The organism is Burkholderia sp. Bp8984, assembly GCF_003853755.1.
Lineage (GTDB): Bacteria > Pseudomonadota > Gammaproteobacteria > Burkholderiales > Burkholderiaceae > Burkholderia.
On record NZ_QTQN01000013.1, the window covers coordinates 1 to 57152 of the forward strand.

Annotated in this window: 51 protein-coding genes and 2 pseudogenes (1 of these 53 running past the window's edge); 22 read left to right on the top strand and 31 right to left on the bottom strand. The window is 67.9% G+C overall.

Going from position 1 to position 57152, the window contains the following annotated elements:
* The 5 genes from DID98_RS15260 to DID98_RS15280 form a co-directional block, all read right to left on the bottom strand.
* Nucleotides 1-3279, bottom strand: a 3279-nt coding sequence (locus DID98_RS15260; RefSeq protein WP_260428079.1) for an ESPR-type extended signal peptide-containing protein, incomplete at its 3' end; no start/stop codon positions are given.
* A gap of 1139 nt (nt 3280-4418) precedes the next feature.
* Nucleotides 4419-5321 (bottom strand): ferritin-like domain-containing protein, encoded by a 903-nt coding sequence (locus DID98_RS15265; RefSeq protein WP_124485089.1) that lies wholly within the window; start codon nt 5319-5321, stop codon nt 4419-4421.
* 93 nt (nt 5322-5414) lie between these two features.
* The gene (locus DID98_RS15270) at nt 5415-5633 is read right to left on the bottom strand and encodes a hypothetical protein (protein WP_006749916.1); all 219 of its coding nucleotides are present in this window, start codon (nt 5631-5633) and stop codon (nt 5415-5417) included.
* Nucleotides 5634-5857: 224 nt separating this feature from the next.
* Entirely contained in the window at nt 5858-6508 is a 651-nt protein-coding gene (locus tag DID98_RS15275; RefSeq protein WP_044844444.1) for an NADPH-dependent FMN reductase, read from the bottom strand.
* Nucleotides 6509-6809: 301 nt separating this feature from the next.
* On the bottom strand, nt 6810-7115 hold the full coding sequence (locus DID98_RS15280) for an NIPSNAP family protein (RefSeq protein WP_124485090.1): 306 nt from the start codon (nt 7113-7115) through the stop codon (nt 6810-6812).
* A 322-nt stretch (nt 7116-7437) separates the two neighbouring features.
* Here DID98_RS15280 and DID98_RS15285 point away from each other — a divergent pair, with 322 nt between their 5' ends.
* Nucleotides 7438-8223, top strand: coding sequence for a GNAT family N-acetyltransferase (locus DID98_RS15285; protein ID WP_124521390.1), 786 nt, complete (start codon nt 7438-7440; stop codon nt 8221-8223).
* A 78-nt stretch (nt 8224-8301) separates the two neighbouring features.
* Here DID98_RS15285 and DID98_RS15290 read toward each other — a convergent pair whose 3' ends face one another.
* Nucleotides 8302-9654, bottom strand: coding sequence for a DUF3999 domain-containing protein (locus DID98_RS15290; RefSeq protein ID WP_124521392.1), 1353 nt, complete (start codon nt 9652-9654; stop codon nt 8302-8304).
* Nucleotides 9651-13058: a DUF2339 domain-containing protein gene (locus DID98_RS15295; protein ID WP_124521394.1), complete on the bottom strand. Its 3408-nt coding sequence runs from the start codon at nt 13056-13058 to the stop codon at nt 9651-9653. The genes DID98_RS15290 and DID98_RS15295 overlap by 4 nt, the downstream gene beginning before the upstream one ends.
* Nucleotides 13059-13414: 356 nt before the next feature.
* Between DID98_RS15295 and DID98_RS15305 the strand changes: the two are divergent.
* The 4 genes and pseudogenes from DID98_RS15305 to DID98_RS15320 form a co-directional block, all read left to right on the top strand.
* Nucleotides 13415-14826, top strand: a pseudogene (locus tag DID98_RS15305) (glycine betaine/L-proline ABC transporter ATP-binding protein); the annotation flags it as partial.
* A complete protein-coding gene (choW, locus tag DID98_RS15310) occupies nt 14819-15715 on the top strand; it encodes a choline ABC transporter permease subunit (RefSeq protein ID WP_044844439.1) in 897 nt (298 codons plus the stop codon). The pseudogene DID98_RS15305 and the gene choW, both read left to right, overlap by 8 nt.
* A gap of 117 nt (nt 15716-15832) precedes the next feature.
* Nucleotides 15833-16834 (top strand): GlxA family transcriptional regulator, encoded by a 1002-nt coding sequence (locus DID98_RS15315; protein ID WP_044844438.1) that lies wholly within the window; start codon nt 15833-15835, stop codon nt 16832-16834.
* 110 nt (nt 16835-16944) lie between these two features.
* Complete coding sequence (locus DID98_RS15320) at nt 16945-17892, top strand: choline ABC transporter substrate-binding protein (protein WP_124521396.1); 948 nt, start codon at nt 16945-16947, stop codon at nt 17890-17892.
* A 137-nt stretch (nt 17893-18029) separates the two neighbouring features.
* Here the strand turns inward: DID98_RS15320 and DID98_RS15325 are convergent, their stop codons facing one another.
* Entirely contained in the window at nt 18030-18455 is a 426-nt protein-coding gene (locus tag DID98_RS15325; protein ID WP_124485095.1) for a PACE efflux transporter, read from the bottom strand.
* A gap of 189 nt (nt 18456-18644) precedes the next feature.
* Here DID98_RS15325 and DID98_RS15330 point away from each other — a divergent pair, with 189 nt between their 5' ends.
* The gene (locus tag DID98_RS15330) at nt 18645-19568 is read left to right on the top strand and encodes a LysR substrate-binding domain-containing protein (protein ID WP_124521398.1); all 924 of its coding nucleotides are present in this window, start codon (nt 18645-18647) and stop codon (nt 19566-19568) included.
* A gap of 50 nt (nt 19569-19618) precedes the next feature.
* Here DID98_RS15330 and DID98_RS15335 read toward each other — a convergent pair whose 3' ends face one another.
* The 3 genes from DID98_RS15335 to DID98_RS15345 form a co-directional block, all read right to left on the bottom strand.
* Nucleotides 19619-20767, bottom strand: a complete 1149-nt coding sequence (locus DID98_RS15335) for an exo-alpha-sialidase (protein WP_124521400.1) — start codon at nt 20765-20767, stop codon at nt 19619-19621.
* 56 nt (nt 20768-20823) lie between these two features.
* Nucleotides 20824-21093 carry a MoaD/ThiS family protein gene (locus DID98_RS15340; protein WP_044844433.1) on the bottom strand — a complete coding sequence of 90 codons (270 nt, stop codon included), beginning with the start codon at nt 21091-21093 and terminating at the stop codon, nt 20824-20826.
* Nucleotides 21094-21238: 145 nt separating this feature from the next.
* Nucleotides 21239-21637, bottom strand: coding sequence for a nuclear transport factor 2 family protein (locus DID98_RS15345; RefSeq protein WP_124521558.1), 399 nt, complete (start codon nt 21635-21637; stop codon nt 21239-21241).
* Between the two features lie 78 nt (nt 21638-21715).
* Between DID98_RS15345 and DID98_RS15350 the strand changes: the two genes are divergently transcribed.
* Entirely contained in the window at nt 21716-22657 is a 942-nt protein-coding gene (locus tag DID98_RS15350) for a LysR substrate-binding domain-containing protein (RefSeq protein ID WP_124521402.1), read from the top strand.
* Nucleotides 22658-22685: 28 nt separating this feature from the next.
* Here the strand turns inward: DID98_RS15350 and DID98_RS15355 are convergent, their stop codons facing one another.
* The gene (locus DID98_RS15355; protein WP_044844430.1) at nt 22686-23375 is read right to left on the bottom strand and encodes an aspartyl/asparaginyl beta-hydroxylase domain-containing protein; all 690 of its coding nucleotides are present in this window, start codon (nt 23373-23375) and stop codon (nt 22686-22688) included.
* Between the two features lie 204 nt (nt 23376-23579).
* Between DID98_RS15355 and DID98_RS15360 the strand changes: the two genes are divergently transcribed.
* Both DID98_RS15360 and DID98_RS15365 read left to right on the top strand, forming a co-directional pair.
* On the top strand, nt 23580-23924 hold the full coding sequence (locus DID98_RS15360; RefSeq protein ID WP_044844429.1) for a DUF4148 domain-containing protein: 345 nt from the start codon (nt 23580-23582) through the stop codon (nt 23922-23924).
* Nucleotides 23925-23995: 71 nt separating this feature from the next.
* The gene (locus DID98_RS15365; RefSeq protein ID WP_124521560.1) at nt 23996-24286 is read left to right on the top strand and encodes a DUF4148 domain-containing protein; all 291 of its coding nucleotides are present in this window, start codon (nt 23996-23998) and stop codon (nt 24284-24286) included.
* A gap of 266 nt (nt 24287-24552) precedes the next feature.
* Here DID98_RS15365 and DID98_RS15370 read toward each other — a convergent pair whose 3' ends face one another.
* Both DID98_RS15370 and DID98_RS15375 read right to left on the bottom strand, forming a co-directional pair.
* Nucleotides 24553-25080, bottom strand: coding sequence for a cytochrome b (locus DID98_RS15370; protein WP_124521404.1), 528 nt, complete (start codon nt 25078-25080; stop codon nt 24553-24555).
* Nucleotides 25081-25150: 70 nt separating this feature from the next.
* Nucleotides 25151-25465, bottom strand: a complete 315-nt coding sequence (locus tag DID98_RS15375) for a hypothetical protein (protein ID WP_124521406.1) — start codon at nt 25463-25465, stop codon at nt 25151-25153.
* 251 nt (nt 25466-25716) lie between these two features.
* Between DID98_RS15375 and hpnI the strand changes: the two genes are divergently transcribed.
* Together hpnI and DID98_RS15385 are read left to right on the top strand one after the other, a co-directional pair.
* Nucleotides 25717-26886, top strand: a complete 1170-nt coding sequence (hpnI, locus tag DID98_RS15380; RefSeq protein WP_124521408.1) for a bacteriohopanetetrol glucosamine biosynthesis glycosyltransferase HpnI — start codon at nt 25717-25719, stop codon at nt 26884-26886.
* The gene (locus tag DID98_RS15385) at nt 26883-27971 is read left to right on the top strand and encodes a lysylphosphatidylglycerol synthase domain-containing protein (RefSeq protein ID WP_124521410.1); all 1089 of its coding nucleotides are present in this window, start codon (nt 26883-26885) and stop codon (nt 27969-27971) included. Before hpnI ends, DID98_RS15385 begins: the two co-directional genes overlap by 4 nt.
* 79 nt (nt 27972-28050) lie before the next feature.
* Here DID98_RS15385 and denD read toward each other — a convergent pair whose 3' ends face one another.
* From denD to DID98_RS15425, 8 genes are all read right to left on the bottom strand, one after another.
* Complete coding sequence (gene denD / locus DID98_RS15390) at nt 28051-29022, bottom strand: D-erythronate dehydrogenase (RefSeq protein WP_124521412.1); 972 nt, start codon at nt 29020-29022, stop codon at nt 28051-28053.
* Between the two features lie 28 nt (nt 29023-29050).
* Nucleotides 29051-29827: a 2-oxo-tetronate isomerase gene (gene otnI / locus DID98_RS15395; RefSeq protein ID WP_124521414.1), complete on the bottom strand. Its 777-nt coding sequence runs from the start codon at nt 29825-29827 to the stop codon at nt 29051-29053.
* A 59-nt stretch (nt 29828-29886) separates the two neighbouring features.
* A complete protein-coding gene (locus DID98_RS15400) occupies nt 29887-31212 on the bottom strand; it encodes an MFS transporter (RefSeq protein ID WP_044844420.1) in 1326 nt (441 codons plus the stop codon).
* Nucleotides 31213-31352: 140 nt separating this feature from the next.
* Entirely contained in the window at nt 31353-31991 is a 639-nt protein-coding gene (locus DID98_RS15405; protein ID WP_124485393.1) for an aldolase, read from the bottom strand.
* Nucleotides 31991-33277: a 3-oxo-tetronate kinase gene (gene otnK / locus DID98_RS15410; RefSeq protein WP_124521416.1), complete on the bottom strand. Its 1287-nt coding sequence runs from the start codon at nt 33275-33277 to the stop codon at nt 31991-31993. The genes DID98_RS15405 and otnK overlap by 1 nt, the downstream gene beginning before the upstream one ends.
* A gap of 19 nt (nt 33278-33296) precedes the next feature.
* A complete protein-coding gene (gene ltnD, locus DID98_RS15415) occupies nt 33297-34187 on the bottom strand; it encodes an L-threonate dehydrogenase (protein ID WP_124521418.1) in 891 nt (296 codons plus the stop codon).
* Between the two features lie 76 nt (nt 34188-34263).
* Nucleotides 34264-34968: a FadR/GntR family transcriptional regulator gene (locus tag DID98_RS15420; protein WP_044844417.1), complete on the bottom strand. Its 705-nt coding sequence runs from the start codon at nt 34966-34968 to the stop codon at nt 34264-34266.
* Nucleotides 34969-35264: 296 nt separating this feature from the next.
* The gene (locus DID98_RS15425) at nt 35265-36338 is read right to left on the bottom strand and encodes a GlxA family transcriptional regulator (protein ID WP_124521420.1); all 1074 of its coding nucleotides are present in this window, start codon (nt 36336-36338) and stop codon (nt 35265-35267) included.
* A 241-nt stretch (nt 36339-36579) separates the two neighbouring features.
* Here DID98_RS15425 and DID98_RS15430 point away from each other — a divergent pair, with 241 nt between their 5' ends.
* The 6 genes from DID98_RS15430 to DID98_RS15455 are packed head-to-tail and all read left to right on the top strand — an operon-like array spanning nt 36580 to nt 43615.
* A complete protein-coding gene (locus tag DID98_RS15430) occupies nt 36580-37965 on the top strand; it encodes an L-serine ammonia-lyase (RefSeq protein WP_124521422.1) in 1386 nt (461 codons plus the stop codon).
* A gap of 15 nt (nt 37966-37980) precedes the next feature.
* On the top strand, nt 37981-39225 hold the full coding sequence (locus DID98_RS15435; protein ID WP_034180813.1) for a sarcosine oxidase subunit beta family protein: 1245 nt from the start codon (nt 37981-37983) through the stop codon (nt 39223-39225).
* 26 nt (nt 39226-39251) lie between these two features.
* The gene (locus tag DID98_RS15440; RefSeq protein WP_124485108.1) at nt 39252-39551 is read left to right on the top strand and encodes a sarcosine oxidase subunit delta; all 300 of its coding nucleotides are present in this window, start codon (nt 39252-39254) and stop codon (nt 39549-39551) included.
* Nucleotides 39548-42559, top strand: coding sequence for a sarcosine oxidase subunit alpha family protein (locus DID98_RS15445; protein WP_044844413.1), 3012 nt, complete (start codon nt 39548-39550; stop codon nt 42557-42559). Before DID98_RS15440 ends, DID98_RS15445 begins: the two co-directional genes overlap by 4 nt.
* On the top strand, nt 42549-43178 hold the full coding sequence (locus tag DID98_RS15450; protein ID WP_044844412.1) for a sarcosine oxidase subunit gamma: 630 nt from the start codon (nt 42549-42551) through the stop codon (nt 43176-43178). The genes DID98_RS15445 and DID98_RS15450 overlap by 11 nt, the downstream gene beginning before the upstream one ends.
* A complete protein-coding gene (locus tag DID98_RS15455; protein ID WP_006749884.1) occupies nt 43175-43615 on the top strand; it encodes a dihydroneopterin aldolase in 441 nt (146 codons plus the stop codon). Before DID98_RS15450 ends, DID98_RS15455 begins: the two co-directional genes overlap by 4 nt.
* A gap of 243 nt (nt 43616-43858) precedes the next feature.
* Here DID98_RS15455 and DID98_RS15460 read toward each other — a convergent pair whose 3' ends face one another.
* On the bottom strand, nt 43859-44971 hold the full coding sequence (locus DID98_RS15460) for an alkene reductase (RefSeq protein WP_124521424.1): 1113 nt from the start codon (nt 44969-44971) through the stop codon (nt 43859-43861).
* A gap of 169 nt (nt 44972-45140) precedes the next feature.
* Between DID98_RS15460 and DID98_RS15465 the strand changes: the two genes are divergently transcribed.
* Complete coding sequence (locus tag DID98_RS15465; protein WP_124521425.1) at nt 45141-46016, top strand: LysR family transcriptional regulator; 876 nt, start codon at nt 45141-45143, stop codon at nt 46014-46016.
* 65 nt (nt 46017-46081) lie between these two features.
* On the opposite strand, the gene DID98_RS15470 is transcribed toward DID98_RS15465, so the two are convergent.
* The 5 genes from DID98_RS15470 to DID98_RS15490 form a co-directional block, all read right to left on the bottom strand.
* On the bottom strand, nt 46082-46750 hold the full coding sequence (locus DID98_RS15470) for a lytic transglycosylase domain-containing protein (protein ID WP_124521427.1): 669 nt from the start codon (nt 46748-46750) through the stop codon (nt 46082-46084).
* Nucleotides 46751-46990: 240 nt separating this feature from the next.
* On the bottom strand, nt 46991-47764 hold the full coding sequence (locus DID98_RS15475) for an ABC transporter permease (RefSeq protein ID WP_124521429.1): 774 nt from the start codon (nt 47762-47764) through the stop codon (nt 46991-46993).
* A complete protein-coding gene (locus DID98_RS15480) occupies nt 47761-48699 on the bottom strand; it encodes an ABC transporter ATP-binding protein (RefSeq protein WP_124521431.1) in 939 nt (312 codons plus the stop codon). Before DID98_RS15480 ends, DID98_RS15475 begins: the two co-directional genes overlap by 4 nt.
* The gene (locus DID98_RS15485) at nt 48696-49874 is read right to left on the bottom strand and encodes an ABC transporter permease (RefSeq protein ID WP_124521433.1); all 1179 of its coding nucleotides are present in this window, start codon (nt 49872-49874) and stop codon (nt 48696-48698) included. The genes DID98_RS15480 and DID98_RS15485 overlap by 4 nt, the downstream gene beginning before the upstream one ends.
* Entirely contained in the window at nt 49871-50794 is a 924-nt protein-coding gene (locus tag DID98_RS15490; protein WP_044844405.1) for an ABC transporter substrate-binding protein, read from the bottom strand. The genes DID98_RS15485 and DID98_RS15490 overlap by 4 nt, the downstream gene beginning before the upstream one ends.
* A gap of 166 nt (nt 50795-50960) precedes the next feature.
* Here DID98_RS15490 and DID98_RS15495 point away from each other — a divergent pair, with 166 nt between their 5' ends.
* Both DID98_RS15495 and DID98_RS35830 read left to right on the top strand, forming a co-directional pair.
* Complete coding sequence (locus DID98_RS15495; protein WP_124521435.1) at nt 50961-51890, top strand: 2-hydroxyacid dehydrogenase; 930 nt, start codon at nt 50961-50963, stop codon at nt 51888-51890.
* A gap of 178 nt (nt 51891-52068) precedes the next feature.
* Nucleotides 52069-52200: pseudogene (locus DID98_RS35830) on the top strand (Zn-dependent hydrolase); the annotation flags it as partial.
* A 151-nt stretch (nt 52201-52351) separates the two neighbouring features.
* Here the strand turns inward: DID98_RS35830 and DID98_RS15500 are convergent.
* Nucleotides 52352-54304, bottom strand: a complete 1953-nt coding sequence (locus DID98_RS15500; protein WP_124521437.1) for a Xaa-Pro dipeptidyl-peptidase — start codon at nt 54302-54304, stop codon at nt 52352-52354.
* A gap of 621 nt (nt 54305-54925) precedes the next feature.
* On the bottom strand, nt 54926-55264 hold the full coding sequence (locus tag DID98_RS15505; RefSeq protein ID WP_044844401.1) for a helix-turn-helix transcriptional regulator: 339 nt from the start codon (nt 55262-55264) through the stop codon (nt 54926-54928).
* Between the two features lie 78 nt (nt 55265-55342).
* On the opposite strand from DID98_RS15505, the gene DID98_RS15510 reads away from it, so the two are divergent.
* The gene (locus tag DID98_RS15510; protein WP_124521439.1) at nt 55343-56248 is read left to right on the top strand and encodes a hypothetical protein; all 906 of its coding nucleotides are present in this window, start codon (nt 55343-55345) and stop codon (nt 56246-56248) included.
* Between the two features lie 279 nt (nt 56249-56527).
* Entirely contained in the window at nt 56528-56758 is a 231-nt protein-coding gene (locus tag DID98_RS15520) for a hypothetical protein (protein WP_124485119.1), read from the top strand.
* 227 nt (nt 56759-56985) lie between these two features.
* On the opposite strand, the gene DID98_RS15525 is transcribed toward DID98_RS15520, so the two are convergent.
* On the bottom strand, nt 56986-57152 hold the final stretch of the coding sequence (locus tag DID98_RS15525) for an aldo/keto reductase (protein WP_124521443.1). 841 nt of this gene lie beyond the right edge of the window; the window shows 167 of its 1008 coding nt (coding positions 842-1008); the start codon falls outside the window, past its right edge; it ends in the stop codon at nt 56986-56988.

Genomic DNA, 57152 nt, shown 5'->3' on the forward strand with positions numbered 1-57152 from the left:
ATGAACGCCATGATTTCCAGGTCGTGCCCCGACAGCGCCGGCAGCCGGAACGGACTCGACAGCACGTTCAGCCCCCGTCGAGGTCGAGGTGGACAGCGAGCTGATCGAGCTGGTCGCCGACGAGAGGCCCGTCGACGTGGACGTCGACAGCGAAGCGACCGAGCTATCGGTCGAGCTGAGGCCGGTCGACAGCGAGCTGATACCCGTCGAGGTCGAGGTGGACAGCGAGCTGATCGAGCTGGTCGCCGACGAGAGGCCAGTCGACGTGGAGGTCGACAGCGAAGCAACCGAGCTGTCGGTCGAGCTGAGGCCCGTCGACAACGAGCTGATGCCCGTCGAGGTCGAAGTCGAGAGCGACGAAATCGAGCTGTTAGCCGACGAGAGGCCAGTCGACGTCGACGTCGACAGCGAGGCCACCGAGCTATCGGTCGAGCTGAGGCCCGTCGACAACGAGCTGATCCCCGTCGAAGTCGAGGTGGACAGCGACGAAATCGAGCTGTTAGCCGACGAGAGGCCCGTCGACGTGGAAGTCGACAGCGAAGCGACCGAACTATCGGTCGAGCTCAGCCCCGTCGACAACGAAGTGATGCCGGTCGACAGCGACGAGATTGCGCTGCTGGACGACGACACCGTCGTCGACAGCGAATCCACGATGGAATTGGTCGCGAAGAGTTGGGAGCCGTTGATCGCGTCCGTGCTGGTCGGCGTGATTTGACCTGCTGCGACGTTGGTGATCTGACGCGTGGTGCCCGTACTCGCGTTGCCGACGCTCACCACGCTGCTCGGGTTGCCGCCCGCGAACGTGGTGGTTACGCCGCCGACGGTACCCGTTGGCGTTGCGTGGGGCGTGTCGGTGACGGAGCCGCTGCCGAGTGCGACGTCGCCGGTGTTGTTGGCGATGGCATTCGGGCCGATCGCGACCGAGTCGGTGCCGAGCGCCTGGCTGTCGGCTGCCGTCGACTTCGCGTGGAAGTACTTGATGCCCTGGCTGTTGATGCTGTCGATCGCCGAGCCGACGCTGCTGGCGGTCGACGTCGTGCCATTCGCGTTGTACGTCGTGTACGCCGGAGCGGAAACCGTTCCGGTCGTCGGATCATACTTCGCACCGCCGCCGAGGGCGGAGGCCGTGCTGGTGCCGAGATTGTCGGTCTTGGTCGTGACCGTGCTGAGGCCGGTGGACAGTGAGTTGATGCCGGTCGAGGTCGACGTGGACAGCGAGCCGATCGAGCTATTGGCCGACGAGAGGCCGGTCGACGTGGAAGTCGACAGCGAAGCGACCGAGCTGTTGGTCGAGCTGAGGCCGGTGGACAGCGAGCTGATACCGGTCGAAGTCGAGGTGGACAGCGAGCCGATCGAGCTGTTCGCCGACGACAGGCCGGTCGACGTGGACGACGACAGCGAAGCCACCGAGCTATTGGTCGAACTCAGGCCCGTGGACAGCGAGCTGATACCGGTCGAGGTCGAGGTGGACAGCGAGCCGATCGAGCTGTTCGCCGACGAGAGGCCGGTCGACGTGGAAGTCGACAGCGATGCAACCGAGCTATTGGTCGAGCTCAGGCCCGTGGACAGCGAACTGATGCCAGTCGAAGTCGACGTCGACAGACTGGTGATGTTCGACATAGTCGTGGTTGCGACCGCGTACAGTTGGCTGCCGTTGATCGCGTCCGTGCTCCCTGCGCTGACCAGGCCGGCGCCGACGTTCTGAATGCGGCGTTCGGCGTTGATGGCGCCGACGCTGACCACGCCGCCCGCCGATCCGGCGCCTGCGTACGGACCGAAGCTCTGGCCGCCGATCGTCGAGCTGCTGACCAGGCCGGTGCCGCCGGTCGTGGTGCCTGCCGTCGCGATCGTCGTCGAGTTGCTACCGAGCGCGACCGAGTTCGCGATGGTCACGCTCGACGCGGTGCCGATTGCGATGGCATTTGTGGCCGATGCATTAGCGTTTTGGGAGAGTGCGATCGAGTTTGAACCCGATGCGGTCGCGTTCGCTCCCAAGGCCGTCGCATAGGTGCCCGATGCGACGGCTGCCGCGCCGACGGCGACCGAGCCGGCGGTGCCGCTGGCTGTCGAGCCGTTCCCGAGCGCCAATGCGTCCGAGCCAGTGGCCAGCGACTTGGCCCCGAAGCTGCCGATGGTGCCGAGCGAGATCGCGCCGGTGCCGGTTGCGGTCGCGGCATTGCCGATGGCCACCGCTCCATTGGTGCCCGTGGCCGTCGCCGAGCTGCCAAGCGCGACGGAGCTGTTGGTCGCAGTGGTGCTGTTACCCAGTGCGACGGCGCCCGTACCGCTTGCGGAGGTGCTGTTGCCGAGCGCGACGGCGCCGGAACCGCTCGACGTGTTGTTTGCACCGATCGCCAGTGCACCCGTGCCGGTTGCGCTGTTCGGATCGCCGATCGCGACCGCGCCGTCGCCCGTCGCCACCTGGCCTCGGCCGATTGCGACGGCACCGCCCGCTGACGTGGCGCTGTTGGCCGTCGTGCCGCTCGAACCGATCGCGACGTTCTGGCCTGTCGCGCCCGAGACGACGCTATCGCCTTGTGCAATACCGTACGCGCCATTGACAGTCGCGTTGCGGCCGACCGCGACGCCGGACGTGGCGCCCGATGCAACGGAAGACTGACCGCCGATCGCGATCGAGTCCGAAGCGGCTGCTTGCGCGCCCTTGGTTGCGTTACTGCCGATCGCGATTGCACCCGCACCCGATGCGATGGTCGAGTTTGCCTGGGACAGCGGCGTCGTGCCGTTACCGCCCGCGCCGCCGATCGCGACCGAGTTCAGCGCGTTCGCGGTCGAGCCGAAGCCGAGCGCGGTGGACCCGGCGCCGCTGGCGGTGGTTTCGAGGCCGGCGGCCGTGCCCCACAACGCAGCCGAGCTGAGGAAGCCCATGGCGGTGCCGCCCTTGCCGGTGACCTGAGAGTAGGTGCCGTAGACCGTCGCGGCGAGATTGTTGTTGCCGGATGCGTTACAGCCGGTCACGGTCGACCACGTACCCGAGCCGTCGGTCGGATACGAGTTGGTGTCGCCCATGGTTATGCGCCCGGCTGCCGTGCTGCCGCTGGAGGACGTACAGCTCGATGGCGAAAACTGTCCGAATCCGTTGACTGTCCCGGGGATGTAAGTCGCCGCGCTGGCGAACGATGGCAGACCGATCGTCAGCGCCGCGAGGGCCGCGACCACAACGGCGGACTTGTTCGGCTTGCCCCGTGCCGAATCGTGTTCGGATGCCGCGACCCAGGCGCCAAGGGCTTCGTTCCAGATCGAGCGGTATGTGCGGTTCATGTCCTACTACCTCCAAATATGCACGCCACACACCGGTCTCTTTCGTTAGAGGAATCTGCCGTGCGCTCGCGCGAATCTTAAAATTGATGGGCGGAGTTTATTTGAGGCGATATTTTGAGATTGACAAACAGTGATAAATCGAAGGTTTTTGAAGTTAAAAGATGGTTAATAGATCGTGTTTTGATCTGTTGGTGTGTAAGAAAGTTGAAAATGACTGGAAGGTGGAGTGAAGGTCTCGTGCGGATGCGGTGATGGATGAAAAAAAACCATAAAAATCAACGTTGTGACGTAGTTTTGTGTGTGTTGCCGCACATTGGGTAACCAAAAAAGTAAGACAAATGAAACGACAAACGTTTGCGGCAAACGTTTGCCTTTCTGAGTTGTAATGTCAGGCGGGACGCTGGCTCGTATGCATTCGAGGCTCTTGTTAATTTATTAATACGAGATTTGATGTGGATTTTTAATTGTATTTATTGGTTTGCCGGTAAATCAAAAAAAACATGAGCCACGGATTGTCTGATTATGCTGGTTTGCGCATCTCATCGGCCGCGCGCGCCCGTGGGGCGGGCCTTCCCCGGCGCCGGTTTCTCAAAGTTGTAAAAAAGTGCTACAGGTGCATTGGTACGGCGATTGGGATTCCAGTTCGGAATCTGTTCAATTGACGTACTTCATATGACGGGTTGGGGCAGGGGGAGACGAGGTGCCAGATCGCCCGCGCCGGGCAGTCTTGCAACCGGAGTCGTTGCGATGATGTGGCGGGGCGCCCACGATGACGGCCGAAGACGCGAACGATGGGGGCAACGGGGAGCCGCGAGCAGAAACCCGCATCTGCTTCGCGGTGACTCTACCGTGCTGGCAAGGGGGGCATTCCGCTGGAGAGAAAGACGATACGCAAGCGCGTCGGATGAGCATCGTCAGGCTGACGAGCGTTCGTTGGCTGGCGTGATGCCGCACCCAAATCGCCGGATGCGAGCCGGGGTGTGGTTCGTTCTCGTCCGGAAGGGTGAACCGCGATGAGGATGGCGGCCGCGGCAACGCGACCCGGTTCTGCCACCCGGTCGGGGCGGCGCAGTACATCGTCCCGGACAAGGCGCCGACGGCCGGCCTGCGTGCGTCGCCGGCAATCCGCCGCAGCAGCCTTATTTCCGCATGAATCGCAGCGCGAGGCGCGCCATGCGCGGCACGAACATCGGGCGCAGCAGCCGTTTGTCGTACCCGGCCATGCGCCGGTCGTTCTCGCTGACGCACAGTTCGATCAGTTCGCGCGGATTTAGCGCATCGCCGATGTCGGCAGTGCTCGTCGCCGGAAAGTTCGCGTCGTGCGCGACGCCGTCCGCATCGATCCCGCGCGCGATGCCGATGCGTTCCCGGATCAGGAATGCCCACACGGCCGCCACCCGCGCGAAGAACCACGGCCGGCGCCACCACGGCAAACTCCGCCAGTACCATGCATACCAGTTCACGAAGAACAGGATGTGCCGGCCTTCCTCCTGGATCACGGGCTCGAAGGTGTCGACGAGTTCGGGCGGGAAATAGCCGGAGCGTTGCGCGGAGCGGAACAGGCCGAACGCGAAGAAGCTGTCGATGCATTCGCTGAAGCCGGTCACCATCCACGACCACTCGGGGTCCTTCGGTGCCGGATAGGCCGGTTCGGGGGCGAGCTTGATGCCGTATGCCTGGACCAGCTTCGACAGCACGACCTTGTGCCGAGCTTCCTCGGCGCCGTCCATCTCGAGCGCCCGGCGCAGCAGCGGATCGCCGACGGTTGCGGCGAAGGTGGCGACGCGGATCGACGCGCGGCCTTCGGTCTGCACGGCGATGTCCCAGATCGGCAGCGACGTGAGCCGCTTGAGTTCGTCGGGCTTGAGCGGCGGCCAGTCGATGACGGCCGGTTTGTACGGGTTGTGCGTATCGAGCAGCATGCGGCAGAACATTTGCCTGTGCGCATCGGAACCGATCCTGACCGGACCTTGACGTTCGAAGGTCCAGTTGCGCATGGCGTGATCTGCCGCTGCATGGTCTTCCTGCAGCGTGTCGGACATGGCTGTTGTTATGCGATTACGAGACGAAAGATTCTTGCATAGCTTCCGTAATCGCGCATTTTCGAGCAGCCCTGCTGCTGCCGGGTGCCGCGCTCAGGCCTGTGTATCGACCCAGAGGCGTCCCCAGCGGGACGCATACGCGAGCGCGTGTTCCTCTTCGAAGAAGAAATCGATTGCGTCGAACGATACGGCGCGCGGCGACGGGCCGCCGCTTGCCTTCTCGATCGTCAGGTTCGCGGCGAACAGCCCGTTCGGCAGCCGGGCGGCGGCGGGGGCGACTTCGTAGCCCTTGTAACGGATCGTGCGGTTCATGGCGTGCGCATGGAAGGTTCGGGCTTTCAGCGTACGAAAACCCGCGGCCCGCGTGAACCAATCTTTCGGCCAATGCAAATCACGTGGTGGGCCGGATCGTTATCGGGGTGGGGAGCCGGCATGAAGCAGGCGGCAGCGCTGCGATGCGCGCCGGACTGCCAGACGCGCGCAGCCCGCGCGCGGCGAACGTCGTCGGCCGGGCGCGGGCTGCGGGGAGGCGGGGATTACTGGTTGGCGATCTTCAGCACGGGCGCGAGCGCGTCGACCGACGCGGCATGCGTGGCCGCGCGATGCGATGCGAACGCGAGCGCGAATTCGGCTGCCTGCGAGCCGACGGTCTCGAGCTGTGCGACGACCTTCGGATCCGAGCAGCTGTCGGCGCTCTCGAAGCGCGTTTCGAGCGTGTTCACGGTGGCGCCGAACGGGGTCGGCCAGCCGCGCAGCGCGTGGACGATCGAGCGCAGCGACGTCAGCACGGTGCCGGCGGCCTGCCATCCGTAGGCCGTGACGATCAGGCCGACCGCGCGACCGTCGAGGTACGGGCGCTCGTCGGCGCGCAGTTCCTCGAGCGTGTCGAGCGCGTTCTTCACGAGGCCGGACACGCCGCCGTGATAGCCGGGCGTCGCGATGATGATCGCGTCGGCTTCGCGCACGGTGTCGATCAGTTCTCGCTGCGCGTCGGTCAGCGTCTTGTGTTCGGGGGCGTAGTGCGGCAGCGTATGCAGGAACGGGCCGTCGAACAGGCGCGTGCGTGCGCCGGCGGCTTGCGCGCCGCGCAGCGCGAACGACAGCGCGCGCTCGGTCGACGACGCGGCCCGGGTGGTGCCGCCGATGCCGACCACGAACGGGCGGCGGTGTTGATCGAATGCAGTCAAAGGGCGCTCCTTGGGGATGGCTTGCCCGGCTAAGCACAGGCTTAAAACCAGATGGTAACGACCCCGCCGCCACTCTGAAAACGACTTTTCGTTCTATCGATATGCCAGGCACGCGGGGCGCGCGTGCGCGCGGCGACGCAGATGGATAGCAGAAATGCTTGGTTGGGACGGCGAGCCGCGCTCGATAAGATGGGCCCGTCTCCTCCATGAATGTCTCTACTGACATGGGTTGGCCCCGCCGCGCGGATGCAGGCGGGGCGTTTTTTCGTCCGGCGCCGGAAAGGGGGCGCGATGCGCGGGGTTACTCGAACACCGGCCGGAAGAAGCTGCGCTCGTAGCTGACGATGCAGCGTGTTTCCTCTGCATACCGGAACGCGGCCTGGCACGCGGGATCGGCCTTCGAGCGTTCGCGATAGCGCTCGTACTCGGCGAGACTCGGGAACGAGAACATCGCGAGCGCGATGTTGCTCGCGCCCTCGGAAGGCAGGAAGTAGCCGTGGTGCGTGCCGCCGAATTGCTCGACGAGCGGAATCCACATCTTGCCGTAGGTTTCGAACTGCTCGAGTTTGTACGGATCGATGACGTAGCGAAGGAAGCAGGTGACCATGTGCGCTCGCGGTGCGGTGGAGGATCAGCGAGTCTGGAGCGCGTCGCCGGGTGTGTCAACGACGATGCGGGGCGCTCGCGCGGGGCATCGCAAGTCCGGAATCGCGCGGCATGGGGTCGGCGACGCAGTGTGCGTCACGCATTGCTTGCAGGCACAACGATCGGTGTGTTCGACCACGTGACCGAAGGCGTCGGACGCATGAAAATGCACACCGTCGCGCCATCGCCTCGCTTCGAATTCTCGTCTTTTTTACGACATTTTTTCTTGCGACGCCTCGCGGCGCGCTCCTAGACTTCGGTCATCCTGACCACGGAGCGCTGCCATGTCGATATCCCGGAACACGATCGCCGAACGTTCACCCGCCGCGCCGCCTGCCGTGCGCGCCGACCGGGTCATCGTGCGGCGCTTCGATCCGGCAGTCGACAGCTACACGCAGCTCACCGCGCTGCTGCATCGTGCGTTCGCGCGACTCGGCGCGATGGGGCTCAACTGTACGTGTGTCGACCAGGCCGAGGAGGTCACGCGTCGCCGCGCGGAAGCGGGTGAATGTCATGTCGCGGTGTCTGGTGGTCGCGTCGTCGGCACGATGACGCTCTACGCCACCGATCCGGCGTCGCCGTGTTCGCTGTACCGTCGCGACGGCGTCGCGAGCGTGCGCCAGGTGGCCGTCGATCCCGGCTGGCAAGGCGGCGGGATCGGTGCGACGCTGCTCGCGTTTGCCGGGCAGTGGGCCGCGTTGCGCGGTTATTCGCTGCTCGCGCTCGATACGCCGCATCCCGCGTCGCATCTGCTGGCGTTCTACCGGGCCCAGGGTTTCGACGTCGTCGATATCGTGCGCTTCGCCGGCAAGCGCTATGACAGCGCGATCCTGTGCAGGCGTCCCGTCGCATGCGTCGCGCGTCGCATGCCGCCGGCATCGCGGCGGGGCGTGCGGCCTGTCGTGATGGCGCAATCATGGGCGCTTCGCGCGATCGCGGCGATCCGGGCCGACTGGCGTGCGCGTCGCGGTACGCGCTCGCCGGCGATGGGGGCGGCCGGCGCGGCCAGCTGCCGCTCGTCACCGTGGCGTCCGCGTCCGCACGGCCGCGTCGCGGCGCGAACGGTGTGAACGGTGGGAACTGCGCGAACGGTGCGAGCGGCACCGGCCTGATTCGGCGTGCCGGTGTGCCGGCGTGGTGGCGTGGTCCTACTCGTCGCGAGCAGGCGTGTCGCCGCCGCCGCGTGCGAGGCGCCATGCGATCGTGCCGAGCACGCCGACCGCGACGACCAGCGCACCCCACAGCACGTAACGGCGGGCCGCATCCGTATCGGCTGCCGGCCCGGGCGGGACCGCCGAGGCCGGCAGCGCCGCACCGACGCGCGCGGGCCGTACCTCCGGCGCCATTCCGACCAGCAGCGCATCGCGGCTCACGGCCGACGACGGCAGCGACGCATTGCCGACACCGAGCGTGAACGGCGGCATGCCGCGCGCGACGAAGGTCAGGGCGGCCGGATGCCAGCCGACCGCGACGGCCGGCTGGCCGCCGCCGAGCCCGCCGTTGCGCATGTCGACGATGATTCGCCACGCGCGATCGGGATTCGATGCAAACGCCAGCGGCGGGTTGCGCTGTTCGCCGCCCTTGCCCTGCAGCCGGAACAGCACGGCATTGGCGACCTCGCGCCACGGCGCCTGCGCGTCGGGGCGACTCTGCAGCGTTGCGCGCGCAACCGTATTCGGTTGCGGCAGGTCGATGCGCACGCGGTCGACCGGATAGGCGCCATCGGTATCGAACAGATACTCGCCGGGCGCGCCGCCGGCCCGCACGTGTACGGCTTCGCGCCATTGACGCGGCACGGCAGCGGAGTCCGCCGTGCGCGCATCGTGCGGTTGCGTTTCGATCTCGATCGATCCGATCGCGGGCGCGCCGTCGAGCCAGTCGAGCCGCAGGTAGCGCGGCCCCGCGCCCTCGAGCGCGATGCGTTCCTGCACCAGCAGGTCGCCGCCGCGGCCGACCTTCAGCAGTTGCGTGCTGCCGAGCGAGCGCCAGCTGCGCAGGTCGTCGCTGGCTTCGACGGCGACACGGCCCTGGTAGCTGTCGTCGCTCACATGCACGAGCAGCGCGTCGACCTCGCCGTCCGCATGCGACAGGTCGACGAGATCTGCCGCATGTTTCGCGCGAGCCGGTGCGGTGACGGCCGCGCGCAGCGAGCCGTCCGGCGCGACCGACACGCCGAGCGGCGCCTGACCGTCGTCGGCGCGCGCGGGTGGCAGCGGGAACCAGTGCACCGGCGTGCGCGCCGGCGGCACGGCGGCCGCCGCAGGCGCATCGAGCGAATACGGCACGGGCTCGCCGGCGCCGTTGAACACGCGCACGTCGCCGAGATCGTCGCGCCGGCTGGCCGCATAGACGGCCTGCGGCACGGTGAGCTGGTAATACGCGGCGCTGCCGTCGAGATCGAGCGAGAAGCGCCGCGCGACGCGTTCCGCGCCGGGGGCGCCGTCGGCCGTCGCGAACGACGTCAGCAGGCTCAGGCCGAGCAGGGCTGCGAGTCGTTTCATGGTTGGGTGTCGCCCGGTTGGGCCGCGGCCTTCGGCGGCAGCGGCGAGAAATAGCCGATCAACAGCAGCAGGATGCCGATGCCGATGAACGACACGATGCGTTCGATGCCGGTGACGTGCGACAGGTCGAACAGGAACAGCTTGATCACCGTGAGCGCGAGGAGTGCGGCGCCGACGAACCACAGCGGACGCAAGCCGCGGCGCGTGGCCCCGATCATCGTCGCGAGCGCGCAGAGCGTCCAGTACACGGAGACCGACGCCTGCACGAGCGTCGATTCCGCCATCGCGTCGAATGCGTACGGCACGCCGGTCCAGTGATGCAGCGTGCGCAGCAGGATCGCGTTCAGCCACAGGAAGGCCGTTGCGCCGGCCGCGCCGAGCAGTTCGACGCGATAGTTGCCGAACGGCCAGCCGAGCGTGCGCGCACGCACGAACCACGACGCGGCGAGCGCATAGACCACCACCAGCACGAGGTCGAGCGGATTGAGCAGAGGAATGCGCGCCCAGCTGCCGCCGTCCTGCGTGAAGTTCGCGTAGAAGGTCCAGGCCCACATCACGACGATCAGCGGCAGCGACGCCAGCGCGCACACGCGCGCGATGCCGTTGCGGCGCGTCAGCCACATGCCGGCGAACGCGAACAGGCTCCAGCCGACCATGAACACCTGCTGGATGCCGAACGAGGACAGCACGGCGTCGATGTCGTAGGCCAGGTGGAAACGCTGATGCAGCGTGCGCAGCAGCAGCGCGTTGAACCACAGGAACACGGTCGCGAGCGCGGCGAGGTCGGCCGCCAGCGGATGCCAGGTGACCCCGAGCGTCTTCAGGCGGCGCAGCCAGGTGGCGAACGCGACGAAGATCAGCAGTTGCGCGACGTCGAGCGGATTGAGCAGCGGCAGCCAGAACAGCGGCGACGCATCGCCGTCGCTCGTCACGCTGGCGATGCTCCACAGCCACAGCAGCGCGGCGAGCGGCGCAGCCCCCCATACCTGATACGCGCGCGGGAACGCGGCGACCGGCCAGCGCAGGCGCGAGCCGGGGCCCGACACCAGCAGAAGCAGCGCGCCGAAGCCGTAGGCCCACGCGCTCCAGCTCCACGCGCCTTCGGGGACGAACGCGCGCAGGCGCCAGAAGCCCTCGAGCGAGAACAGCCCGCACAACGTCCAGAACATCAGCGTGTGCAACGGCGCGATCACGGGAACGGGGATGGCCGCCACGGCCAACGTGCCCGCCGCGCCCGCCGCGCCCGCCGCGCTCGCCGCCGGACCGGCTGCCGCCGTGCCGCGCGACTGCCGCAGCAGCAGCGCATAGCATGCGATGACGGCGATCGGCCACGCGAAGGCGCCCATGCCCGACAGCGGCGCCTCGTGCGAATCGAACGCGCGCAACGCGAGGAGCGCGAGCACCGGCGTCAGCGCGAGTGCCGGCCATTCGGCGATCGGCCACGCGAGCTTGCGGCGCGCGACGTGCGCGAGCCACGCGGTGCCGGCGGCGAACAGCGCGGTCGCGTCGACGACGAACCGGTCCGCATGCAGGTCGACGTGACGGCCCGCGTAGACGAGGATCTCGTGCAGTCCGCCGCTCAGCCACCACAACAGCCCCCACGCCGCGGCGGCCGCGCCGACGTCCGGCATCCACGCGTGCCACGCGCGCGCTTCGTCGCGTCCGTGCAGCCACCAGCCCGTGAACAGCCCGGCGAGCGCGATCAGCAGCATCGCGATGTATGCGCTGTTGAGCACCGGCAGCGCGTTCGTGTCGGCCGGGCCGAGCAGGCTCGTGAAGAATGCGCCGGCCGCGGCGATCTGCATCAGCAGGCCGAAGCCGAACGGCGCAAGGCGTTTCTCGCGCACGCCGACCCACACGATCGCCGCGCCTTCGATCGCCCACGCGGCACTGGTCGTCGGGCCCGAGAACGCGAGCGGCACCGCGAGCGTCGCGAAGATCACCGCGAGCGCGAGCATCGCTTCGAACAGCAGCGCGAGACGATCGCGGCGCCGCGCGAGCCAGGCGGCGATCGCGACATAGAACGCCGACAGCGCGACCGCGCTCCATGCGAGCCCGAACGGCATGTCCTTCACGAGCGACGCCTGCAGCGCGGTCGCGACGATCGGCGTGCCGAACACGAGCGTGCCGTCGACATAGTGACGCAGCGCCAGTTCGCGTTTCACCGCGTACAGCAGCGCGATGCCGACATACATCAGGAAGAACAGGATCAGGAACGGCTCGGTGGTCGCGAACAGCGCGGGGCGGTACGCCGTCACGCCCCACGCCGAGCCGATCGTGAACGTGAACACGAAGCCGAGCAGGTTCAGCGGACGCCAGGCCTTGAACCACGCGATCGCGAAGATGCCTGCGTTCAGCAGTGCGTAGTAGCTGAACAGCGCGACATGGCTGCCGTGGCCGGTCGACAGCAGCACCGGCGCGAGAAAGCCGCCCGCGCTGCCCATGAACGCGAGCGGCAGCGCGTTCTGCTTCACCGCGAGGAACGCGCTCAGCGCGCACACCGCGACCATCAGCGGGAACGCCGCGCCGACCGGCAGCAGCGCGTAGAGCTTGGTCGCGGCGAAGATCGTCAGGTACAGGATGCCGATGCCGCCACCCTGCAGCACGAGACCGTACGCCGCGCGGCGCGCACGCACGCGCCAGCCGATCGCGAGCAGCGCGGCCGCGGCGAGCGCCGTGCCGGCCAGGCGGAATTCGATCGGCAGCATGTCGTTGTCGGCCGCGTACTTGAGCAGGAATGCGACGCCGAAGAACAGCACGATGATGCCGACGCGCACGACCGTGTTGCCGCCGAGCAGCCAGTCGCGCGCCGCGCGGAGCGCGCGTTCGGCGATACCGGGTTCGCGGGGTTCGGGCGGGGCGGGTGGGGCGGGCGGCGTGGTCGTTGCGGGCGCACTCGTCGGTGCGCCGGCGGCAGCAGGTGCGGCGCTCGTCCGCGTGGCGACTGCCGGCGCGGGCGCGGGCGCGGACGTCGACGACGGCACGCCGGCGCTCGCGACCGCAGGCTGCACGGATGGTCGAGGCGGGATCGCGGCGGGCGCAGGCGTGATGGCGGAGGGAGGCGTCGACGGCACCTGCGCGGCGCTGCCGGTCGCTGCGGCACCGGCCTTCGCGCCGGCGAGCTGGCCGCGCAGCACGTCGAGCTCGCGCGTGAGCGCGTCGACCGTCGCTTCGAGGCGCGCGACGCGATCGGCGAGCGGCACGGGAGCGGGTTGCGGCGTCGCGGAAATCGCGAACGCGTCGGGGGGCGTACCGCCGTGCGTGTGCTTGCGTTGCTGCAGCGCGTAGCCGATGCAGAACCCGGCCGCCGCACCGAGCAGCGCGCCGTTGGCGGCGGAGAAATCCCCGAACAATGCGGCGATACCGCCCACGATGAAACCGATTGCGGCAAAAGCCCAATTCATCGCCTTGCTCCCTCTCTCATTTCGTTATCGTCCTTCGATCGTCGCGCGGCGCGATCGAGGCTGTTTCCGTATGGCCGGCAGGCGAACCGGCGTGCGCGGACTGCCGGCGCAGCGCCATGCGCAAGGCGCGCGGCGACGTCGCGATCGGCGTGTTTGCCGGAATGTATCACAATGGCCATGGGGGATTTTCTGGGTTGCGGGCGGGCCGCGAAGCATGGCTGCCGCGCGTTCGCGGCGCCCGTTTTCGTACGACCATTCTTTTTGCCGGCGCCGGGCAGGCGAACGGTCCGATCGGACGTGGAATTGTCGTAAAGCGACGCGCGGTTTTTGCGGGTTGTCGTAAAACGCCGCCGCTCGCGCGTCGCGCTGCTGCGCACAAGTCACGCCCGCGATGCCCGCCGGTGCTGGCTGTGCGCGTATTGCGTCGCCGCAATCGGGGGCCGCCGAGCGCCGCGCCCCGCCGGGCGGGCCTGCGGGGTGTGTCGTATTTGCGCAAGCGTTTGTCGTAATTCGTCGGCAGGTCGGGGTTTTTTCTGGCAACTATGTAGGCACGTTGAGTCACACGCGTGAGTCCCCGCTACACGAGGAGAAGGTTTCGATGGATGCCCCCAAGGTCGTAGTCGAAGGTCTGTGCAAGGTATTTGGAAGCAACCCGCAGCAGGCGCTCGACATGCTCGCCGCCGGCGCAACGAAAGACGATGTGCTCAAGCGTACCGGTCAGGTCGTCGGTGTGCACAACGTTTCGTTCGACGTGCAGGAAGGCGAAATATTCGTGCTGATGGGCCTGTCCGGCTCCGGCAAATCCACGCTGATCCGCCTCGTGAACCGGCTGGTCGATCCGAGCGCCGGCAAGGTGCTGATCGACGGGCTCGACGTCGCGTCGGCACGCCGCTCGGCGCTGACCGCGCTGCGCCGCAAGGACATGAGCATGGTGTTCCAGTCGTTCGCGCTGATGCCGCATCGCACCGTGGTGTCGAATGCCGCGTTCGGCCTCGAGGTCGCGGGCGTCGGCAAGAAGGAACGCGAACGCCGTGCGATGGAGGTGCTCGAGCAGGTCGGCCTCGCACCGTTCGCGCACAAGCTGCCGTCCGAGCTGTCGGGCGGCATGCAGCAGCGCGTCGGCCTGGCCCGCGCGCTGGCCGTGAACCCGTCGCTGATGATCATGGACGAGGCGTTCTCCGCGCTCGATCCGCTCAAGCGCCGCGAAATGCAGGACGTGCTGCTGCAACTGCAGAAGGAACAGCGCCGCACGATCATGTTCGTGTCGCACGATCTGGAAGAGGCGCTGCGCATCGGCAACCGCATCGCGATCATGGAAGGCGGCCGGCTCGTGCAGGTCGGCACGCCGCAGGACATCATCGCGAACCCGGCCGACGACTACGTGCGCGCGTTCTTCGACGGCATCGACACGAGCCGCTATCTGACGGCGGGCGACCTGATGCAGACGGGGGCCGTGCCGACCATGTCGAAGTGCGACGCCGCGAACGTCGCGGCGACGCTGAACGGCAGTGCCGAATATGCGTTCGTGCTCGACGCCGCACGCAAGATCCGCGGCTTCGTCACGCGCGAGGCGATCGGTCAGGACACGCCGTCGGTGCGGCCGATCGAAAGCATCCGGCGCGATGCGTCGCTCGAACATGTCGTCGCGCGCGTCGTCGCGAGCCCGAATGCACTGCCCGTCGTCGACGACGACGGCTGCTACTGCGGCTCGGTCGACCGCGCTCTTATCCTGAAGGCCATCACGCGTTCGCGAGGCTCCCATGTCTGAAATGATTCCGCTCGGTACCTGGGTCGACCAGTCCGTTCACTACCTGCTCGATCATGACGCGGCGACGTTCGATGCGATCGGCCGCGCGATCGAGGGGCTCGCCGCCTTCGTCGAGCACAGCCTGCAGGCGATCCCGATGTGGCTGATGATGGCGATCTTCATCGGCGTCGGCTTGTGGCGCGTGGGCTGGCGCTTCGCGCTGTTCACCACCGCGTCGCTGCTGCTGATCTTCGCGACGGGCTTCTGGGATCAGACGGTCATCACGCTCGGCCTCACGCTGTCGTCGACGATCATCAGCCTCGTGCTCGGCATTCCGCTCGGCATCTGGGCCGCGAAGAGCAAGTGGGTCGCCGCGATCGTGCGTCCGATCCTCGACCTGATGCAGACGATGCCCGCGTTCGTCTACCTGATTCCTGCCGCGATGCTGTTCGGTCTCGGCCGCGTGCCGGGGATCCTGTCGACGGTGATCTTCGCGATGCCGCCGGCCGTGCGCCTGACGAGCCTCGGCATCCGTCACGTGAACCGCGAGATCGTCGAAGCCGGCCAGGCATTCGGCTGCACGCCGTGGCAGCTGCTGTACAAGGTGCAGTTCCCGAACGCGCTGCCGTCGATCATGCAGGGCGTGAACCAGACCATCATGATGGCGCTGTCGATGGTGATCATCGCGTCGATGGTCGGCGCGGGTGGCCTCGGCAACGACGTGCTCGCAAGTATCCAGCGCCTCGACATCGGCCTCGGCTTCGAAAGCGGTCTGTCGGTCGTGCTGCTCGCGATCATTCTCGACCGCATCACCGAGAGCTTCGGCCGCGCGCCGGGCACCGCGAAAGCACCGCTGTTCTCGGGCCTGAAGCAGCTGTTCCGCGCGAAGGCCGCGCCCGCGCAAGCGTAAGCAACCGGCGGCCGGTTCGACTTCCGGCCGCCTCTTCCGATTCGATACCGGCTTCCGTGGCGTTTGCCACGGGGCTGGCTGCGTGCAACCTGCTCAACCGTTCGCCAGGAGCTCGATGTGACGTCCGCCGCCGCTGCCGCCGTGCCCGCCGCTCGCGTTTCACCGGTTTCGTCCCTTGCCCATTTCGGCTTCCTGACGCTGCCGCACTTCTCGATGATCGCGTTCTCGAGCGCGGTCGAAGTGCTTCGGATGGCGAACTACGTCGGGCGTGCCGATCACTACCAGTGGTCGATCTATTCGCTCGACGGTGCCCCCGTGCGGGCCAGCAACGGCATCGCGGTGCGGCCGACCCAGGCGCTCGACTACACGAACCTGCCCGACGTGATGATCGTGTGCGGCGGGATTCACATCCGCGAGGTGGTCGACGACGGCGCGCGCGACACGCTCGCGGCGCTCGCCGAACGCGGGCTGCCGCTGGGCGGCATCTGCACCGGCGCGTATGCGCTGATGTCGGGCGGCCTGCTCGACGGCTATCGCTGCACCGTGCACTGGGAGAACCTGTCCGCGCTGCATGCGGAGTTTCCGCAGGTGGGGTTCGCCGACGAGCTGTTCGTCGTCGATCGCGACCGGCTCACCTGCACCGGCGGCACCGCGCCGCTCGACCTGATGCTGAATCTCGTCGGCATGCGTTTCGGCCAGCAGCTCGCCGCGCAGGTGTCCGAGCAGTTCATCCTCGAACGCATCCGCAGCTCGACCGATACGCAGCCGATCCCCGTCGATGCGCGCGTCGGCTTCTCGCGCGCGGAACTGATCGAAGTGGTGCGGCTGATGGAAGCGAACATCGAGGAGCCGCTGTCGCTCGAGGAACTCGCGCGGCTCGTGCGGCTGTCGCAGCGTCACCTGCAGCGGATGTTCAAGGTGTACCTGAACGTGTCGCCCACTCACTATTACCTCACGCTTCGGCTGAAACGCGCGCGCGACCTGCTGCGCACTACGGATGCGTCGATCGCGCGCGTGACGACGACGTGCGGATTCCATTCGCCGTGTCACTTCAGCAAGGCGTATCGCGCGCAGTTCGGTCACGCGCCGAGCTACGAGCGACGGTTGCCGGGGCGCTGACGCAACCCGCGCGAACCATTCGGTCCGCGACGCCGCCGGGATCGCGGCGCGCGGCTTCAACCATCGATCCCGCCCCCATGAAAAACGACGTCACTTTGAGGAGAAGACAGATGAAGCGCCAATTGATCGCAGCGGTATGCGGGATCGGGATGGCCGCGCCGATGTCGGCGGTTTATGCGGCCGACCCGCCCGTATGCAAGAACGTGCGCTTCGCGGACGTCGGCTGGACCGACATCGCTGCCACCACCGGTCTTGCAGCGACGATGCTGCAGGGGCTCGGCTACGCGCCGACCAAGACGATCGCGTCGGTGCCGATCACGTTCGCGGGCATCAAGAGCAAGCAGATCGACGTGTTCCTCGGCTACTGGTCGCCGACGATGGACCCGATCATCCAGCCGTTCACGAAGGCCGGCACGATCAAGGTGCTCGCCACGCCCAACCTGACCGGCGCGAAATACACGCTCGCGGTGCCCGACTACGTGTACCAGGGCGGCCTGAAGTCGTTCGCCGACATCCAGAAGTACGCCGACAAGCTCAACGGCAAGATCTACGGGATCGAACCGGGCAACGACGGCAACCTGCTGATCAAGAAGATGATCGACGGCAACCAGTTCGGCCTCGGCAAGTTCAAGATGGTCGAGTCGAGCGAGGCCGGGATGCTGGTCGAGGTGAACCGCGCGATCCGCGACAAGCAGTGGATCGTGTTCCTCGGCTGGGAACCGCATCCGATGAACGTGCAGATGAAGATCGACTACCTGAGCGGCGGCGACGACGTGTTCGGCCCGAACTACGGCGAGGCGAAGGTGCTGACGGCCACGCCGCCGGACTACGCGCAGCGTTGCCCGAACGTCGCGAAGTTCGTGTCGAACCTGCAGTTCACGACGTCGATCGAGAACCACGTGATGTTGCCGATCATGAACAAGGAAGACCCGAACAAGGCCGCCGCCGAGTGGCTGAAGGCGAATCCGCAGGCGCTCGACAAGTGGCTGGCCGGCGTGACGACGCTCGACGGCAAGCCGGGCCTGCCGGCGGTGAAGGCGTATCTCGGCGTGCATTGAGCGTCGACGTGACCGACGCGCTCGCCGAAGGCGGCGCGCCGGCGTGATGAAACGCGGCCCTCCCGTATCGTGCGGGCGGGCCGCGTTGCTTTCGGGCTGCGCGTCGATCGGCGCGAAGCCGGCCCGCGAACACCTCGTCACGATTCCTTCGTCGCCGCCGGCACATCGAACACGCGATCGAACGCCCACTGGAACACGAACGCGTAGCAGAAGAAGAACGCGAACAGCCCGATGTCGACGACGAACGCGTCGAACCACGAGATGTCGAGCCACCACGATACGACCGGCACGAGGATGAAGATGAGCCCGCCCTCGAAGCCGGTCGCATGCAGGATCCGTCGCGCGAGCGTGCGCGCGGGCTGCCGGCGCGACGCTTCCCAGCGCTCGAACAGCGCGTTGAAGATCATGTTCCACAGCAGCGCGATCGCCGACATCGTCGCGGACAGCGCGCCCGAATAGACCAGACCCTGCTTGAAGAGCGCCGCGATCGCGGGCGAGATGCAGGAAATGGCGATCGCTTCGTAGAGCACCGCCTGCGTGATCCTGCGCGGTAGGCCTTGCACGTTGGTTCTCCGGTTCGACGGTTGCTGGTGCGTCGATGGTTGGGCGGTGGGTTGGCCGCTACTGCGTGCCGCGGCCGCCGTGCCGCGACGTCCCGGAAGGCTACCCGCGTTGCGCGCGCGCCTCAATTCACCTAATCTCACGCGGATTGAATCGAATTCAACCTGGCCGGATCCGGCCCGCGAGGCCTCGTGTTCTCGAAAATTCCCCTGACTGCATTGCGTGTATTCGAGTCGTGCGCGCGGCTCGGCACGTTCAAGGCGGCCGCCGACGAACTTTCCGTGACGCCGGCGGCCGTGTCGCATCAGATCAAGTCGCTCGAAAGCCGGCTCGGCGTGCTGCTGTTCGAGCGTGGCGCGAGCGGCGTGCGGTTGACGGACGAGGGCGGGCAACTGTTTCGCGCGTGTCACGACGCGCTGCTCGGCATGAGCCGCGGGCTCGATGCGCTGCGGCCCGCGGCGGCCGATACGCGCACGCTGGTGCTGACCACCACGCCCGCGTTCGCCGCGATGTGGCTGATTCCGCGGCTCGGCCGGTTCCGGCGCGTCGATCCGCAGTTGCACATCAAGGTGGAAACCGGCAACGCGCTCGTCGATCTCGAACGCGACGCGCGGGTCGATCTCGCGATCCGCGCGACGTCGCGCACATTTCCCGCGCTGCACGAGATCGCGCTGATCGACGAGTATTTCGGCGCGTATGCGGCGCGCGGCCTCGACGTCGGGCGCGCGAACGAGCGTATCGAGCTGATCGAGACCACCTGGGATACGCCGCTTCCCGTGTCGGTCGACTGGGCATCGTGGTGCCGTGCGGCCGGTCGCGAAGCATGGCTCGAGCGCGCGGTGTTCCGCCATTACGACGACGAGCATTACGCGCTGCAGGCCGTGCTGCATGGGCAGGGTGTCGGGCTGCTCAGTTCGGTGCTGGCCGCCGAGCACGTCGAACGCGACGCGCTGACGCCGATCGATGCATCGGTGCGGCTCGCCGGCGCGCGTTTCGTCGCGCTGTGCCGGCCCGGGCGAGAGCGCGAGCCGCGGGTCCGGCGGTTTCTCGACTGGCTTGAAGCGGAAATCGTGCAGACGCGCGACGCGGTCGCGCGGATCGCGCCGCCGACGTAAAGCAACGGGCGGGCGCTTGCCGTCGGCACGCGCTGCGTGTGAGTCGTTCGTTATCCGAAGCGCACGCAATACACCGGTGGCAAATGCGCGGAGACCTGCCGCCAGTTTTCGCCGCCGTCCGCGGAGGTCCATAACCCGCCCGTCGTCGACGCCATCGCGAGACGCGTGCCGGAGTCGTCCACCGCGAGCCCGTGCCGATAGACGAGATCGTAGGCCGGCGCAGGCGGCAACCCGTTCGACAGGCTCTCGAAGCTGCGGCCGCCGTCGCGCGTGCGCGTGACGACGAAGCGGCCGTTCACCGGAATCCGGCACGCATCCTTCACGGCGGGGACGAACCACGCAGTGTCGGGGTCTGCCGGATGCACGGCGACCGCGAAGCCGAAGCTCGATGGCTGCGCTTCGATCCGCTGCCAGTGCGCGGCACCGTCGGTCGAGCGGAAGATCGCGCAGTGATGCTGGGTCCACAGCACATCGGGGTTGGCCGCGCACTGGACGACGCGATGCGGGTCCTGCACGTTGGGTTCGCCGCGCCGCTCGGGCGGCATGTAGTCGGCCTCCATGCCGTCGGCGCTGACGCGCCAGGTCGCGCCGCCGTCGAAGGTCTGCCAGACGCCGCCGCACGAGATGCCGATCGTCACGTGCCGGCTGTCGCGCGGATCGACCATCACCGAATGGATGCCCGGCGCATCGTAGCCGCCACCGAACCACTCGGGGCGCTCCGGGCGATCCCACAGCGGGCGGTTGAGCGCCCACGAATCGCCGCCGTCATCGGAGCGGAAGAGGCCGCCCGGTATCGTGCCGGCCCACAATACGCCCGGTTCGTCCGCGCCGCCGGTTTCGAGCGACCAGATCTGCTGAAGCGTCCACGGCGGGCGGGGCGGGGTGGGCGCTTCGTCGTGCGCGTCGCCGGTGCCGGCATGGGCGCTGACGTCGGCGCGCAGTTCATCGGCGGGCTGCGGCGGATAGACGGGGACCGCACATTCTTCCCATGCGGCGGCACCGGCACGCCTGCGGTGCAGCTTGACCCCGAAATGGCCGAGATTGAGCGCCGCGTACAGCGTGCCGTCGCGCGGGTCGGCCAGTGCCATGCTGACCGGTTCGCCGACGAAGTGCGGCTCGCCGAGCGCCCAGCCGCCGTTGCCGTCGGCGTGCAGCACGAACAGGCCCTTGCGGGTCGCGACGAGCAGTCGATCGTTCATGTCGGATGTCTCCTGTGGGCGCGGCCGCGCGCTCGTTTGGATGGCGATGCGTCCCTTTATCCGCCGGACAGCGCCTGCACGACGTACACGCGGCTGCCGTTGCCGAGCGGATCGGACAGATGTTGCCGGTCGCGTACCGGCTGGCCGTCGATGAACACCGACAGGTGCTTTCGCAGCGCGCCCTGGTCGTCGACGATATAGCCGCGCAGCCGCGGCTGTTCACCGAAGACGGTTTCAAGCGCTTCGCCGAGCGTCCGTGCGTCGATGTCGCGCTCGGGCGTGTCGATATGGCGCTGGATCGACGCCGCGAAGAAGAGGTGTGCCATGGCGGTGGCTGGCAGGAGCCGTGCGGGGGGACGGTCTGTAGTGTAGGCGATCGATCGGGCCGGCAGCGACATTGCCGTACGGCCGGCGGCGCGGCGACGTTGCTGCGCCGCGCAACGGCCGTGGTGCCTGATCCCCGTCGATGCGCTATGCGTACTTGTCGCCGACCGTGCTGCGGATCTGATAGGTGTCGTAGACGATGATCATGCGCTCGATGCGCGCGTCGTCGTCGAATTCGAAGACGTCGACACACTCGAATTGCACCGCGGTGCCGTCCTTCAGTCCCCAGTCGTAGACGAAATAGCCGGTGGCCCGACGTGCGCCCGTGGCGCTGACGCAGATGTCGATCGGCGTGATCCGGCTTTGTCCGGAGGCCGCCGCGACTTTTTCGAAGAAGGGCAGTGGCGACATCCAGCCGAGGAACGGCGAAAATATCTGCGCATCCGGCGTGAACAATGCGCAGATCGCGGCGACGTTGCCGCTCTCGAGCGCTTTGAGGTAGGTATCGACCTGCCGCGTGTATAGTGCGTCGGACGACGAGACCATGGTATTTCTCCGCTGATTGTTGACGAGCCAGCCACGACAGCCGTCGCGAACCGGTTCAACCACGATAGCGATGCAGCGATGACCGAACAAACGAATAATCCGCAACCCGGGTATGCCGCCCGCGCATATCCGCTCGCGGATCTCACCCGTGCGCTGCCGCCGCTGACGGCATTCCAGGCGTTCGTCGCCGCCGCCGAACTCGGCAGCTTCAACCGCGCGGCCGAGCATCTGTGCCGGACCCAGGGTGCGGTGAGCCGTCAGGTGCAGCAACTCGAAGCGCATTACCGGTGTGCGTTGTTCGTCCGTCATGCGTCGGGATTGACGTTGACCGCGGAAGGCGGCGCGCTGCTGACGGTGGCCGTCGACGTACTCTCGCAACTGGCGCAACACGCGCGCGCGCATGCGCATGCCGCGTCGACTCTCACATTGCGCTTGCCCTCCACGTTCGCGATTCGCTGGCTGCTGCCGCGGCTGTCGGCGCTCAATCATGCGTTGCCGCGCACGGAGTTGCGCATTCACACGTCGGCGGACGACACGCCGGATTTCACCGACGCCGGTTTCGATGCGATCGTCGTGCGCGGCAGCGGAAGCTGGGCGGGCATGGTGGCCGTGCCGCTGTTCGACGAGTGCCTCACGCCGATGTGTACGCGCGAGGCGGGCGCGGTGCTGAAGTCGATCGCCGATCTCGCGCACGCGACACTGCTGCATCCCGCCAGCAATCGCGACGAATGGCGATGCTGGCTGGACGCCGTCGGCGCAACGCAGGTCGACCCGGGCACCGGGCTCGTGTTCGATACGCTCGAGCTGACATTGACGGCCGCGTCGGACGGGCACGGCGTCGCGATCGGCGATCCGCGCATGGCGGCGGATCGGCTGGAAGCCGGCGCGCTGGTCGCGCCGTTTCCGGAGGTGGTGCGCAACGGTCTGGGCTACTACCTCGTGTACCCGGTGCAGCGCGCCGCTCAACCCGCGATTCAAGCGCTCACGGAGGTGCTGACGCGGCTTGCGCGCGAGGATTGACCGCAAGGCGCGTGCGCCGGGCGGGTTGCTAAACCGGAATCGACCGCCCCCGCACCCTGATCCCGAGCCGCACGACGCCGATCACCGCATTCGACAGCCACATCAGCAAGCGCGGCATGCCGCGCCGGCGGATATCGAGCAGCAGCACGATCCGCACTTCGTCGCTGTCGTTCCACACTTCGTGCACGAAGGTGTCGTCCCACAGCAGGAAGCAGCCTTCGTCGAGCCGGTAGTCGCGGCCGTCGACCTTCAGCACGGCGGCCGGCGTACCATCCGCGCGCTTCGGCATCGACAGCACCAGATAACCGCGCAGGATGCCGCGGAACGGCCCGCGATGCGGCGGGATGTGCTTGCCGGGCGCGAGGAACGACAGCGACGCGGACAGCACGTCCGGCGACGCCGCGACGATCGATTCGACGGTCGGGCAGCGCGACAGGTTGCGCGGGAACGGCTGGCCGTAAGCCTGCATGATGAACATCCGCCAGTCGCGCGCATCGTTGGCCGAGATGTCGTGCTGCTCGCGCATGATCTCGTGGAAGCGCGGGATGCGCGGCAGGTCGCGCGCGACGGCCAGCGCTTCCGCGCGAATGGCCGGCCACGCACGAACGAATCGCTCGGCGTCGGGAAACGCGGCCGTATCGAGCACGGCGCCGCCGTCGAGATGGCGATCGTACAGCGTGCGAAGCAGGCCGGCTGCATAGTCGTAAGCGACGGACATGATCGAGGGGCGATCCACAAGGTGTCGTCAGTCTGCCCCACGTGCGGTGGGGCCTGCGTTACGTCAGGTTACGCCGGCTGACGAAAGAATGACAGATCGGTGAAGGTCCGGTGCGAGCGCTCCGGCATTCCGGGAATAAACGTATGCCCCGCGTCGTCATACGGGTGTAGCACCTCGTTTCGTTGACTTCCGAAGGAGTGGAGCATGAATACGCATTGGCTGGTGGCCGCCACGGTGGCGGCGATGTCCGTCGCGAGTGTCGCGACGCCTGCGTCGGCACAGGCACTGACGCGCGCGCAGGTCAGGCAGCAACTGATCGACGCCGAAACCAACGGGCTGCGCTTCGTGACCGATACGTCGTATCCGGACGTAAGTCCGCTGTTCCAGCAGCAGGCCGGGCAACTTCCTCGGCATCAGGCCGAAACCGCGGTCGGCGGCGATCCGGCGGGGACGTCCGATGCGGGCAGGCCGGCGGCGCAACCGACCCGTCCGCGCCCGGCCGCATGCGTCGGCCCCGAGAGCTTTTGCACGCCGTATTTCGGAAGCTGACGCAGCGGACCGCCGCGGCGGGTTCGACATTCACGAAGGTTGATCGGCACGCAACATTGAAGGAGTTGATGATGAAAACTTATATCGCACTACTGATGATGATCGGCGCAATCTCCGGTCAGTCCGCATTCGCGCAATCGAATGCGCCGCTCACGCGTGCCCAGGTTCGCGAGGAGCTGATTCGTCTGGAAGCGGCCGGGTACGATCCGTCGAAGGGGGACGACGGCGAATATCCGGCGGACATTCAGGCCGCGCAGGCGAAGCTCGCCGAGCAGGATCGCGCGAGGATGGCGGCTTCGGCTTCGGCTTCGGCTGCCGCGCCTGCGCCGGCCTCCGTCATGCCGGCGCAGGCCGGCAACTAGGAGCCGACATGTACGTGTGTGTCTTCAGGCCGTCGTGTTCGCGGTGCGGCGATACGCATGCCGTTCGCGGCACGCGGCCCGGTCGAACGGCACGGACGGCCAGGCCGTCGATCGCGCGCCGCTTCGCGCGGCGCCGAGACCGTCTCGTTGCCCGATTCCGTTGGGCGCGCAGGTGGATCGCGGGATGAGCGGCGATGCGGGCGAGATGCGATCCGCGATCGGCGGACTGCTGTCCGCGATGGCGCGCAAGGATGCCGGCGGCGGGATTACCAGGGCATCATCCGCTGCATGACCTGGTCGCGCAGGATGAAACGATGCGCGACCGCGGCCGCGACGTGAAGGCAGATGCCGCCGAACAGCACCCACGCGAGGATGCCGTGCACGTCGCCCATCGCATGCCCGAATCCCGATCCGGCCGCCGACAGCGCAGGCAGCGGCACGATGCCGAGCAGCGTCACGGCCCAGGCACGCGACGACGCATTGATCCAGCCGAGCAACGGCACCGCGATCAGCAGCGCATAGAGCCCGAAGTGCGTCGCGCCGGACACGGCGCGCATCGCGGGCGACAGCTGGTCGGCGGGCGGACGATGCGTCACGCGCCAGAGTACGCGGCAAGCCATCGCGGCGAGCAGCGCGGTGCCCACGATCAGGTGCGCGGCGATCAAGCCGACCGGTTGCGTATCGCGATGCACGTCGGGCATCGTCCAGCCGATTGCATACTGCGCGACGACGAGCGCCACGATCAGCCAGTGGAGAAGGCGTGCGACTGCATCGTATCGGGCGGAGGTAGACATGAAAGCTCCTGGCAAGCGGGTGGGGACCGTATCTTCCGGAGGATTCTACGGCCGAATCCTTAACAAAACGTTAAGCGTGCGGCCGCGCATCGGATTCGCCCCGTGACGCATGCGCGCTCTCGACCCGGGCGGCGTCGGCCGACGGCAACACGATCGCGACGCCGGTGCCGTATCCGCCGATGCCGGGCCCGAACCGCACGCGGCCGCCGAACCATCGCGCGATGCGCCGGATGATCGACAGCACGGACCCGCTGCCGGGCTGCTTGTGCGCCGGATCGTCGGTTACGAGCGCCACCAGGGAGTGTGTCGTGCCAGCCGGACTGTTTGCGCCGAGCGTACCCGAAGCGTCTTTCACGGCGATGACATTCCGCATCCGGACCGTCATCGCGACCGCGATCCTGTCGGCCCGTAAGGTGGCCCACGCGGCGTTCAGGGCCGCGGACGTTCGCGGCTGTGCGCGCGTGACCGGAATCGATCGCCGCACGGTAGTCGTGTCATCTGATTGCGCGTACCGTCGGTTGGTCGTCCTTGATATCCGGCTCAACGGGAATCGACACGGCGGCGTGTCCGGGCGAGCGCGCGTTCGCGCGTGCCGGCCGGGGCGTCGCGGTCATTGGGTCACCACTGGGGAGAAGCATGATCCTGTTGCATCTGCTGCACGCGCTGGCCGGCGCGATGTCGATCGCCTGCGGACTGGGCGTGTTGCTCGGCATTGCCTACACGGTCACGGCCAGCGTGCTGGTCGGCCGGTTCTTTTCCCGCGCGCGGGCGGTGCCGTGCGATTATCCGGGCGTGACCGTCGCGAAGCCGCTGCACGGCGACGAATGGAATCTCGTACAGCATCTCGAAAGCTTCTTCGTGCAGGATTATCCGGGGCCGGTACAGCATCTGTTCGGCGTGCACGATGCGGGCGACGCGGCGCTCGCGGCCGTCGAAACGTTGCGCAGGCGCCATCCGGACGCGAACATCAAGGTCGTCGCCGACGCGCGACTGTACGGGCCGAACCGCAAGATCGCGAACCTCGTCAACATGCTCGAACACGCGGAACATTCAGTGCTGTGTCTTGCCGACAGCGACGTGCTGGTCGAGCGCGATTATCTGCGTGCCGTCGTCGGCGCGCTGCAGCAGCCGGAAGTCGGCATCGTGACGAGCGTGTATCGCGGCATCGCGTCGCCGGGCTTCTGGCCTGGTGTCGCCGTCGCGATGACGAACTACCATTTCCTGCCGGGCGTCATCACGGGGCTTTTCATCGGGCGCGCCCGTCCGTGCTTTGGCCAGACGATTGCGATCACGCGCGCGACGCTCGAACGCATCGGCGGGCTCGCGCGTTTCGCGCATCACCTGGCCGAGGATCACGCGCTCGGCGAAGCAGTGCGGCAGGTCGGCGCGCAGGTCGTCGTCCCGCCGTTGGTCGTCGGGCACGCCTGTGTCGAAGAGACGTTCGCCACGCTGTACGCGCACGAATTGCGCTGGAGTTGCACGATCCGCGCGGCGGACCGGCTCGGTCACGCCGGGTCGGTGCTGATGCACCCGTTGCCGCTGGCGATGCTGGCCGTGCTGTTTTCCGGCGGCACGCTCGCCGCCTGGGGGCTGGCGTTCGCGGCGCTCGTCGCGCGGGCGCTGCTGATGTTGAAGACGAGCCGCGCCACCGGCGCGGGTCTGCGCGGCGCGCTCTGGTTGCCGTTCGTCGATTTCCTGCAGTTCGTGGTGTTCGTGTCGAGTTTCTTCTCGTCGCACGTCGTCTGGCGCGGCACGCGCTTTCGCGTCGACCGCGAGGGCTTGCTGTCGCCCGCGGGGAAATCATGACGCACGACACGCATGCCGACCTCGAAGGCGCGGACCGGCGGTCCGAGCGTTGCGACGCGCGCCTGCGGCAAGCGGGGCGCGCGGCGGCGCTGGCCGGGCTGGTGCTCGCGGTGTGGCTGGTCTGGCGCGAGCATCCGCTGGAGATCCTGCACCGGCTGAGGATCGCCGGCGCCGGGTTGCTGGTCGCCGCGCTGGCCCACATCCTGCCGATGCTTGCGAATGCGTGGGACTGGCGGATGCTGATCCGCGGCCCGCGCCGGCCGTCGTTCGCGACGATGCTCAAGCTCGTGTGGATCCGCGAATCGATCAACGGATTGTTGCCGGTCGCGCGAATCGGCGGCGAGATCGTGTCGTTCGGCCTGCTGCGGCAGGCGGGCGTACGCCCGGCGACCGCCGTGGCGAGCCTCGTCGCCGACATGCAGCTGACGTTGATCAGCCAGCTCGTGTTCGCGCTGGTCGCGATCGGCTACGTGCTCGAACACGTATCGTCCGATGCCGCGCAGGTTGCCGCGCGCCTCGCCATCGGCATGGCGGCGCTGGTGCCGGTGCTGCTGCTGTTCGCACTGGTTCAGCACGCGCGGCCGTTCGAGCGCGCGATGCGCGTGGTCAACCGCGTCACGAGCGGCAAGGTGGTGGCGCTGGTCGGCGAATCGGCACGCACCGATCAGTCGATCCTTGTGATCTGGCGCAAGACGGGTATCGTCGTCCGCTATCTGGTGATCTGGCAGACGCTGCAGTTCGCCGGCTATGCGCTGGAAATCTGGCTCGCGCTGCGTTTTCTCGGCGCCGATCCGACGTTCGCGCAGGCGCTCGCGATCGAAGCGCTGATCCAGCTGCTGAGCAGCATCGCGTTCCTGATGCCGGGCGGGCTGGGCGTGCAGGAGGGCGGGTTCGTGCTGATCGGCGGGCTGCTCGGGTTCGACGCGCCGACCTGTCTGGCGCTCGCCGGCGCGCGACGAGTGCGCGATCTGCTGTTCTATCTGCCCGGATTGCTGGCGTGGCAGCATGCGGCCGGCGCGGCGCGCTCGCCATCCGGCGCGAAGCGCGCATCGATACACGTCGGGGAGTCCGCCGGGCCGCGCTGATGCGGCCGGGCGTTGCCGGCCTGCCGGGCGGGCAGCGGCGACGCCGGGGCGGCTGCTTGCCTGCCGGGCGGCGCGGCCGTCAACGCCGTTCGTCGGCGAGATGGCTGCGGATGACGTCCGCGAACGACGTGTCGCCTTTCAGCCCGAGCGCTTCCGCGCGCGTCGTGTCCCAGCGGCCCGGCCAGCTGCCGACGATCTTCTCGACGCGTTCGTCCGGTGCATGGCGGATCAGCTTCACGACCTCGTCGCCCGCGACTTCGCGCAGCGCCGCGATCATTTCGTCGACCGACACCGACAGGCCGGGCAGGTTGATCACGCGCTTGTTGCCGAGTTTCTCGCTGTCGAGCTCGCAACCGGCGACGAGCGCGTCGATCGCGCCGCGCGGCGACAGCAGCCACAGCCGCGTCGACCCCGGCACCGGGCACACGCTTTCCTCGCCGTTCAGCGGCTCGCGGATGATGCCGCTCGCGAACGACGATGCAGCCGCGTTCGGGCGCCCCGGCCGCACGCTGATGGTCGGCAGCCGCAGCACGCGGCCGTCGACGAAGCCGCGGCGCGCGTAGTCGCAGAGCAGCAGCTCGGCGATCGCCTTTTCCGCACCATACGACGATTGCGGATTCAGCGCGGTATCGTCCCGCACGACGTCGGGCAGCACGCCGCCGTAGACGGCCACCGAGCTCGTGAACACGACGCGCGGACGATGGCCGCGCGCGCGGCACACTTCGAGCAGCGTGCGCGACGCGTCGAGGTTGATCCGCATGCCGAGATCGAAATCGGCTTCGGCCTGCCCGCTGACGATCGCCGCGAGGTGGAAGATCGCGCCCGTCTGCGTGTCGATCGCGCTTTCGAGCACCGCGCGATCGGCGATGTCGCCGACGATCGACGTCACGCGCGCGTCGCCGAAATCGCTGCCCTCGACGACGTCGAGCAGCACCAGCTCGTCGATCCTGCTGCTCCGGCCGTCGGGGCCGGTCAGCTCGCCGCGTTCGAGCAGCTTGCGCGCGAGACGCTGGCCGAGAAAGCCGGCGCCGCCGGTGATCAGTACTTTCATGTTCTTTGCCCTCTGAGGAATACGGAAATTACAGGTACGGCCTGAGCCAGCCGAGGCCCTCGGACGTGCCGGCCTTCGGGCGATACTCGCAGCCGATCCAGCCGTCGTAGCCCAGCGCGTCGATCAGCGCGAACAGATACGGGTAATTGAGTTCGCCGATGTCCGGCTCGTGACGCTCGGGCACGCCGGCGATCTGGATGTGGCCGATGCCCGCGAAATCGCGCTTGAGCTTCATCGCGAGGTCGCCCTCGACGATCTGGCAGTGATAGCAGTCGAACTGCACCTTCAGGTTCGGCGCGCCGACTTCCGCGCGGATGTCGTGCGCATCGTCCTGGCGGCTCAGGAAATAGCCGGGCATGTCGCGCTGGTTGATCGGCTCGATCAGGATCGTGATGCCGTGCGCGGCAGCCGCCTGCGCCGCATGCCGCAGGTTCGCCACGTAGGTGTCGCGATGGCGCGCGCGATCGGCGCCCGGCGCGACCATCCCGGCCATCACGTGCAGCTTCTTGTTGCCGAGCACGCGCGCATAATCGAGCGCCTGGTCGATGCCGCGCCGGAACTCGTCCTCGCGGCCCGGCAGCGATGCGATCCCGCGTTCGCCGGCGGCCCAGTCGCCGGGCGGCGCGTTGAACAGCGCCTGCTCGAGGTCGTGCGCGTCGAGGCGCGCGCGGATGTCCTCGGCGGCGAAGTCGTACGGGAACAGGTACTCGACGGCCTTGAAGCCGTCGTGCGAGGCAGCGGCGAAGCGTTCGAGGAACGCGTGCTCGGTGTACATCATCGAGAGGTTGGCGGCGAAGCGGGGCATGGCAGCGGTCCGGTGAATGAATGGGGCGGGGCGCCCGGCGCCCCGCGTCGAATGAAGGGTCAGCGGTTCACGAGTTTCGCGGGCGTGAGCCACACGGCGATCGCGCCGATCACGAGCATGCCGGCCAGCACGTACATGCCGGACGACGTGCTGTGCGTGACGTCCTTCAGGTAGCCGATCACGTACGGGCTCGCGAACCCGGCGAGGTTGCCGACCGAGTTGATGATCGCGATCCCGGCGGCCGCGGCGGAGCCGGCGAGGAACGCGGTCGGCAGCGACCAGAACAGCGGTGCGCAGGTCAGTACGCCGCCCGCCGCGAGCGACAGGAACACGATCGACACCGCCGTATTGTGCGAGTACGACGCGGCGACCGCAAACCCGACCGCGCCCATCAGCGCCGGCACGATCAGGTGCCAGCGGCGTTCGCGGCGCTTGTCCGCGCTGTGGCCGAACAGGTTCATCACGACGATCGCGACGACGAACGGGATCGCCGACAGCAGGCCGATCTGGAGCGTATCGGTGATGCCGGTCGATTTCACGAGGGTCGGCATCCAGAACGTGAGGCCGTACTGGCCGGTGACGAACGCGAAGTAGATCAGCGACATCCACCACATGCGCGGGTCGGCGAACACGGCCTTCAGCGAATGGCCGTGCTGCTGCTGTTCCTGCGGCTGCGCGGCGATTTCGTCCTCGAGCAGCTGCTTCTCGCGCGCGTCGAGCCACTTCGCGCTGCGGATGCCGTTGTCGAGATACAGGATCGTCGCGATACCGACGAGCAGCGCCGGCACGGCTTCGATCACGAACATCCATTGCCAGCCGTGAAAGCCCGAGCCGCCGTGGAAGCGCTCCATGATCCAGCCGGACAGCGGGTTGCCGAAGATGCCCGACACCGGAATCGCGGACATGAACACCGCGATGATCTTCGCGCGCCGATGCGACGGGAACCAGTACGTGAGGTAGAGGATCACGCCCGGATAGAAGCCGGCTTCCGCGAGGCCGAGCAGGAAGCGCAGCACGTAGAACTGCGTCGGCGTCTTCACGAACGCGAACACCGCCGACAGCAGGCCCCACGTGATCATGATCCGCGCGATCCAGATGCGTGCGCCGATGCGGTGCATCAGCAGGTTGCTCGGCAGCTCGAACAGGAAGTAGCCGAGGAAGAAGATGCCGGCGCCGAGGCCGAACACGGTTTCGCTGAACGCGAGGTCCTGCGACATCTGCAGCTTCGCGAAGCCGACGTTCACGCGGTCGAGATACGCGACCACGTAGCAGAGCATCAGGAATGGCACGATGCGCCAGAACACTTTCCTGTAGGTGCGGTCGAGCTCGGCCGATTGGGCGGGCGCGGCGGGCGAGCGGCTTGCGGCCGCGTCGAGAGCAGTCATCGTCGTCTCCAGATATGTCGTGTGCCGGCGGCGCGTAGGCCGCCGGATCGTGTGTGTGTGCTGACGGAAGGGCCCGCGCACACGGCGGGCATGGGAATCGCTACGGAGTCCTGTGTGATTCGTATACGCGACGCGTTGCGTTACCAGCGCGCGCCGAAGGCCTGGCGCAGTTCGTCGAGCGCGGCGTCGGACAGCGGCTCGGGCTTCGGGTCCGTCATCAGCCACAGCCGCGCGGTTTCCTCGAGTTCCTCGAGCGCATACGATGCGTGCGACACCGACGAACCCCACATCACCGGGCCGAGGCGGTCGAGCAGCACGCCGCGCACCTGGTCGGCGAGCGCCGCGACTTCGGCCGCGACGGCCGGGTCGCCGGGGCGGCGATAGCGGATCAGCGGAATGTGGCCGACCTTCATCACGTAGTACGGCGTGAGCGGCGGCAGCACGTCGGTGTCGCGCCACACGCCCGCGAGCGTCAGCGCGACGAGGTGCGTCGAATGCGTATGGACGATGCCGTGCGCTTGCGCGTTGCGCGCGTAGATCCCGCGATGAAGCGCAAGCGTCTTCGACGGCCTGCCGCCCGATACCGGCTGGCCGTCGAGGCCGACCTTCGCGATGTCGTTCGGGTCGAGGCGGCCGAGGCACGCGTCGGTCGGCGTGATCAACCAGCCGTCGTCCAGGCGCGCGCTGATGTTGCCGGCGCTGCCGACCGCGTGGCCGCGCGCATACAGGCTCGCGCCGACGACGCAGATCTCTTCGCGCAGTGTCGCTTCGTGACTCATCATGCGGCTCCGTCGAGTGCGCGCAGCGCCTTGTCGAAAAAGTCCACCGTGCCGAAGTTGCCGGACTTCAGCGCGAGGCCGAGCGGCTGCGCGTCGATGGTGGCCGTCGCCGGCACGCCCGGATCGATCTGCGCGCCGATCTGCAGCGATTTCACGTCGAGCGCCTGCACGACCGCGCCGGACGTCTCGCCGCCGGCCACGACGAACTTGCGCACGCCGAGGTCGCGCAGGCCGCGGGCGATCGCCGCGAGCGTGCTTTCGACGAGATGGCCGGCCGCTTCGACGCCGAGCGCGTGCTGGACGGCCTTCACTTCGTCGGGCGTCGCGGTCGCGTAGATCAGCACGGGCTGCGGCAGGTGCGAGCGTGCGAACGCGAGTGCCGCGTCGACGACGGGTTCGCCGCGCGAGGCCGCGAGCGGATCGATCCGGAAGCTCGGCCGGCTTTCGCGCCACGCGGCGACCTGTGCGTTGGTCGCCTTCGACGCGCTGCCGGCGAGCACCGCCGACGATCCGTCGATCTGCGGCAGCGAGGCTGCGTTGTCGCGCTCGGGCAGTTGGTCCACGCGGCGGAAATTCGCGGGCAGGCCGAGCGCGACGCCCGAGCCGCCGGTGACGAGCGGCAGGCCCGCGCACGCTTCGCCGAGCACGTAGAGGTCGTGATCCGACAGCGCGTCCGCGATCGCGAAGCGCGCGCCTTCCGCGCGCAGCTGCTCGATCCGCTCGCGCACGGCGGCCGCACCCAGCGCGATCGTGTCGTAGCGGATCAGGCCGACTTGCGACTTCGTCTGCCGCTGCAGCACGCGCACGAGGTTCGCGTCCTTCATCGGCGTGAGCGGGTGGTTCTCCATTCCCGATTCGTTCAGCAGCACGTCGCCGACGAACAGGTGGCCGCGATAGATCGTGCGGCCGTTCTCCGGGAACGCCGGGCACGCAATCGTGAAGTCGCCGCCGGCCGCATCGAGCAGCGCGTCGGCCACCGGCCCGATGTTGCCCGCGTCGGTCGAATCGAACGTCGAACAGTACTTGAAGAAGAACTGGCGGCACCCTTGCGCGCGCAACCATTCGTAGGCGGCAAGCGATTGCGCGACGGCGTCGGCGGCGGGAATCGTGCGCGACTTCAGCGCGACGACGATCGCGTCGGCATCGATTGCGGTGCCGCCGGCGGGCACGCCGATCGTCTGCACGGTACGCATGCCGCTCTTGACGAGCATGTTCGCGAGATCGGTCGCGCCGGTGAAATCGTCGGCGATGCAGCCGAGCAGGGGGCGGGAAGCGGAAGCGGTCATGGCGGGAACGTCGTTCGAATCAGCGGGCGGGCGGCAGCGTGATGCCGGGGAAAGTCTTGATCACGGCGGAATCGTCCTCGCCGCCGTGGCCGGCGCTCGATGCGCTCATGAACATCTGGTGCGCGGTGGCCGACAGCGGCAGCGGGAACTTGCTGCGGCGCGCGGTATCGAGCACGAGGCCGAGATCCTTCACGAAGATGTCGACGGCCGACAGCGGCGTGTAGTCGCCGTTCAGGATGTGCGGCACGCGGTTCTCGAACATCCACGAGTTGCCGGCGCTGTGCGTGATCACGTCGTACAGCGCGTCGGCATCGACGCCTTCGCGCAGGCCCAGCGCCATCGCCTCGGCGGCCGCCGCGATATGCACGCCGGCCAGCAGCTGGTTGATGATCTTCACCTTCGAGCCGATGCCGTGCGCGTCGCCGAGGCGATAGACCTTGCCGGCGATCGCGGCGAGCACGTCATCGCAGGCCGCATACGCGGCGGCGGGGCCCGACGTCATCATCGTCATCTCGCCGGAGGCCGCGCGTGCGGCGCCGCCGGACACCGGCGCATCGAGCATCTGCAGGCCTGCGGCCTCGATGCGCGCGCCGAGCGCAACCGCGAAGTCGGGCGCGACGGTCGCGCTCGCGATCACGACGCCGCCCGGCTTCATCGCCGCGACCGCGCCGTGCTCGCCGAACAGCACCGTTTCGGTCTGCGCGGCATTGACGACGAGCGTGACGACGACGTCGCACTGCGCGCCGAGTTCGGCCGGGTTCGCGCAGGCCACGCCGCCTTCGGCCGCGAATGCCTGCAGCACGGTGTCGCGCACGTCGCACGCGTGCACGCGGAACCCCGCGCGCAGCAGCGAGCGGGCGACGCCGAGGCCCATCGCGCCGAGGCCGATGACTCCAACATTTCGTGACATGGTCAACCTTGATCGATTCGGAAAAGGTTCGGGACAACGACGGCGCCGGTTCGGCCCGGGCCGCCGCATTCGTTCATCAACAGATGCCGGCTTCCGCGAGGCGGCGCGCGGCGTTGTACATGTGCGTGCGTGCCGCGTTGCGCGCCGCCATCGGGTCGCGTGCGCGGATCGCGTCCGCGATCGCCGCGTGTTCGTCGCGCACCTGCCGCGAGAAATCCTCGCGCGTCGCTTCGTTGCGCCGCGTGACCTTCACGCCGGCCTCGAGGTACTGGTTCAGGAACTGCAGCGTCTTCAGGAAATACGGGTTGCCGGTAACGGCCGCGATCGTGCGGTGGAACGCGACGTCTTCCGCGACGCCGTCGCGCCCTTCGGCCACCGCATCGTCGATCTTGCGCAGCGCGTCGTCGATGTCGGCCATGTCGTCGGCGGTGTGATGCAGCGCGGCTTCGGCCGCGACTTCAGCCTCGATCGCGCGGCGCACCGCAAGCAGGTGCGGCAGCGAGCTCGCCTCGACGGCTTCCGCGTAGTCGATCCGCAGCGGCCGGATCGCGCCGTGCTGGTTCACGTACACGCCGCTGCCCTGGCGCGGCTCGACCACGCCTTCGTTCTTCAGGCGCGAGATCGCCTCGCGGATCACGGTGCGGCTCACGCCGAATTCCTGCGCGAGCACGGCTTCCGTCGGCAGCTTGCCGGTGGCCGAGAAACTGCCGGCTTCGATCTGCTTCAGCAGCTGCTGCGCGACGTGGTCGCTCATCGCACGGGCGGGAATTTTCTCGAACATGGCGCTCTGGTTTGTAAGGTGATGTGGTCATCATACAAATTTGAAGGTGCGTCAGCATCCGGAATAACCCTCGATCAATGAGTTGCAACGTCGGTCAAATTGATTGGAACCGGTTCCAAATGGCGGGGAAATGTGGCGATCGTGCCGGGTTCGATGTGCGGTTGGCGGGCGAAGGGAGGGCGGAGGTGAAGGGCGAACGGCGGGGGCCGAGGCGAAGGGTGAAGAGCGAAGAACGAAGAACGAAGAACGAAGAACGAAGAACGAAGCCGCGCGCCGGCGGCGCGCGTGATCGTCAATCAGTCGGCGACGTCTTCCACGGGATCGGGATCGGTCGCCGCCGACATACCGCCTTCCGCGACTTCCCCGCCGCGCTCGCGATAGGTCGCCGGCGGCACGCCGAACTGCTTGCGGAACTCGCGGCCGAGGTGCGACGCGTCGGCGAACCCGCAGCTCGACGCGATATCGGCGACGGTGCGGTCGGAACTGGTCAGCAGCCAAGCGGCCGTGCGCAGCCGCACCTGCTTCGCGAACGCCTGCGGGCTTTTGCCCGTCTCGGCCTTGAACAGCCGCTCGAGCTGGCGGGTCGACATGTCCAGCTTGCACGCGAGTTCCTCGAGCGGCAGCGCGCGCCCGACATGCTGTTCCATCAGGAGAATCGCGCGCTTGACCTTCGGATGCGTGGCCGGCTCGAGGCCCGGCGGATGCGGCTGCGGCGCATTGCCTTTCTGCATCTCGCCGACCAGCAGGATGCGCAGCGCCTTCTGCACGGTCGCATGGTCGAAATGGCGCAGCAGGATCGCGGCGGCGACGTCGATCGACGCACGGCCGCCCGAGCAGGTGATCCGGCGCCGGTCGATCACGAACAGGCGATCGGCGATCAGCAGGTCCGGATCGGCGTTCGGGAAGCGCTCGATGAAATCCCAGTAGTGGAACCAGCTCACGCAGGTGCGGTAGCCGTCGAGCACGTTCGCGCGCATCAGCGTGAACACGCCCGTGCAGATGCCGACGACCGTCGCGCCGTCCGCCGCCGCGCGGCGCACGAACTCGAGCGTTTCGGGGCCGGCTTGCGGCCCCGAATGCAGCAGCCCGCCGACCACGACCACGTAGTCGAACGGCTCGGCGCTCTCGAAGGTTTCCCACGGCGTGATCTGGATCCCGCAGCTCGCGCGCACCGGCGCCAGCGTTTCGCCGATCACGCTCCACGCGCAGCGCACCGGCTTGCTGTAGTCGCCGTCGTCGGCCGACAGCCGCAGCATGTCGACGAAACCCGAGAAGGCCGTGAGCGTGAAGTTCGGCAGCAGCACGATGCCGAAGCGGATGCGCCGCGGCGCAGGTTCGGCGAGGGGGAAAGCGGGTACGTCGGGTGTCATCGCGGTCAATCTCGTCACGCCGGGAAGGCGGGTCTCACTTGTTGCACTCTGCTTGCGGGCGCGCCGGCCGACTTGTGGTTTTGCGTCGCCGATCATCGTCAAAACGCACTTTCCGGCCGTCCTGCGCGGGGCTTGGCGGCGGTATCCCACGCCGATGCCGTTTTTGTTCTATCGGCCACTTTTACGCTTTGATGTACTGATGCCAACGACATTTCACGTACGCCCACCCAGAGGAAGCCAGATGAACGTCAGCGCGTTCGACCTGTTCAAGATCGGCATCGGCCCGTCCAGTTCGCATACGGTCGGCCCGATGATCGCCGCGTGCCGCTTCGCGTCGCACATCGAGGACGCGAACCTGCTCGGCTTCGTGCGCCGCGTGCGGGTCGAACTATACGGCTCGCTCGGTGCAACGGGCAAGGGCCACGGCACCGACAAGGCGGTGCTGCTCGGCCTCGAGGGCCACCTGCCGGACACGATCGATCCGGACCTGATCGAGCCGCGGCTCGCGGCGATCCGCGCGGAGAAGTCGCTGGCGCTGCTCGGCAAGCAGACGATCCGCTTCGACGAGAAGGAGAACATCGGCTTCTACCGCAAGCTGATGAGCGGCACGAGCATCGTGCATCCGAACGGGATGCGCTTCCAGGCGTTCGACGAGCACGGCCAGCTGCTCGTCGAGAAAGAGTATTACTCGGTCGGCGGCGGCTTCGTCGTGAATCGCGACGGCGATCGCGTGAACGGCGTGCGCGCGGCGGTCGAGGTGCCGTATCCGTTCCGCACCGGCGACGACCTGATGCGCCAGTGCCGCGAACACGGGCTGTCGATCGCCGAACTGATGCTGCGCAACGAATGCGCGCTGCGGCCGGCCGACGAAGTGCGCGCCGGGCTGCTCGCGATCTGGCGCACGATGGCCGCGTGCGTCGAGCGCGGCTGCAAGGTCGAGGGCGAACTGCCGGGCCCGATGCGCGTGAAGCGCCGCGCGGCCGAACTGAACGGGCGCCTGCGCGCGCGTTCGGAGGAGTCGCTGCGCGATCCGCTGTCGATGCTCGACTGGGTCAACCTGTACGCGATGGCCGTCAACGAGGAGAACGCGGCGGGCGGCCGGGTCGTCACCGCGCCGACCAACGGCGCGGCCGGCGTGATTCCCGCGGTGCTGCACTACTACGTGAAGTTCGTGCCGGGCTCGAACGAAGCCGGCATCGTCGAATTCCTGCTGACGGCCGCGGCGATCGGGATCATCTACAAGGAAACGGCGTCGATCTCCGGCGCGGAAGTCGGCTGCCAGGGCGAAGTGGGCGTCGCGTGCTCGATGGCCGCCGCCGCGCTGGCCGCGGTGATGGGCGGCACGCCTGACCAGGTCGAGAACGCGGCCGAGATCGGCATGGAGCACAACCTCGGCATGACCTGCGATCCGGTCGGCGGGCTCGTGCAGATTCCGTGCATCGAACGCAACGCGATGGGCGCGATCAAGGCGCTGAACGCGTCGCGCATGGCGCTCAAGGGTAACGGCCAGCACTACGTCTCGCTTGATTCGGTGATCAAGACGATGCGCGAGACGGGGGCCGACATGAAGACGAAATACAAGGAAACGTCGCGCGGCGGTCTTGCCGTGAACGTCATCGAATGCTAACGAAGGATCACTAACATGAGCCGCTACTCGATATTCAGCCTGTTCCGCAACGGCCTCTCGTATCACGAGAACTGGGAAAAGCAGTGGAAGAGCCCGGAACCGAAGAAGGAATACGACGTCGTGATCGTCGGCGGCGGCGGCCACGGCCTCGCGACCGCGTACTACCTCGCGAAGGAGCATGGCATCACGAACGTCGCGATCCTCGAGAAGGGCTGGATCGGCGGCGGCAACACCGCGCGCAACACGACGATCGTGCGCTCGAACTACCTGTGGGACGAATCGGCCGCGCTGTACGAGAAGGCGATGAAGCTGTGGGAAGGGCTGTCGCAGGACCTCAACTACAACGTGATGTTCAGCCAGCGCGGCGTGATGAACCTCGCGCACACGCTGCAGGACGTGCGTGACACCGAGCGTCGCGTGAACGCGAACCGCCTGAACGGCGTCGACGCCGAATTCCTGACGCCCGCGCAGATCAAGGAAATCGAGCCGACGATCAACCTGAACAGCCGCTACCCGGTGCTCGGCGCCTCGATCCAGCGCCGTGCGGGCGTCGCGCGTCACGACGCGGTGGCCTGGGGCTTCGCGCGCGGCGCCGACCGCGCCGGCGTCGACATCATCCAGAACTGCCAGGTGACGGGCATTCGCCGCGAAGGCGGCGCGGTGGTCGGCGTCGACACGGTGAAGGGCTTCATCAAGGCGAAGAAGGTCGCGGTGGTCGCAGCCGGCAACACGACGACGCTCGCCGACATGGCCGGCGTGCGCCTGCCGATCGAAAGCCACCCGCTGCAGGCGCTCGTGTCCGAGCCGATCAAGCCGGTGGTGAACTCGGTGATCATGTCGAACGCGGTGCACGCGTACATCAGCCAGTCCGACAAGGGCGACCTCGTGATCGGCGCGGGTATCGACCAGTACACGGGCTTCGGCCAGCGCGGCAGCTTCCACATCATCGAGAGCACGCTGCAGGCGATCATCGAGATGTTCCCGGTGTTCTCGCGCGTGCGGATGAACCGCCAGTGGGGCGGCATCGTCGACGTGTCGCCGGACGCCTGCCCGATCATCACCAAGACCGACGTGAAGGGCCTCTATTTCAACTGCGGCTGGGGTACCGGCGGCTTCAAGGCGACGCCGGGCTCGGGCTGGGTGTTCGCGCACACGATCGCCCGCGACGAACCGCACCCGCTGAACGCCCCGTTCGCGCTCGACCGCTTCTACACGGGCCACCTGATCGACGAACACGGCGCTGCCGCCGTTGCGCACTAAACCCGACGACCATTGGAGAAAGAAACATGTTGCTGATCGAATGTCCGTGGTGCGGGCCGCGCGCCGAATCCGAGTTCACGTGCGGCGGTGAAGCCGACATCGTGCGCCCGGTCGCGAACGAGACCATGACCGACCGCGAATGGGGCGAATACGTGTTCATGCGCGAGAACAAGCGCGGCCTGCACAAGGAGCAATGGCTGCACACGCAGGGCTGCCGCCGCTGGTTCAAGGTGACGCGCGACACGGTGACCTACGATATCAAGGGCTACGAAAAGTTCGGTGGCGCAGCTGCCGGCAACGCACACGAAGAGGGCACGAGCAAATGAGCCAGAAAGACCGCCTCGGCACCGGTGGCCGCATCAATCGCGCGATTCCGTTGACGTTCACGTTCAACGGCCGCACGTACCAGGGCTTCCAGGGCGACACGCTCGCGTCCGCGCTGCTCGCGAACGGCGTGCACTTCGTCGCGCGCAGCTTCAAGTACCACCGTCCGCGCGGGATCGTGACGGCCGACGTCGCGGAACCGAATGCCGTCGTGCAGCTCGAAACCGGCCCGTACACGGTGCCGAACGCGCGTGCGACCGAGATCGAGCTGTACCAGGGCCTCGTCGCGACGAGCGTGAACGCCGAGCCGTCGCTCGAGAACGACAAGTACGCGATCAACCAGAAGTTCTCGCGCTTCATGCCGGCCGGCTTCTACTACAAGACCTTCATGTGGCCGCGCAACATGTGGCCGAAGTACGAAGAGAAGATCCGCGAGGCCGCCGGCCTCGGCAAGGCGCCCGAAGTGCTCGACGCCGATCGCTACGACAAATGCTACGCGCACTGCGACGTGCTCGTGGTCGGCGGTGGCCCGTCGGGCCTCGCCGCCGCGCATGCGGCAGCGATCGCCGGCGCACGCGTGATCCTCGTCGACGACCAGCGCGAACTCGGCGGCAGCCTGCTGTCGTGCCGCGCGGAAATCGACGCGAAGCCCGCGCTGCAATGGGTCGAGAAGATCGAGGCCGAGCTGCGCAAGCTGCCCGACGTGACGATCCTGTCGCGCAGCACGGCGTTCGGCTACCAGGACCACAACCTCGTGACGGTCACGCAGCGCCTGACCGATCACCAGCCGGTGTCGATGCGCAAGGGCACGCGCGAGCTGCTGTGGAAGGTCCGCGCGAAGCGCGTGATCCTCGCGACCGGCGCGCACGAGCGTCCGATCGTGTTCGGCAACAACGACCTGCCGGGCGTGATGCTCGCCGGCGCGGTGTCCACCTACGTGCATCGCTACGGCGTGCTGCCGGGCCGCAACGTGGTCGTGTTCACGAACAACGACCGTGCGTACCAGACCGCGCTCGACCTGAAGGCATGCGGTGCGAAGGTGACCGTCGTCGATTCGCGTGCGTCGTCGAACGGCGCGCTGCCCGCGGCCGCGAAGCGGCAGGGCGTGACGGTGATGAGCGGTGCGGTCGTGACGGCCGCTTCGGGCAAGTGGCGCGTATCGTCGGTCGACGTCGCGTCCTACTCGAACGGCCAGACCGGCGGCAAGCTGCAGTCGCTGCCGTGCGACCTCGTCGCGATGTCGGGCGGCTTCAGCCCGGTGCTGCACCTGTTTGCGCAGTCGGGCGGCAAGGCGTGCTGGAGCGACGAGAAGGCGTGTTTCCTGCCGGGCAAGCCCGTGCAGGCCGAAGCGAGCGTCGGTGCGGCCGCGGGCGAGTTCGGTCTCGCCCGTGCGCTGCGGCTCGCGGTCGACGCGGGCGCCGAAGCGGCGAAGGCCGCGGGCTTCACGGCCGCGCAGCGCCCCGTCGCGCCGCAGGTCGCGGAAACCGTCGAAGGTGCGCTGCAGCCGTTGTGGCTCGTCGGCAGCCGCGAGGCCGCCGCACGCGGGCCGAAGCAGTTCGTCGACTTCCAGAACGACGTGGCGGCCGCCGACATCCTGCTGGCCGCGCGTGAAGGCTTCGAGTCGGTCGAGCACGTGAAGCGCTACACCGCGATGGGCTTCGGTACCGACCAGGGCAAGCTCGGCAACATCAACGGGATGGCGATCCTCGCGCAGGCGCTCGGCAAGACGATTCCGGAAACGGGCACGACGACGTTCCGCCCGAACTACACGCCCGTGTCGTTCGGTACGTTCGCGGGCCGCGAGACGGGCGACTTCCTCGACCCGATCCGCAAGACGGCCGTGCACGAATGGCACGTCGAGCACGGTGCGATGTTCGAGGACGTCGGCAACTGGAAGCGGCCGTGGTACTTCCCGAAGAAGGGCGAGGACCTGCATGCGGCCGTGAAGCGCGAATGCCTCGCGGTGCGCAACGGCGTCGGCATCCTCGACGCGTCGACGCTCGGCAAGATCGACATCCAGGGTCCGGACGCGGTGAAGCTGCTGAACTGGATGTACACGAACCCGTGGAACAAGCTCGAGATCGGCAAGTGCCGCTACGGGCTGATGCTCGACGAAAACGGGATGGTGTTCGACGACGGCGTGACGGTGCGCCTCGCCGACCAGCATTTCATGATGACGACGACCACCGGCGGCGCGGCGCGCGTCCTCACGTGGCTCGAGCGCTGGCTGCAGACCGAATGGCCCGACATGAAGGTGCGGCTCGCGTCCGTCACCGATCACTGGGCGACGTTCGCGGTGGTCGGCCCGAAGAGCCGCAAGGTCGTGCAGAAGGTCTGCCAGGACATCGACTTCGGCAACGACGCGTTCCCGTTCATGAGCTACCGGAACGGTACCGTCGCGGGCGCGAAGGCGCGCGTGATGCGGATCAGCTTCTCGGGCGAGCTCGCCTATGAAGTGAACGTGCCGGCCAACGCGGGCCGCGCGGTGTGGGAAGCGCTGATGGCAGCGGGTGCCGAGTTCGACATCACGCCGTACGGCACGGAAACGATGCACGTGCTGCGCGCGGAGAAGGGCTACATCATCGTCGGCCAGGACACCGACGGCTCGATCACGCCGTACGACCTCGGGATGGGCGGGCTCGTCGCGAAGTCGAAGGACTTCCTCGGCAAGCGTTCGCTGTCGCGCTCCGATACGTCGAAGGAAGGCCGCAAGCAGTTCGTCGGCCTGCTGACCGAGGACGAACAGTTCGTGCTGCCGGAAGGCGCGCAGATCATCGCGAAGGACACGCAGGTGTCGGCGGTCGATCCGACGCCGATGATCGGCCACGTGACGTCGAGTTATTACAGCCCGATCCTGAAGCGCTCGATTGCGCTGGCGGTGGTGAAGGGCGGCCTGAACAAGATGGGCGAGAGCGTCGTGATTCCGCTGGCCAACGGCAAGCGCATCACCGCGAAGATCTCGAGCCCGGTTTTCTACGATACCGAAGGGGTGCGCCAGCATGTGGAATGAAACGAGAAACCAGACGCCGGTGGCGGGCGCGGGCGTGACGCTTGAATCGCCGTTCGTCGGCGCGGCCGATGTGCTGAAGCTGCACCAGGCACGCGCATCGAAGAAGTTCACGCTGCGCGAGCGGCCGTTCCTCGATCTCGTGAACGTGCGCGGCGAGCTGAGCGACCCGGCATTCGTCAGCGCGTTCGAGCGCGTGGTCGGCTGCCGGCCGCCGGCGGTGCCGAACACGGTCGCGCGCGGCGCCGAGTACGACGTGCTGTGGCTCGGTCCCGACGAGTGGCTCGTGCGCTCGAACGGGCCCGTGCAGGCGGGCGTGCTCGAGGCGCAACTCGCGGAGGCCGTGCAGGGTTCGTATGCGGCGGCCGTCGACGTCGGCAGCGGCTACACGGTCGTCGAGGTCAGCGGCGAACGCGTGCGCGACGTGATCGCGCGCGGCTGCCCGCTCGACCTGCATCCGCGCGTGCTGAAGCCGGGCCAGTGCGCGCAGTCGCACTACTTCAAGTCGCCGATCACGCTGATCCCGACCGGCGACGATACGTTCGAGATCGTCCTGCGCCGCAGCTTCGCCGACTATTTCGTGCGCATCATGCTCGACGCCGCGGCGCCGCTCGCATCATGAAGCCGTTCGACGAACCGTTCGTGGCGATCGACGCGCCGCGCCTGCGCGGGCGTGGCTGGAGCGTGTTCGTCGACGAACTGAAGGTGCCCGCGCGGATCGGCATCCACGCGCACGAGCACGAGGCGCCGCAGCCGATCGTGATCGATGCGCGGCTCGGGTATCGCTGCGAGCCGAGCGAGCAGGGCGAGTGGATCGACTACGACGGCTACTGCGCGCGCGTCGCGTCGTTCCTGTCGCACAAGCCGCATACGCGGCTGCTGGAGACGCTCGTCGCCGATCTCGCGGTGCTGTCGTTCCGCGAATGGCCCGCGCTGGAGTCGCTGACGCTGTCGATGTACAAGCCGAAGATCCGGCCGGGGACGAAGCGCGTGGGCGTGTCGCTCGACTGGACGCGCGGGGATTACCTGCGGTGGACGGGGGCGGCGGGGCAGCTTTGAGCGGGTAGGGCTGGTCGGCGGGATCCGGTCAGTGCGAGACGGCGGCGCGGAGGCGTCGCCGTTTTGTTTTTAATTCCTGAAATAGCAGAACAATGGCCGGTTGCGGGCCATCGCCGCCTTTATTCCTGAAATGTCGGAACAATGCGCGATCCGGTCGTTCCGTTCGGCTGATGGCACGGGGCTCCCCGGCCATCGCCGCGACACCATTCCGGCATGTCGCGGCGACGGCCTCACGCGACTCCGTCACGCCGCCGCGCCGCTCAACGCCGGATAGTCGACATACCCGCGCGCATCGCCGCCGAAGAACGTGGCGCGCTGCGCGTCGTTCAATGGCGCGCCCGTCTTCACGCGCGTCACGAAATCCGGATTCGCGAGCACCATCTGCCCGTACGCTTCGAGATCGGCGAGACCCGCTGCTACGTCGGCGCCGATCGAATCGCGCGCGCGGCCCGGGCGATTGAGAATCAGCGTGCCGCGCCAGCGCGCGCGCAGATCCGCGAGCAGCGACTCGTCACCCTGGTGCATCACGTGCAGATACGCGAGGCCGAGCGCGTCGAGCTGCGTCGCGAGGTAGCGGTACAGGTCGGCGCTGTCCGGACCTTCGTCGATGCCCCACAGCGTGGTGCCGGGCGACAGGCGGATCGCGGTGCGGTCCGCGCCGATCTCGTCGGCGATCGCCGCGGCGACTTCGATCGCGAACCGGGCGCGATGCTCGATCGATCCGCCGTATGCGTCGGTCCGCGTATTGGCGTTCGGCGCGAAGAACTGCTGGACCAGATACCCGTTCGCACCGTGGATCTCGACGCCGTCGGCGCCGGCTTCGATCGCGCGCCGCGCGGCGAAGCGGAAGTCGTTCACGGTGTCGCGCACCTCGGCAGTCGTCAGCGCGCGCGGCACCGGAATCTCCTGCATGCCCGTCGCGGTGAACATCGGCACGCCCGGTGCAATCGCCGACGGCGCGACGCCCGGCCGGTGATGCGGTGTGTTGTCGGGGTGCGACATGCGGCCCACGTGCATCAACTGGATGAACAGCCGGCCGCCGCGTGCGTGCACGTCGTCGCTGATCGTCTTCCAGCCGGCGACGTGCGCGTCGGTATAAATGCCCGGCGTCGTCAGGTAGCCCTGGCCGTCGTCCGACGGCTGCGTGCCCTCGGTAACGATCAGCCCGAGGCCGGCGCGCTGCGCGTAATACTCGGCGGCCAATATGCCGGGCGTGCCGTCGAATGCGGCGCGGCTGCGCGTCATCGGCGCCATCACGAGTCGGTTGTCGAGCGTGTACCGGCCGACGCGGACCGGGGCGAACAGTTGCTGCGTATCTTCTTCATCGGCACGTGCCGAAACGAACAGGGGTTTCATCTCGTTTTCCTCATCGAAGTTCGGAATGCGTCATCGGGGCGATGCCGCATCGGGCGCTCACCGCGCACGTTGCGCCGGCCTCGCGCCCACGTCTGCATCATCCATTGCTTCCTTTTCGAGATAAACCGGGTATCGTGGAGAACATTGATCCATTGGTGGAGCATTCCGCATGGAACTGCTGAACGACATGGCGCTGTTCGTGGAGGTCGTGAAGGCGCGCGGCTTCCGCAGCGCCGCCGACACGCTGGGCATGCCGAACTCGACGCTGTCGCGGCGGATCGCCGCGCTGGAAAAGGCCATCGGCCTGCGCTTGCTGCATCGCACGACGCGCCGGATCGAACTCACGGAGGCCGGACAGCTGTATTTCGCGCGCTGCAAGCGGATCGTCGACGAGGCGCGGCTCGCGCACGAGCAGCTCGGCGAGCTGCTGGCCGAACCGTCGGGCGTGCTGCGCGCGTCGTTTCCGGTCGATTTCGCGGTGATCTACCTGACGCCGCTGATCGTCGAATTCGCGGCACGGTATCCGAAGCTGACGTTCGATTTTGAACTGACGTCGCGGCGCGTCGATCTCGTCAGCGAGCCGTTCGACGTCGCGATCCGCATCGGCGAATCCGCGGACTCGCAACTCGTCGCACGGCGGCTCGCGACGTTCCGCAACTGCCTGTATGCGTCGCCGCGTTATCTCGACCGCGCGGGCGAGCCGCTCGAACCGGCCGACCTGACGCGGCACCAGTGCATGAGCGTACAACGCGTTGCCGCATGGACGCTGCTCTGCGGCGAGCGCACGGTCGAGGTGCCGGTGGGCAGTCGGTTTGTCGTGAACAGCGTCGGCATGAACCGGCAGCTGGCCGTGCACGGCGCGGGAATCATCCAGTTGCCGGAGGAAGTGGTGGCCGATGATGTGGCGGCCGGCCGGCTGCGCCGCGTGCTGCCCGACTGGGAGGGCACGCCGGTGCCCGTCTACGCGATGACGGAAACGCGGTTGCTGCCCGCGAAGACGCAGGTTTTCATCGAATTCTTGCGCGCGCATTTCGCGCGGGAGTGATGCGGGAGCGTGTGCGGCGGTGTGTCGAGCTGCTTCAGGAGACGCTCGTACGGTGTGCCGTGCGCTTACTTCCCGTTACGCTTCGCTGCCGGCGCCGCGGCGGACGGATCGCTGACCGGCACCATGCGTGCCTTCCCGTCGCTCGCGGTATTCGTACCGTCGTCGGGATCGAGCACGAAGCGGAACGCGTCGACGCGCTGCATCACCTTCGCCGCATACGCGTTGGAGCCGCCATAACTCCTCAGCCCGGCTTGCACGTTGCCACCGGCCGCCCGCACATAGCCCGACAGGATCTTGGAGCCCGCTTCGACGTTCGCATTCGGCTCGGTGAGGTCCTTCACGTCGCGCAGCATGCCGCGGTGTGCTGCCGGCACGACCTGCATCAGCCCGGTCGCGCCATGCTGGCCGCGCGCTTTTTCCTGAAAGCGCGATTCGATCGAGATAATCGCGTAAACGAGTGCCGGAGGCAGCGAATATTTCGTCGCAGTGACGCTCACGATGTCGGCGAGCTTCGCGGCGCGCTCTTTCGCGACGCCGAATTTCTTCGTCAGGTAGGAGGTGATGCGGCGGTTTGCTTCGTTCGGCTGATCGTTCGCGAGCGGGGCGGAGGCCTCGGCCGGCGCGGATGCGGCCGCTTCGGGCGCGGAGGCAGGCAGCGTTGGCACCTGCTGCGCCGAGGCCTGTTGCGCAATGCCGAGCGAAAGCACGATCAGCCAGAGAAACCGTCGTCGCATGGTGGAGTGCGGGGAAATGAGAGGCGCATAGTATATCGGCCAATCGTGGTACGCGTTCGAGCGCAGGCTCGAATGAAAGCACGATGTAGGCTTGTATCGATGCGCGCGGCGCGCAGACGGGATCGTTGCACGAACACGCATCGGAGTCCGGAGGAAGCCCGTCCGGCATTTTTCGCGCCCCCTTTTTCTCCCGCGACGCAGCGACTGCGGGTGCGTAATCCGCCTGCCGCCTGCCGCGTGCTACGCCCGCCGCGCGCCCGCCACCCGCGCGATCGCCCCGATCGCATCGCTGACCAGCACCGCGAGCAGCCCGACGATCACGCCGCCCTGCAGCACGAACGCGGTGTTCGACGTCTGCAGGCCCGCGATGATCACGTCGCCGAGCCCGCGCGCGGCAACCGTCGAGCCGATCGTCGCGGTGCCGAGATTGATCACGACCGCGAGCCGGATGCCGTTCACGATCACCGGAAACGCGAGCGGCAGCTCGACCGACACCAGCTGCTGCCAGCCGCTCATCCCCATCCCGCGCGCGGCGTCGACGACGTCGCGCGGCACGTCCTCGAGCCCCGCGATCGTGCTCTCGAAAACCGGCAGGAGCCCGTACAGCACGAGCGCGATCAGCACGGGTTTCAACCCGAAGCCGACGGCCGGTACCGCGAGCGCGAGCACCGCGACGGGCGGAAAGGTCTGGCCGATGTCGACGACGCTGCGCGCGACCGGCAGGAAATCCGCGCCGGACGGCCGCGTGACCGCGATCCCGGCCGCGACCGCGATCAGCGTGCCGAGCAGGCTCGACAGCGCGACGGTGCCGAGATGCGCGAGCGTGAGATCGAGCAGGCTCGCGCGATCGTAGATGACCGGCGCGCCGTTGTCCGCGAACGGCGCGAACACGCCCTGCAGCCACGCGGGGCGCAACAGCAGCACGAGCAGCAGCGCGAGCGCGACCGCGCGCGCGACATGCGCGGGCAGCCGCCGCGGCCGGGACGAGTGCGAACGCGCGGGCCGCGTCGTCATGCGGGCTTCCTCGCGTGCGCGCGGATCGCGTCGAGCGTGATGCGGCGCACGGCGTGCCCGTTGCCGCCTTCGACCGGCAATGCGTCCGCTCCGCGCCACAGCAGTTCGGACACCGCGTCGCGCAGCGTGCGTGTCGCGGCGATCGGTTCGCCGTCGGCGTGACCGGGCTCGGCCACCGCGTCGATCGGCGTCAGCGCGAGCAGGCGCAGCGGCCGGTCGACGCCGGCGACGAGCTGTTCGACGACACCCGCCGCCGGCTTGCCGAGAATCTCGGCCGGCGACGCGACCTGCAGCAGCCGGCCGCCGTCCATCACCGCGATCGTGTCGCCGAGCTTCAGCGCTTCCTCGATATCGTGCGTGACGATCACGACCGTGATGCCGAGGCGGCGCTGCAGTGCGTACAGATCGTCTTGAGCCTTGTTGCGGATGATCGGATCGAGGGCGCCGAACGGCTCGTCCATCAGCAGCATCGCGGGCTCGGCCGCGAGCGCGCGCGCGACGCCGACGCGCTGCTGCTGGCCGCCCGACAGTTCGTGCGGCAGCTTGTCCGCGAATTCGGACGGCGCGAGATGAAACAGGTCGAGCAGTTCGCGCACGCGTGCGTCGATGCGCTCGGCCGGCCAGCCGAGCAGGCGCGGCACGGTCGCGATATTGCGCGCGACGCTCCAGTGCGGGAACAGGCCGTGCCCCTGGATCACGTAGCCGATGCGACGCCGCAGCTGCTCGGGCGGCACGCTCGCGGTGTCGACGCCGTCGATGCGGATCGTGCCGCCGGTCGGCGCGATCAGCCGGTTGATCATCCGCAGCAGCGTCGACTTGCCGCTGCCCGATGCGCCGACGAGCGCGGTGATCGTGCCTTGCTTCATCGTCATCGATACGTCGTCGACGGCGACGACGTCGCCGAAGCGTTTGCCGATGCGTTCGATCTCGATCATGCGGTACGTCCCTTCGCGAGCGTGGTCGCGGCTTCGAACACGACGGCGGCCGCCAGCGCGAGCGCGATCGTCGGGATCGCGCCGAGCAGCACGAGATCGGCGGCCGATTGCCCGATTCCCTGGAAGATGAAGATGCCGAACCCGCCGCCGCCGATCAGCGCGGCGACCGCGGTCAGGCCGATGTTCTGCACCAGCACGATGCGCACGCCGCTCAGGATCACCGGCAACGCGAGCACGAGATCGACGCGCAGCAGCCGCTGCGCGCGCGTCATGCCCATCGCGCGTGCTGCTTCGGTCACGTGCGGCGGCACCTGCTCGAGCCCGACCACGACGCTCGACGCGATCGGCAGCAGCGAGTAGAGAAACAGCGCGAGCACGGCCGGCGCGACGCCGATCCCGCGGATGCCGAGCGCGGCCGCGAGCGGCACGTGCGCGGCGAGCAGGCCGAGCGGCGCCATCATCAGCCCGTACATCGCGATGCTCGGGATCGTCTGCACGATATTGAGCACCGGCATCACGACGGTGCGCACCGGCGCGACCCGCGCGCACGCGATGCCGAGCGGCAGGCCCGCGACGAGCGCGGCCGCGACCGAGCCGCCCGCGAGCGCGACGTGCCGGATCGCCTCGCGCCAGAAGTCGTCGCTGCGCACCGCGTATTCGCGCATCACGGACAGGCCGTCCCACCAGCCGCTCGCGAGCGGCAGCGATATCGCTGCCATGGCGACGGCGAGCGCGACGAGGCGTCGCCACGGGCCGAAGGCGAGCCGCGCGAGCGCGTCGGCGACGAGCACGGCCCACGCGAACAGCAGCAGCCACACGCCCGCCGCGGGCGACACGCGTGCGAGCGCGTCGTCGGCGGCGACGGCGTGCGTCGCGGCCGCACCGACCGCGTAGGCCAGCGTCGCGAGCCACGTGCAGCCGGCCGCGAGCCGCCAGGCGGGACGGCTCGCCGTCATCGCCCACAACGCGCCGACGAGCCACAGCGCGGCGAGCGCGGCACCCTGCACGGCGGGCAGCGCGGCGAATACCGACAGCCCCGTGCCGGCCGCGATGCGGTTCGGCCGCAGCACCATGAACGGCATGCCGAACACCGCCACGATCGTCAGGACACCGATCAGGATACCGACCTTGTCGAGCGTGATGCGTCGCGCGGACGCCACCGCGCGACCCGTCACTTAACGAAGCCTTTCGACTTCAGGTAACTTTTGGCCACGCCGGCCGCCGGTTCGCCGTTGATCTGGATGCGCGCGTTCAGCGTCTGCAGCGTCTTCAGGTCGAGGCTCGCGAACACGGGTTTCAGGAAGTCGGCGATTTGCGGATGCGCGTTCAGCACGGCTTCGCGAATCACTGGCGTCGGCGCATAGACGGGCTGCACGTGCTTGTCGTCGTCGAGCACGACGAGGCCGCTCGACGAGATGCCGCCATCGGTGCCGTACACCATCGCCGCGTTTACGCCGTCGGTCTGGTTCGCGGCGGCCTTGATCGTCGCGGCCGTGTCGCCGCCCGACAGCACGACGAGCTGATCGGGTTTCAGCTTGAAGCCGTATGCCTTTTCGAACGACGGCAGCGCGGACGCGCTGTTCACGAACTCGGCCGATGCCGCGAGCTTCAGCTTGCCGCCGCCCGCGATCCACTTGCCGAAGTCGGAGAAGGTCTTCAGGTGCTGCGCTTGCGCGACCGGCGCGAGCACGGCGACGCCCCACGTGTTGTTCGCGGGCGCCGGCGTCAGCCAGACGAGATGGTTCGCCGCGTAGTCGAGCTTCTTCGCGGTGTCGTAGCCCTGGCTCGCGTTCTTCCACAGGGGATCGTCGGCCTTGTTGAAGAAGAACGCCGCGTTGCCCGTGTATTCGGGGTAGATGTCGATCTCGCCGCTCGTGAGCGCCTTGCGCACGATCGGGGTCGTGCCGAGCGCGATCTTTTCGGTGACGGGGATGCCGTGGGCCTTCAGCACCTGTGCGATGACGTTGCCGAGCAGGTTGCCTTCGGTGTCGATTTTCGATGACACCACGACGGGCGTGTCGGCGTGCGCGCCGGGTGCGACGACTGCGGCGGCGAACGCGAGGCCCAGGATGCGGGCGGGCAGGGCGAGCTTCATCGGGGCCTTTCTCCAGAACGGGGACGTACGCCGAAAGTTACTTGACTGAGTCGGCTTTGGCAAACCGCGTGCGGCGGCACGTCCACAGCACGCGTGGGGGTAACCCGCATGCGTCGCACGCCGTTGTTACACTGGAGCGCATTCCCGCCTGCGGACACTTGCTGACATGAAACCCGAGCTACTGGTCCTTATCGCGCTGCGCGACGACGCGCACCGCCAGATCGCCGCGTCGTACGACGTCCACCATGCACCGACCGCCGAGGAACGCGAGCGCGCGATCGCCGAACACGGCCGCACGATTCGCGCGGTGTTGACCAACGGCAGCACGGGCCTGACAGCCGCCGAAATCGATCGTCTGCCGCAGCTCACGTTCGTCAGCGCGCTCGGCGCCGGCTACGAGCACATCGACGTCGCGCATGCGAAGGCGCGCGGCATCACCGTGGTGACGGGCGCGGGCACCAACGACGATTGCGTTGCCGATCATGCGTTCGCGCTGCTGCTGGCGGCGGTGCGCAACGTCGTGCAACTCGATGCGAAGACCCGCGCGGGCGTATGGCGCGACGCGCTGCCGATGCCGCCGAACGTGTCGGGCAAGAAGCTCGGTATCGTCGGGCTCGGCAAGATCGGCGAGAAATGCGCGCGGCGCGCGGCCGGCTTCGACATCGAGATCGGTTATCACAACCGTTCCGGGAAAGATGTTCCGTATCGCTATTTCGAGCGCGTCGAGGCGCTCGCGCAATGGGCCGATTTCCTGATCGTCGCGACGCCGGGCGGCGCGGGCACGCGTCACCTGATCGACCGCGCGGTGCTCGATGCGCTCGGCCCCGGCGGGTTTCTCGTCAACGTGTCGCGCGGCAGCGTTGTCGATACCGCCGCTTTGGCGGATGCGCTGAGCGAACGGCGCATCGCGGGCGCGGGGCTCGACGTGTACGAAGGCGAGCCGGAGCCGCCGCGCGCGCTGACGGCGCTCGACAATATCGTGTTGACGCCGCACATGGGCGGCTGGTCGCCGGAGGCGCTCGATCGCTCGGTCCAGCAGTTTCTCGACAATGCGGCGCGGCATTTCGCCGGGGAGGCGGTGCTGACGCCGCTGTGAGTGTGGTCCGTGCGGCGCGCGGGCATGTATCCGCAACCCGCACGCGAAAATCGGAAAAATTCGCATCATGGCCGGCCATTCGGCGCCGGAACGTCGATCCCGCTGCAATGACATCGCACTCCATGCCGTCCGGCTGCTGCCGGACGTGTGCCGTTCATGGAGACGATCGATGACTATCGCTGCCGTACCCTTCGTGCCGAGGCGCGGCGGGGTCGGCCGCCAACCCCGCGAACATACCGGCGACGATCAACTCGTCGAGCGCGCGAACGTGTGGCCGGATGTCGTGCCCAGGCGTCTTGCGGCGGGCTGAGCCGCGTTGCCGATGAAGAACGGCGCCACGCAACGGTGCAGCATCGCCGCGTGGCGCCCAGGGTGCGTTTCGTGTGGATTCGGGCGCGTGCGATCGTTCACGATCGCACGCGCATCCTTTGGGCCACCGCGCCCGTTTTGCGTGCGCCGGGTCAGGACGACACCAGCGGCACCGTCACCGACGTTCCTGCCGGGTCGAGCGCGAGCCCCGTGCCCGGTGCCGGCCGCAGCGTCGCCTCGTTGTCGCTCGACAGCACGACGAGGCCGAGCCTGTGACCCGCTTCGAGCGTGTAGTCGCGCGGCATGAACGTCAGCTTCAGGTCATACGGCATGCCCGGCAGCACCGGCGCCGAGATCCAGTCCGACACGCGGTTGCGCGGATCGGTCCATGCCCGCGAGACGATCGTCGCCGTGCCGTCCGGTGCGCGGTCGACCAGCAGCGCCGTCACGTTCGCGACGCCGGTGAAGGTCAGCCGCACGCGGGCGGTCGCGGAGCCGGACAGGCGCGTCGCGGTCGTGAACGGAGTCGTCTCGAAGCGGCTGCGATGCTCGCCGGTCGGCGCGTTCGCCAGCGTGAGCGCGGGAATCGACGCATCGTCGGTGAAGCGCGCGAGCGGGCCGCCGCTCGGCAGCCGCGACAGCGTGCCGGTGCCCGTGCCGTCGCCGCCCGCGAAATACGCGACCGGCGTGGCGCGCCGCGCGGCCCAGTCGGTTTCCTTCAGCAGCGTGCCGTCGGCCTGCGCGACCACCGCGCGCGGATCGCGTTCGACGCCGTTGTCGACGCCGATCAGGTAGCGCGTGAACCAGCGGTTCACCTCGGCGGTCCACGCATCGGCCATCGCCGGCACGCGGGTCGGGTCGGTGTGCTTCAGGCGATGCAGCCACAGCTGCGTCGGCACGCCCTGACGCCGCATCGCGAGATACCACGACGTCGACTGGTCGACGCGCACGTTGTCGTCGGTCAACCCTTGCGCGACGAGTGCCGGCGCGACGGCGCGCTCGGTCGGGATGTCGCGCGCGGCCCAGAACGGCGAATAGTCGCCCGTCTTGCGGTCTTCCTGCTGCAGCGCTTCGTCGACCAGGTGCGTGCAGCGCTCCGGATGCGCATTCGTCAGCAGCGCCTTGATGTAGACGTCGACGTCCTCGCCCTGATAGCCCTGCGGCGCGCGCACGAGGCCGCCCGAGCGATAGTAGCCGTACATGTTGGACAACCCGGCAATCGGCACGATCGCATCGAGCCCGCGGGTGCGCAGGCTCGCGACCATCTTCGGCAGCGTGCCGTCGTACGACACGCCGTACATGCCGACGTGGCCCGTCGACCAGCTCGCGACGACTGCCTTGCCGCTCGCATCCTTCGCGGTCGCATCGCGGCCGAGCCAGCGGATCACCGACGCCATCGCGACGGATTCGTCGCGCGTGAGGATCGTCGGGCAGCCGTCGGAGCCGGCGGTGCCGAGCGAGTCCGCATAGACGATGGTGAAGCCGCGCGGAATGAAGTAGCCCTCGATCCACGAACGGCCGGCCGCGGCCGCCTCGAGCTGCTGCAGCATCCGCACTTGCGGCGCGGCGGCCATGATCCGCGTGGACGTGCTGCCGGGGGCGGCGGCCGTCGCAACGGGATGCGGCGAGCCGTCGAGCTCGACGTCGACATCGTGGTTCGGGCTGTCGGCAAGCCCCGCGTAGTACGGGCTCGCGAGCACGATGACCGGCGTGCGCGCGCCGTTGGCGGTTTCGGACGGACGCACGATGCGCACGTGAATGCGGTCGCGCGTGCCGTCGCCGTCGGAGTCGACCGGCGTGTCGATCCACGCGTTTTCCTCGATCGTGCCGCCCGACAGCGACGGCTGTACCTGGCCGTTGCTGATCACCGGTTTGTAGCGTCCGCCGCTCGCCGGGTTCGCGTACGGGACGCCGGACGGCGACACGCGCGCTGCGAGCGATTGAGCGCCGGCCGCCGATGCAGCGGCCTCGTCCTGTTGATTTTGCGCGAGCGCGGAGACGCCTGCCACGCTGCCGCCGTCGTCACCGCCGCACGCGGCGAGCGTCGCGGCCGCAACGAGCGCGGGTAGCCATGCGCTGCGCGATCCTCTGATATGAAATTGCATTGCCGACCTCGTTCTTTTGATTGTGTGGATACGACCGTTCCGCGATACGCCCCCTGCGGGCCGGGCCGATTACTGCATGCGACGAAGGGGAAACTGCACCATCGGGACAACGCCGGGCGCGATCCCGGCCGGAAAGCGGCGGCAGTGCATTGCAGTCATGCAGGACTACGAATCAAATGCGCGCATGCCACGCGTCCTTCCAGATGAAACGGAACGACATCATTCGATGAGACGGGGATGTTGCGAGCTGCGGTGCTGCGCTGCGAAAAAACACGACGCGACGCGCGTGCGGCGACGGAATGAAACGGATCGGCGGTTTCGGCCGCGCCGCGCATCGTGATGGCTTGCCGGTTCGCGTTTGCTTTCCGGAAGCTTGCGCAAAAGTTATCTCAGCGAAAACGGCGTGTCAAACTTTTTTAACTGTAGGTAAAAAAGTTTCGATGCGCATGCCGATGCGGCGCGCATAGTGCGATGACCTCGCGCATGTGCGGCGACGCGCTTGCCGTTGCTTCGCGTCCTGTCGCCCCAAGCAAAACGGGCGGTGACGAATCGCATTCGCCACCGCCCGCATCGCCGGATGCTCCCGGTCTTCCTTCCATTGATCAACGCCCGCGCGCGCCGTCACCCGTCATCCGCCTTCGCCTGCAGATCCTTCAACCCTTGAATCACGACCAGCAGTGCGCGCCCGTGCTCGTCGGAGCCGTCCCACGCGTCGACGATCGCGTCGCGCAGCAGGTCGTTGTAGCGGCGGCGCGCCGGGCCGGTATCGACGCCGTAGAAACTGCATAGCTTGTTGAATGGCGCGCTGCGCCGCAGCCGATGCCCGTTCGACAGCCGCAGCCGCGACACGGTCGGCTGGCTGACCCCGGAAAGTCGCGCAATTTCGCTGGACGAGCGCGTGTCCGCCATCAGACGGCGTAACAGGTCTTGTACAGGAAAATCGTGATCCGGGGCTTCCATACGATGCATTATACCTATACAGTTACGGTTGTTGAATGGGCTTGCTGTCACCAGCGAGGCTGTATCCCGAGAAAGTTGATGACACTGAAACACCTCCCTCCCACGTTCTGCTGGACGAAGATCGGTACCGAGTCCGGCGAGGAACTGCCGACCGTCGTGCTCCGCAAGGAATGGGAGCGCCGGCTCGGAGGCGGGCGTTTTCTGTGGGGCATCAACCAGCCGCTCGGCAGCAGCGCGCAAGTCGCCGCGCATCGCACGGGCTCGCTGCTCGCGCTGTTCTCGCCGGTTGCGTCGCGCACGCGGCCGGGCGAGCGCAAGCGCGAGGACGCGCTGCTGTGGAATGCCTGGGTCGACGCCAGCGGCCAGGTGCGGCCGCTGCCGCCGCACACGTTCATTGCAAGCCGCGCGACGCTGCCGTCGGGCCGGCGTCGCGAACAGCACTACGCGCTCGTCTGCGCATCGTCCACCGCGCTGACGGTCGGCACGCAACTGCGCGTGTGCCCCGATCACCTGCGCAGCGTGAGCACGGGCAAGCCGCTCGGCGTCGCGCAGGGCGCGGCCGTGGTCGACTGCATCGGGCGCGCGAAGGAACAAACCGGCAAGAGCTATCCGCTCGCGCTGTCGGTCGAACTCGAGGCACCGTATTTCGTGCGGCTCGCACAGCCGTGCGTGCTGAAGGCGCGCGATCTCGCCGAAGTGAACAAGGCGACGCGCGCCGGCGATTTCGACCGCTTCGTCGAACTGGTCGCGCGCTTGCGCGGCCGTTCGCCGACGGATGCCGTGCGCGGCGTCACGCGCGACCTGTTCGACGTGCCGCCGATCGAAACGGCGGCTGCCTACGTCGCGCCCACGCATGTCGCGCGGCTGCGCAGCCGGCCCGCGGCCGAGCATCCGGGCGAGCTCACCGGCGATCTGTTCGATCTGTCGCCCGGCGAAGCGGCCGCGTTCGGCGGTCTCGCGCATCCGCGCATCGGGCGCGCATGACGTTCGCGCCGCCGGTGCGCGGCGCGTGACGCGAGGCAGGGCAGATGAATGCGCGTGCAACGACGCGCATGCGTGTGGCCGCCATCTCGGCGCGCGCAAGAATTTGTTGCAATCTCGCCGTAGCGGATCGGCGGGTGCGGAGCGACAATCGCCACGAAGCGTGCCGCGCGGTGGCCGTGCATCGACAGGCGGCTTGCCGTCGTTCACGCCGCCGACATGCGCACCACGCACACTGGGCGTCGGCTTGCTTCACACAGCAACCCTGAGGGAGAAGTGTCGATGTCGACCCACACCTGTTCGCGGGAAGCCCGGGCCGCGCAACGCTTCGTCGAGGCGACGCGCAACGTCGACCAGGCGTTTCGCGCCGTGCGCGGCGAAAGCGACGACGACATCTCGTCGGCCGACTATGCACTTGCGATGTCGCGCCTCGATCGCGCGCTCGACGAACTGGCGCGCGCGCAGGAATTCTTCGATCGCGTGGTGGGCGCCGACGCCGCGCGCGGCAACTGAACAACTGAACTGAATTCGCGGCCTCTGCTTTTGCTTCGGCCGCGGTTGTCTGCCGTTTTTCGTTCTGATCGTTTCGCCGCGTCATGCGACGTTCGTTGGCGTGCCGACGTACCAGCATGCCGGACGACAACGTCCGGCATGTCAGTCGCTCATCCTCCGCCAACCGGCCATTACACCCGTCGCATCGTGCAGTCGGGCGGCGCGCACCCGGTTTCAGCAGACGAACATCAAACCTTCCGCCCTTCGACCGGATAACCGGGATCCGTGTACCCGTGTGTCGACGCATGTCCGGGCGGCACCAGCGAATCGACGAAGCGTTCGTCGTCGGGGCCGAGTTCGAGCGTCAACGCATCGATGTAGCTGTCCCAGTGCGCTTCGGTGCGCGGCCCGGCGA

Coding starts and splice junctions, on each gene's coding strand:
- DID98_RS15500 (WP_124521437.1), bottom strand. CDS start 54,304: ATGCAATTTCATATCAGAGGATCGCGCAGCGCATGGCTACCCGCGCTC.
- choW (WP_044844439.1), top strand. CDS start 14,819: ATGTCTGAAATGATTCCGCTCGGTACCTGGGTCGACCAGTCCGTTCAC.
- DID98_RS15490 (WP_044844405.1), bottom strand. CDS start 50,794: ATGAAGCTCGCCCTGCCCGCCCGCATCCTGGGCCTCGCGTTCGCCGCC.
- DID98_RS15290 (WP_124521392.1), bottom strand. CDS start 9,654: ATGAAACGACTCGCAGCCCTGCTCGGCCTGAGCCTGCTGACGTCGTTC.
- DID98_RS15320 (WP_124521396.1), top strand. CDS start 16,945: ATGAAGCGCCAATTGATCGCAGCGGTATGCGGGATCGGGATGGCCGCG.
- DID98_RS15280 (WP_124485090.1), bottom strand. CDS start 7,115: ATGGTCACCTGCTTCCTTCGCTACGTCATCGATCCGTACAAACTCGAG.
- DID98_RS15420 (WP_044844417.1), bottom strand. CDS start 34,968: ATGTTCGAGAAAATTCCCGCCCGTGCGATGAGCGACCACGTCGCGCAG.
- DID98_RS15520 (WP_124485119.1), top strand. CDS start 56,528: ATGTCGACCCACACCTGTTCGCGGGAAGCCCGGGCCGCGCAACGCTTC.
- otnI (WP_124521414.1), bottom strand. CDS start 29,827: ATGCCCCGCTTCGCCGCCAACCTCTCGATGATGTACACCGAGCACGCG.
- DID98_RS15510 (WP_124521439.1), top strand. CDS start 55,343: ATGACACTGAAACACCTCCCTCCCACGTTCTGCTGGACGAAGATCGGT.
- ltnD (WP_124521418.1), bottom strand. CDS start 34,187: ATGTCACGAAATGTTGGAGTCATCGGCCTCGGCGCGATGGGCCTCGGC.
- DID98_RS15400 (WP_044844420.1), bottom strand. CDS start 31,212: ATGACTGCTCTCGACGCGGCCGCAAGCCGCTCGCCCGCCGCGCCCGCC.
- DID98_RS15385 (WP_124521410.1), top strand. CDS start 26,883: ATGACGCACGACACGCATGCCGACCTCGAAGGCGCGGACCGGCGGTCC.
- DID98_RS15285 (WP_124521390.1), top strand. CDS start 7,438: ATGTCGATATCCCGGAACACGATCGCCGAACGTTCACCCGCCGCGCCG.
- DID98_RS15430 (WP_124521422.1), top strand. CDS start 36,580: ATGAACGTCAGCGCGTTCGACCTGTTCAAGATCGGCATCGGCCCGTCC.
- otnK (WP_124521416.1), bottom strand. CDS start 33,277: ATGACCGCTTCCGCTTCCCGCCCCCTGCTCGGCTGCATCGCCGACGAT.
- DID98_RS15270 (WP_006749916.1), bottom strand. CDS start 5,633: ATGAACCGCACGATCCGTTACAAGGGCTACGAAGTCGCCCCCGCCGCC.
- DID98_RS15360 (WP_044844429.1), top strand. CDS start 23,580: ATGAATACGCATTGGCTGGTGGCCGCCACGGTGGCGGCGATGTCCGTC.
- DID98_RS15440 (WP_124485108.1), top strand. CDS start 39,252: ATGTTGCTGATCGAATGTCCGTGGTGCGGGCCGCGCGCCGAATCCGAG.
- DID98_RS15335 (WP_124521400.1), bottom strand. CDS start 20,767: ATGAACGATCGACTGCTCGTCGCGACCCGCAAGGGCCTGTTCGTGCTG.
- DID98_RS15495 (WP_124521435.1), top strand. CDS start 50,961: ATGAAACCCGAGCTACTGGTCCTTATCGCGCTGCGCGACGACGCGCAC.
- DID98_RS15350 (WP_124521402.1), top strand. CDS start 21,716: ATGACCGAACAAACGAATAATCCGCAACCCGGGTATGCCGCCCGCGCA.
- DID98_RS15505 (WP_044844401.1), bottom strand. CDS start 55,264: ATGGAAGCCCCGGATCACGATTTTCCTGTACAAGACCTGTTACGCCGT.
- DID98_RS15470 (WP_124521427.1), bottom strand. CDS start 46,750: ATGCGACGACGGTTTCTCTGGCTGATCGTGCTTTCGCTCGGCATTGCG.
- DID98_RS15450 (WP_044844412.1), top strand. CDS start 42,549: ATGTGGAATGAAACGAGAAACCAGACGCCGGTGGCGGGCGCGGGCGTG.
- DID98_RS15345 (WP_124521558.1), bottom strand. CDS start 21,637: ATGGTCTCGTCGTCCGACGCACTATACACGCGGCAGGTCGATACCTAC.
- DID98_RS15475 (WP_124521429.1), bottom strand. CDS start 47,764: ATGACGACGCGGCCCGCGCGTTCGCACTCGTCCCGGCCGCGGCGGCTG.
- DID98_RS15455 (WP_006749884.1), top strand. CDS start 43,175: ATGAAGCCGTTCGACGAACCGTTCGTGGCGATCGACGCGCCGCGCCTG.
- DID98_RS15355 (WP_044844430.1), bottom strand. CDS start 23,375: ATGTCCGTCGCTTACGACTATGCAGCCGGCCTGCTTCGCACGCTGTAC.
- DID98_RS15295 (WP_124521394.1), bottom strand. CDS start 13,058: ATGAATTGGGCTTTTGCCGCAATCGGTTTCATCGTGGGCGGTATCGCC.
- DID98_RS15340 (WP_044844433.1), bottom strand. CDS start 21,093: ATGGCACACCTCTTCTTCGCGGCGTCGATCCAGCGCCATATCGACACG.
- DID98_RS15460 (WP_124521424.1), bottom strand. CDS start 44,971: ATGAAACCCCTGTTCGTTTCGGCACGTGCCGATGAAGAAGATACGCAG.
- DID98_RS15265 (WP_124485089.1), bottom strand. CDS start 5,321: ATGTCCGACACGCTGCAGGAAGACCATGCAGCGGCAGATCACGCCATG.
- denD (WP_124521412.1), bottom strand. CDS start 29,022: ATGAAAGTACTGATCACCGGCGGCGCCGGCTTTCTCGGCCAGCGTCTC.
- DID98_RS15370 (WP_124521404.1), bottom strand. CDS start 25,080: ATGTCTACCTCCGCCCGATACGATGCAGTCGCACGCCTTCTCCACTGG.
- DID98_RS15365 (WP_124521560.1), top strand. CDS start 23,996: ATGAAAACTTATATCGCACTACTGATGATGATCGGCGCAATCTCCGGT.
- DID98_RS15405 (WP_124485393.1), bottom strand. CDS start 31,991: ATGAGTCACGAAGCGACACTGCGCGAAGAGATCTGCGTCGTCGGCGCG.
- DID98_RS15445 (WP_044844413.1), top strand. CDS start 39,548: ATGAGCCAGAAAGACCGCCTCGGCACCGGTGGCCGCATCAATCGCGCG.
- DID98_RS15375 (WP_124521406.1), bottom strand. CDS start 25,465: ATGACGGTCCGGATGCGGAATGTCATCGCCGTGAAAGACGCTTCGGGT.
- DID98_RS15480 (WP_124521431.1), bottom strand. CDS start 48,699: ATGATCGAGATCGAACGCATCGGCAAACGCTTCGGCGACGTCGTCGCC.
- hpnI (WP_124521408.1), top strand. CDS start 25,717: ATGATCCTGTTGCATCTGCTGCACGCGCTGGCCGGCGCGATGTCGATC.
- DID98_RS15435 (WP_034180813.1), top strand. CDS start 37,981: ATGAGCCGCTACTCGATATTCAGCCTGTTCCGCAACGGCCTCTCGTAT.
- DID98_RS15465 (WP_124521425.1), top strand. CDS start 45,141: ATGGAACTGCTGAACGACATGGCGCTGTTCGTGGAGGTCGTGAAGGCG.
- DID98_RS15425 (WP_124521420.1), bottom strand. CDS start 36,338: ATGACACCCGACGTACCCGCTTTCCCCCTCGCCGAACCTGCGCCGCGG.